The 57,671-nt window shown below is 62.1% G+C and carries 39 protein-coding genes (2 of these 39 cut by a window edge); 11 read left to right on the top strand and 28 right to left on the bottom strand.

The window, feature by feature from the left end; genetic code table 11:
• The 6 genes from ACQRCA_RS01580 to ACQRCA_RS01555 all read right to left on the bottom strand — a co-directional run.
• Positions 1–4,243 carry the 5' portion of an InlB B-repeat-containing protein gene (locus tag ACQRCA_RS01580; RefSeq protein WP_427717852.1) on the bottom strand. 2,558 nt of this gene lie to the left of the window's left edge, so the window shows 4,243 of its 6,801 coding nt (coding positions 1–4,243); it begins with the start codon at positions 4,241–4,243; its stop codon lies off the left edge, out of view.
• 432 nt (positions 4,244–4,675) lie between these two features.
• Positions 4,676–6,439 carry an ABC1 kinase family protein gene (locus ACQRCA_RS01575; RefSeq protein WP_427717850.1) on the bottom strand — a complete coding sequence of 588 codons (1,764 nt, stop codon included), beginning with the start codon at positions 6,437–6,439 and terminating at the stop codon, positions 4,676–4,678.
• 8 nt (positions 6,440–6,447) lie between these two features.
• Positions 6,448–6,858, bottom strand: coding sequence for a hypothetical protein (locus ACQRCA_RS01570; RefSeq protein WP_427717848.1), 411 nt, complete (start codon positions 6,856–6,858; stop codon positions 6,448–6,450).
• Between the two features lie 153 nt (positions 6,859–7,011).
• The gene (locus ACQRCA_RS01565) at positions 7,012–8,535 is read right to left on the bottom strand and encodes a C69 family dipeptidase (RefSeq protein ID WP_427717845.1); all 1,524 of its coding nucleotides are present in this window, start codon (positions 8,533–8,535) and stop codon (positions 7,012–7,014) included.
• A gap of 98 nt (positions 8,536–8,633) precedes the next feature.
• Complete coding sequence (locus tag ACQRCA_RS01560; RefSeq protein WP_427717843.1) at positions 8,634–9,488, bottom strand: bifunctional 5,10-methylenetetrahydrofolate dehydrogenase/5,10-methenyltetrahydrofolate cyclohydrolase; 855 nt, start codon at positions 9,486–9,488, stop codon at positions 8,634–8,636.
• A 2-nt stretch (positions 9,489–9,490) separates the two neighbouring features.
• Positions 9,491–10,123: a cyclodeaminase/cyclohydrolase family protein gene (locus tag ACQRCA_RS01555; protein WP_427717841.1), complete on the bottom strand. Its 633-nt coding sequence runs from the start codon at positions 10,121–10,123 to the stop codon at positions 9,491–9,493.
• Between the two features lie 234 nt (positions 10,124–10,357).
• Between ACQRCA_RS01555 and ACQRCA_RS01550 the strand changes: the two genes are divergently transcribed.
• From ACQRCA_RS01550 to ACQRCA_RS01540, 3 genes are all read left to right on the top strand, one after another.
• A complete protein-coding gene (locus tag ACQRCA_RS01550; protein WP_427717838.1) occupies positions 10,358–10,726 on the top strand; it encodes a hypothetical protein in 369 nt (122 codons plus the stop codon).
• Between the two features lie 348 nt (positions 10,727–11,074).
• Positions 11,075–11,860, top strand: a complete 786-nt coding sequence (locus ACQRCA_RS01545) for an ADP-ribosylglycohydrolase family protein (protein ID WP_427717836.1) — start codon at positions 11,075–11,077, stop codon at positions 11,858–11,860.
• A gap of 35 nt (positions 11,861–11,895) precedes the next feature.
• Positions 11,896–12,117 carry a hypothetical protein gene (locus ACQRCA_RS01540; RefSeq protein WP_427717834.1) on the top strand — a complete coding sequence of 74 codons (222 nt, stop codon included), beginning with the start codon at positions 11,896–11,898 and terminating at the stop codon, positions 12,115–12,117.
• Between the two features lie 267 nt (positions 12,118–12,384).
• On the opposite strand, the gene ACQRCA_RS01535 is transcribed toward ACQRCA_RS01540, so the two are convergent.
• Positions 12,385–13,722 carry a hypothetical protein gene (locus ACQRCA_RS01535; protein WP_427717831.1) on the bottom strand — a complete coding sequence of 446 codons (1,338 nt, stop codon included), beginning with the start codon at positions 13,720–13,722 and terminating at the stop codon, positions 12,385–12,387.
• Between the two features lie 218 nt (positions 13,723–13,940).
• Between ACQRCA_RS01535 and ACQRCA_RS01530 the strand changes: the two genes are divergently transcribed.
• Entirely contained in the window at positions 13,941–15,122 is a 1,182-nt protein-coding gene (locus tag ACQRCA_RS01530; protein ID WP_427717828.1) for a cation diffusion facilitator family transporter, read from the top strand.
• 18 nt (positions 15,123–15,140) lie between these two features.
• Here ACQRCA_RS01530 and ACQRCA_RS01525 read toward each other — a convergent pair whose 3' ends face one another.
• A complete protein-coding gene (locus ACQRCA_RS01525; protein ID WP_427717826.1) occupies positions 15,141–16,097 on the bottom strand; it encodes a hypothetical protein in 957 nt (318 codons plus the stop codon).
• Positions 16,098–16,235: 138 nt separating this feature from the next.
• On the opposite strand from ACQRCA_RS01525, the gene ACQRCA_RS01520 reads away from it, so the two are divergent.
• A complete protein-coding gene (locus tag ACQRCA_RS01520) occupies positions 16,236–16,472 on the top strand; it encodes a hypothetical protein (RefSeq protein ID WP_035137347.1) in 237 nt (78 codons plus the stop codon).
• A 48-nt stretch (positions 16,473–16,520) separates the two neighbouring features.
• Here the strand turns inward: ACQRCA_RS01520 and ACQRCA_RS01515 are convergent, their stop codons facing one another.
• From ACQRCA_RS01515 to ACQRCA_RS01460, 12 genes are all read right to left on the bottom strand, one after another.
• The gene (locus ACQRCA_RS01515; protein WP_427717823.1) at positions 16,521–16,820 is read right to left on the bottom strand and encodes a hypothetical protein; all 300 of its coding nucleotides are present in this window, start codon (positions 16,818–16,820) and stop codon (positions 16,521–16,523) included.
• A 122-nt stretch (positions 16,821–16,942) separates the two neighbouring features.
• On the bottom strand, positions 16,943–18,610 hold the full coding sequence (locus tag ACQRCA_RS01510; RefSeq protein ID WP_427717820.1) for a formate--tetrahydrofolate ligase: 1,668 nt from the start codon (positions 18,608–18,610) through the stop codon (positions 16,943–16,945).
• A gap of 146 nt (positions 18,611–18,756) precedes the next feature.
• On the bottom strand, positions 18,757–19,824 hold the full coding sequence (ruvB, locus tag ACQRCA_RS01505) for a Holliday junction branch migration DNA helicase RuvB (RefSeq protein WP_427717818.1): 1,068 nt from the start codon (positions 19,822–19,824) through the stop codon (positions 18,757–18,759).
• Positions 19,824–20,444 (bottom strand): Holliday junction branch migration protein RuvA, encoded by a 621-nt coding sequence (gene ruvA / locus ACQRCA_RS01500; protein WP_427717815.1) that lies wholly within the window; start codon positions 20,442–20,444, stop codon positions 19,824–19,826. The genes ruvB and ruvA overlap by 1 nt, the downstream gene beginning before the upstream one ends.
• Entirely contained in the window at positions 20,444–20,965 is a 522-nt protein-coding gene (gene ruvC, locus ACQRCA_RS01495) for a crossover junction endodeoxyribonuclease RuvC (RefSeq protein WP_035137351.1), read from the bottom strand. Before ruvC ends, ruvA begins: the two co-directional genes overlap by 1 nt.
• Positions 20,966–21,102: 137 nt before the next feature.
• Positions 21,103–23,088, bottom strand: a complete 1,986-nt coding sequence (locus ACQRCA_RS01490) for a hypothetical protein (RefSeq protein WP_427717811.1) — start codon at positions 23,086–23,088, stop codon at positions 21,103–21,105.
• Positions 23,089–23,205: 117 nt separating this feature from the next.
• Positions 23,206–23,568: a desulfoferrodoxin family protein gene (locus ACQRCA_RS01485; RefSeq protein ID WP_154515902.1), complete on the bottom strand. Its 363-nt coding sequence runs from the start codon at positions 23,566–23,568 to the stop codon at positions 23,206–23,208.
• A 165-nt stretch (positions 23,569–23,733) separates the two neighbouring features.
• Positions 23,734–27,207: an SNF2-related protein gene (locus tag ACQRCA_RS01480; RefSeq protein ID WP_427717809.1), complete on the bottom strand. Its 3,474-nt coding sequence runs from the start codon at positions 27,205–27,207 to the stop codon at positions 23,734–23,736.
• 162 nt (positions 27,208–27,369) lie between these two features.
• A complete protein-coding gene (gene dnaE / locus ACQRCA_RS01475; RefSeq protein WP_427717806.1) occupies positions 27,370–31,173 on the bottom strand; it encodes a DNA polymerase III subunit alpha in 3,804 nt (1,267 codons plus the stop codon).
• A gap of 263 nt (positions 31,174–31,436) precedes the next feature.
• The gene (locus tag ACQRCA_RS01470) at positions 31,437–35,063 is read right to left on the bottom strand and encodes a UvrD-helicase domain-containing protein (RefSeq protein WP_427717804.1); all 3,627 of its coding nucleotides are present in this window, start codon (positions 35,061–35,063) and stop codon (positions 31,437–31,439) included.
• A gap of 3 nt (positions 35,064–35,066) precedes the next feature.
• A complete protein-coding gene (locus ACQRCA_RS01465; RefSeq protein ID WP_427717802.1) occupies positions 35,067–38,165 on the bottom strand; it encodes a PD-(D/E)XK nuclease family protein in 3,099 nt (1,032 codons plus the stop codon).
• Positions 38,166–38,405: 240 nt separating this feature from the next.
• On the bottom strand, positions 38,406–38,705 hold the full coding sequence (locus ACQRCA_RS01460; protein WP_154515917.1) for a YerC/YecD family TrpR-related protein: 300 nt from the start codon (positions 38,703–38,705) through the stop codon (positions 38,406–38,408).
• Positions 38,706–39,031: 326 nt separating this feature from the next.
• Here ACQRCA_RS01460 and ACQRCA_RS01455 point away from each other — a divergent pair, with 326 nt between their 5' ends.
• Positions 39,032–39,397 carry a phage holin family protein gene (locus ACQRCA_RS01455; protein WP_427717799.1) on the top strand — a complete coding sequence of 122 codons (366 nt, stop codon included), beginning with the start codon at positions 39,032–39,034 and terminating at the stop codon, positions 39,395–39,397.
• A gap of 137 nt (positions 39,398–39,534) precedes the next feature.
• On the opposite strand, the gene ACQRCA_RS01450 is transcribed toward ACQRCA_RS01455, so the two are convergent.
• On the bottom strand, positions 39,535–39,963 hold the full coding sequence (locus ACQRCA_RS01450; RefSeq protein ID WP_154515923.1) for an RrF2 family transcriptional regulator: 429 nt from the start codon (positions 39,961–39,963) through the stop codon (positions 39,535–39,537).
• Positions 39,964–40,215: 252 nt separating this feature from the next.
• Between ACQRCA_RS01450 and cysK the strand changes: the two genes are divergently transcribed.
• On the top strand, positions 40,216–41,154 hold the full coding sequence (cysK, locus tag ACQRCA_RS01445) for a cysteine synthase A (RefSeq protein WP_154515926.1): 939 nt from the start codon (positions 40,216–40,218) through the stop codon (positions 41,152–41,154).
• A 58-nt stretch (positions 41,155–41,212) separates the two neighbouring features.
• Positions 41,213–42,436 carry a tRNA 2-thiouridine(34) synthase MnmA gene (mnmA, locus tag ACQRCA_RS01440; protein ID WP_427717862.1) on the top strand — a complete coding sequence of 408 codons (1,224 nt, stop codon included), beginning with the start codon at positions 41,213–41,215 and terminating at the stop codon, positions 42,434–42,436.
• 8 nt (positions 42,437–42,444) lie between these two features.
• Here the strand turns inward: mnmA and ACQRCA_RS01435 are convergent, their stop codons facing one another.
• From ACQRCA_RS01435 to ACQRCA_RS01420, 4 genes are all read right to left on the bottom strand, one after another.
• Positions 42,445–43,818 (bottom strand): hypothetical protein, encoded by a 1,374-nt coding sequence (locus ACQRCA_RS01435; RefSeq protein ID WP_427717795.1) that lies wholly within the window; start codon positions 43,816–43,818, stop codon positions 42,445–42,447.
• A 138-nt stretch (positions 43,819–43,956) separates the two neighbouring features.
• Positions 43,957–45,000 carry a M42 family metallopeptidase gene (locus ACQRCA_RS01430; RefSeq protein ID WP_427717792.1) on the bottom strand — a complete coding sequence of 348 codons (1,044 nt, stop codon included), beginning with the start codon at positions 44,998–45,000 and terminating at the stop codon, positions 43,957–43,959.
• A gap of 604 nt (positions 45,001–45,604) precedes the next feature.
• Entirely contained in the window at positions 45,605–46,771 is a 1,167-nt protein-coding gene (gene fucO, locus ACQRCA_RS01425) for a lactaldehyde reductase (RefSeq protein WP_154515935.1), read from the bottom strand.
• 229 nt (positions 46,772–47,000) lie between these two features.
• The gene (locus tag ACQRCA_RS01420) at positions 47,001–47,717 is read right to left on the bottom strand and encodes a YoaK family protein (RefSeq protein WP_154515938.1); all 717 of its coding nucleotides are present in this window, start codon (positions 47,715–47,717) and stop codon (positions 47,001–47,003) included.
• A 250-nt stretch (positions 47,718–47,967) separates the two neighbouring features.
• Here ACQRCA_RS01420 and ACQRCA_RS01415 point away from each other — a divergent pair, with 250 nt between their 5' ends.
• The gene (locus ACQRCA_RS01415) at positions 47,968–50,112 is read left to right on the top strand and encodes a YgiQ family radical SAM protein (protein WP_427717790.1); all 2,145 of its coding nucleotides are present in this window, start codon (positions 47,968–47,970) and stop codon (positions 50,110–50,112) included.
• Here ACQRCA_RS01415 and ACQRCA_RS01410 read toward each other — a convergent pair.
• The 3 genes from ACQRCA_RS01410 to ACQRCA_RS01400 form a co-directional block, all read right to left on the bottom strand.
• Positions 50,109–51,020: a CPBP family glutamic-type intramembrane protease gene (locus ACQRCA_RS01410; RefSeq protein WP_427717787.1), complete on the bottom strand. Its 912-nt coding sequence runs from the start codon at positions 51,018–51,020 to the stop codon at positions 50,109–50,111. The genes ACQRCA_RS01415 and ACQRCA_RS01410 overlap by 4 nt on opposite strands.
• 88 nt (positions 51,021–51,108) lie before the next feature.
• Positions 51,109–51,312, bottom strand: a complete 204-nt coding sequence (locus tag ACQRCA_RS01405; protein WP_117734431.1) for a type II toxin-antitoxin system RelB/DinJ family antitoxin — start codon at positions 51,310–51,312, stop codon at positions 51,109–51,111.
• Positions 51,313–52,284: 972 nt separating this feature from the next.
• Complete coding sequence (locus ACQRCA_RS01400) at positions 52,285–54,441, bottom strand: DEAD/DEAH box helicase (RefSeq protein WP_427717785.1); 2,157 nt, start codon at positions 54,439–54,441, stop codon at positions 52,285–52,287.
• 638 nt (positions 54,442–55,079) lie between these two features.
• Here ACQRCA_RS01400 and ACQRCA_RS01395 point away from each other — a divergent pair.
• Together ACQRCA_RS01395 and ACQRCA_RS01390 are read left to right on the top strand one after the other, a co-directional pair.
• Positions 55,080–57,422, top strand: coding sequence for a heavy metal translocating P-type ATPase (locus ACQRCA_RS01395; protein WP_427717782.1), 2,343 nt, complete (start codon positions 55,080–55,082; stop codon positions 57,420–57,422).
• Positions 57,423–57,569: 147 nt separating this feature from the next.
• Positions 57,570–57,671: the beginning of a heavy-metal-associated domain-containing protein gene (locus ACQRCA_RS01390; protein WP_154515953.1), read on the top strand. The gene runs 120 nt beyond the window's last position; 102 of the gene's 222 nt are visible here — the first part of the coding sequence; the start codon lies at positions 57,570–57,572; its stop codon lies beyond the right edge, outside the window.

The raw sequence follows: 57,671 nt of genomic DNA, 5'->3' as shown, positions 1-57,671 counted from the left end.
AATGTCCCGCAGCCTCTTCGGTGGAATAGCACCAGTTAACGCCGAGTCCTTGGCCATACACCTTAAGCGGTGCATGCAGGCTTCTCGTTACATTGGAGGCATCCTGGCCGTCAAGAATACCCTGAGAGAATGTTGACTTTGCAAGGCTCAGGTGGAACAACTCGGCATTGAGCTCGTCCTGGTCCTGCGGGGCAATTGCAAAGTCGAGGGTCTTGCTGGCCGTAACTTCGGCGCTAGACTTATCGGTCACCGTAAGGGCAATCTTGGTCTTCGCTGCCTCGGTGCCAGGCAGCGGCTGATAGACCGTGCCCTTGTAACCATTAAACGTAATGTCATCGGTGCTGGCGGAGTACTCGACCTTGTAGTACTTGCCGTCCACGCCGAGCGTGCTCGTGCGCGGCATCTGCAGGTCGGCGGTCAGGCCGCCCTTATCGGCAACCGTTTTGGTGCCGTAGTACTTGATATTGTCGTAGGTAAAGGCCGCATCGACCTTTGCCTGCAGGTCGTCCTTGTCGGATGCAACCTTATCGGGGTCGCCCTTGACGGTCACCGTGAAGTCGTGCGATCCGGCAAGCTTGATGTCGCCATTCGTAACCGTAACCTTGGCGGTCAGCGTCACGTCTCGGTCGCTCGATGCGCGCGAGACCTTACCCGTCTTATCTTCCCAGCTAACACCAGAAACAGACAGGCGCTCGGTGTCGGAGCTTGTCCATTCAACAGAGAATTTCTTTGCGGAACCCGCCTTGTGCGGAAGCGTGACATTTTGGGTCACGCCATCGGCGGACTCGCCCGCCGCGTAGCCAATCTGCAGGGATTCGGCAGCACTGTCAAGAAGGTCTTGCAGCTTAGCCTCGTCCCAAGCAACCTGCACCGTCTTGTTGGGCTTGTAGCGCACGGTCTCGCCATTACGCGACAGCACGAACGTCACTTCGGCACCGCGCAGACCATCGATATAGCTACCGGTGTAATCGTTAGGATCGATGTAGAAGAAGGTCACATCGCCGTTGGTCTTACCCTGAGCGTCGGAGATGCCAACCCTCGCCTTGGTGTCCTCAGCGTTAAAGCGCACGCCACCCTTAGAGACCTTAACGTCAACGTCGGCAAATCCCAGATCGGCAAGCTGCGCCTTCAGAACATCGTTGACGTTGCCGCCCTTGGCGCTGTAATCAACAGCGATCTGCTTATTGGCATCGTTGAGCTTTTGGACTGCAGCCTCAAGCGAGCCTGCGGTGATAACCTTGTTGGCGGAGACGAGCTCGACCGCCGAGCTACCGCTCGTGGCGACAGCCTTCAGATACTTGCCCGCGGCAGAAGCCGAAACCGTTGCCGTAGCGCCCGACATATCGGACAGCAGCGTCCAGTCGGCCGCCGGAGCCTTCGCATCGTCGGCCGCATACCAAGCAACAGTCGCCTGACCTGTGACGTCGATACCGTTGGTGGCCGAACCGTCGGCGCGCTTGGCCTGCACCGTCGCCTTAACGCTATCGCCCGAGACGAGATGGATCGAATCGCTATTAATCTGCGGGTCGGCAATCACGCGCAGCAGGTTATACTCCCCCGCCGCCGTGACGTCATCGGAGGAAACCCACTCGACGGTATTGTCGAGTGCGCACGCCGTGAGTTTGATGCGCTTGCCGACGAGGGAATCGTTGAGCGTCAGCGCGCCGGTCTCGGCGTCAATGCCTTCGGTGAGTTCCGCCCAGTCCGAATCGCCCTCACCCTTGGCATACCAAGCGAGCGTGAGCTTAGCGTCCTCGGGCAGATCGGAATCGGACCAGCTCGAAGAACCAGGGATCTTCACGCGTGGAGTGAGCACTGAGCCGACGGAGAGCGTCGTCGAAGAAGCCTCGCTGGGCGCAACGGACTTGAGCTTGTACTGACCGGCAAGCGTCACGGGGCCAACGGGGTCGACGGACTGCGTACCGCCGTAGGTGCTCTTCTTCTCGGTGCTCTTCACCGAGTTCTTGCTCGTGGCGATCACACGAATGTACTTGCCCACCATGTCGTTGGTCGGCGCATACGTCGCGGAGTCGGTCGCATCGGGAATGTTGACGAAGTGACTGTCGTAGGAGCTCTTGTCGTTGGAGCACTGCCACTGATAGTGGATCGTGTCCGTCGCGGAGACGTCGGTGTAGGAGTTGCCCTTGGTCGCCTTCGCGGTCAAGACCTTGCCTGCGGCTACCTGGCCAGATGCCAACGCACCCTCAACCGTCACACCGTAAAGCTCAACAGAGCCGGCCTCGACAACGAGAACAGCACTCGACTCCTCGTCACCAAAACCGCCGTTAGCACATGCCATGACATACTTACCGGCGTAGGACGCATCGGGTGCAAAGGTATTGGTGGCCGCGCCATCGATCTTCGTCGTGCACGTCTTCGCCGTATCGCCGCAGTACCACGACCATGCAACGTGCTCGTTGGCGGTCACATCACCCGAAGCCGCATTAGCGGTCGCCGTGATGGCCTCGCCTGCGTTGGCCTCGCCCGTCTTGTCGAGCTTAACGCTCGTGATGTTGACGGAGCCGGCAGCACCGATAAGGCTCGAGCCCTTGGTGGTGTAGTCGCTGTTGCCAATCTTTGCGGTAATGTAGCAACGAACCGACTTGCCCTCGTAAGGCGCGAGCTTCAGAGTGCTGGACGTCGCGCCCTCGATATCGGTGTAGTCGCCGCCCTTTTTATCCGCAACCTGCCACTGATAGTTCAGCTTGGACGCATCGATGTACTCAGAGGCGCCCTTCTCTTTAGCGAGGGCTTGGACAGTATCGGCGGCGGTGTAGACGTAGGTTCCCGAGATCGAGCCCACGGGGGCCAGAATGGCGGAGTAGATGACCACAGCACCGGCCTGTTTGAAGGGACCCACGCCATAGCCGGCCGACCAGTTGCCGAACGAGACATCGTTCGCGCCCGCGTTCGCAGACACTGAGACATAGTAGCCCTCAAGGTCGTCAGTCACGGTAAGCGTGGGACCGAACTCTCCCTCGATGGTCTCCCACGTGGTCGAGCTGCTGGGTGCCGAGGCGCCCTTGTACTTCTTCCAGGTGTAGGTGACCTTAGAGTTATCGACGTAGGTGGGGCTGTAACTCGAGCCGGTGTACGCCTTAGCCGTGAGGGTCGCGCCGATCTCCGTGGAGGAAGCGGAGAGCTCGACGCCTGCGAGCTTGACCGCGCCGGCCTTGAGCACGGCATCGCTCGTCGTGGCCTCAACGTCGTTTACCCCGGCGTTTGCCTTGACCTTGACGTACTTGCCCTCAAGAGCGTCGGTTAGCGTGAGGGAGGCGGTCGTCGCGCCTTCAATCTCGGCCCAGCCGGAGTATTTGTTGGTCGACTCGTACCAGGTGTAGGTCACCTTGGTGTCGCTCGCGGCGGGCGTGTTGTACGCAGTGTACGGCGTAGCGGTCAGCGTGTCGCCAACGGCGGGAGACGAGCTGCTCAGCTTGACGGAGTAGAGGTTTGCCTGCCCAGCGCCCAGCACCGGACCGGGAATGTAATTGGCATTGATGCCCGAGCCATAAGAAACGGAGGGGCCGTAATAGTCCTTGCCACCCGCCGTCACCTTACAGATGAAGTACTTGCCCACCATGGCGTCGGTGACGGTGAGGGACTGCTCGTGGCCAACGACCTCGGTGTAGTCGGAGACATTGTTGCTAGCCTTAACCGTACCGGCGAGCCAGGTGTAGGTCCAGGTGCCGGGGTTAGTGACGGAGCTGTAGCCCTCGTACACATTTGCCCAAAGCGTCTCGCCAGCCTTAAGCGCGCCATACTTTGTGGAATAGGAGCTGTTTTTATCCTTTGAGTCCTGGATATAGACCTTAGCCCCACTGGAAAGCGTCGTGGCGGATGCGGCGGCAACGGCGTTCTTCTGCTCCGAAGCGACAGCGGGCATCGCGGCGGAGCTGTCAGACTCAGTCGCGTTGTCTGCAGCGGTGTCATCGCCATTCGCGGCACTCGCAGTTGCACCCTGATCAGCGTCGGCGCCATCGGCAGCAGCGCTCGCCGCCGCGCTGTTCGCGCCGGCATCATCGTCGGCGCCCTCGTCGGCCGCCGCGCCCTCGCCGCCCGTCGCAGCCTGAGCCACGGCCTCGGCAATACCCTCGGCGCCCTCGGCCCAAAGTTGCGCCGGTGTGGTGCCAAAAGCCATGGCAAAAGCCAGGAACGCCACCAGACCGCGTTTGGCTACGCCACGGGCAATCGTTCCATGACGACGCCACGAGGCGCGCTGGCACTCGTCCTCAAACATATCCATTTGTCTCCTATTGTCTGAACTTGGGACATTGCCCAGCGGCTGCCCCACGTCATCGCGTACATTGCGCTCGAGTACCCCCATCGGGGTCCCCCCTTCCCTCCAGAGCCCAACGCGTACCGGCGGCATGCGCCGCGGCCGCGTGCAAGATGGGAGGCGATCCGACTTAACCTTACCGACCCGGGCGCGCCGTCCGATCTGCGGCGCGACCATCCCGGGCCAAGAGGAATTACGGTTACTGGTACAGCCGGGGACTTGCACCCCGATTCTCCCAAACACGCAGGAAAACCGCGCATTCGTGCGTCTCCGCACCACCATCTAGGCCATCGATTATTACTGTCAGTATGGTAGCACGCAAAAGGACCCCGCACGCAGGCGAAGCCCAAGGTAAAAGCTATTGTTTGCGATAGGAGAATGCGGTGACGGTCGCAGCCTCTACCGCTTGCCGCCGTGACTGTTGCGCCAGATCTCGCGGCCCAGCATCAGCGCCAGCGCCAGCGCACTCACGTAGCCCATAAAGCCAATGACCGGGATACCGAACACAACCGGCTCGATGCGCGCGTAGTACACCACCGACGAGCCGATAAACAGGCCGGCGATCACAATTGCCATCGACATGCGGTCGATAATTCCACCCAGCTGTCGCAGCGCCTTATCGCTGCTCATGATCTGCGTGTTCACCTTAAGCTGGCCGCGCGTGAGCATGCGCGACGCCAAGCCCAGATACTCGGCCGCCTCGAGCGAGCCTTTTGCCGCGCGATAGCTGCTCGCGGCAAGATCGTGCCCCATTTCGCGGACGCGCGCATAGGTGCTCTTCTCGTTTTTGATGTGCGTCTGGATGATCTGGATCATGTTGACGTCGGGCATGTACTCGGTCAGCAGACCCTCGAGCGTCACCATGCCGCGCGCGAACATCGTCACCACGCTCGGCAGCTCAACGTCGTTTTTGCGCGCCAGATTTAACAGTGAGGTCAAAAACTCGCCGATATCCAGGTCCTTAAGATCGAGCCCTGCAAAGTCGGCGACGATAAAGTCCAAGTCGGACAAAAAGGCCGAATGGTCGAGCTCGGCAGAATCGCCGCGCGTCACGGCAAAGCGCATAAGCGAATCCTTGAGCTTGGGAACGTCGCCTTCGGCCACGGCGAAAATCATGTCCTTAACGATACCGCGGTCGTGACTCGACATGCGCCCGACCATGCCCAGGTCGATAAAGTAGACGATGCCGTCTTTGAGGATGATGTTTCCCGCATGCGGGTCGGCATGGAAAAAGCCGTCGTCGAGCACCTGCGTCGAGTAGTCCTCGACAATCGCGGCGCCAATCTTTTCCAAGTCATAACCCTCGGCCACCAGGAGCTTGGGATCGGCAATGGAGATGCCGTCAATGTAGTCCATGACCACGACGTGTTCGGTACAAAGGTCCAAGTAGGATTTGGGACACGAGACGCCATGCACGCTTTTGTGGAAGTCATAGAAATCGTTGAGGTTTTTGGCCTCGGCCAAAAAGTTGGTCTCCTCGCGAAACGAGGTCCACAGCTCTTCGACCACGCCATGCAGGTCCACAAACTGATCAGTGTTGACGAACTTGGAAACGATGCGCACCACCGAGCGAATGATGTCGATATCCTGAGCCATCACCTGCTGCGCGCCGGGGCGCTGCACCTTAACGGCCACGTCCTCGCCGGTCACCAGACGGGCGCGGTGCACCTGCGCGAGCGACGCGCTTCCGAGCGGGTTGGGGTCGATCGCGTCGAACATCTGCCCCAGTCGCTGGCCGTATTCCTCTTCCAAACAGCGGAGCACTACCTCATACGGCACCGGCTCTACGTCGGAGCGCAGACGGCGCAGCTCGTCGCAAAACCGCTGCGGCAAAATCTCGGAGCGGTTAGCCAGAATCTGCCCCATCTTAACGAACATGGGGCCGAGCTCTTCGAGCAGACGACGCAGGCGCACCGGCGTGAGGTTATCCCACACGCGGTACTTTTTGATCAGGCGAACGATCTGCCCAATGCGCTCACGACGACCTGCCGGCGTGAGCTGGTATTCCTCGTCCGGCGCCATCGCGTCGGGCTCCTCAGGGACCATATCGACAGCGCGCGGCTTCTTGCGAGCGCCCGAGACGGCGGCCTCGACCTCATCGACAACCGCCGTCTCGTCACCCAAGGGATCTTGATTGTTGTAATCGGTGGTGGAATCTGCCATCTGCGCTGCTACTCGGCCTCTTCGGCGTCCTCTGCATCGTCGGGCTCAACGGACTCGACGGGCACCGAGGTCACGTTGTCCTCGACCGAATCGACGATGTCGCGCACATGGGCCAAAAAGGCCGTGCGCTCGGGGGCGGTCATGACGCGCACGCGGGCGAGGATGAGCTCGTCGAGCACGCGCTGGGCCGCGGTCTCGCCCTGCATGCCCAGGCGCTCGGTAAGGTCGGAGATGGTACCGCCGGCCTGCTCGAACATGTCGGACACGCTGCGGGCGATATCGGGGGCGCCGGCGTCCTTGCGCACCTGCTCGCCCTTGGCATTGAGGTCGTCGAGGACCTTCTTGCCGCCCTCGACGGCAACGGCGGCGGCGCCGAAGCCCACGTTGATGGCACCGTTAACAAGCTGATCGAATTTCATAACCATGGTTGGCTCCAATCGTGAACAACTTCATTGGCCTACTTGTACCCAAGATTGGGCAAACGACACAAAATCGTTTGTCACCGGGATAGAAATCGAGCGAGGCAAAGCCTTTGACGGCGTTTGCCTCGCTCGCTCGTTGCAAGGTTATCTTTACCTTACGTTATCGTTCATCGCGAAGGAATTCTTCATGGCACAGCTCGTGGTGTAGAGCACCTTGCCCAACAGGGCATCGGTCTCCACGCGCACAAGCTCGGCAAAGGCCTCGTTGGCGCGGGCGAGCTCGGCGGGCACCTCGGCCTCGGGCAGAGCGGCAACGGCAGCGTCAACGTCGTGAATCTGCTTGTGGCCCATGCCGCCGACCTTCTCCTGATAATCCTCGACCGCGCGACCGCACTCATGGAAGCGAACATCGGCCAAGGCACCGATCAGGCGATTTGCCCAATAGAAATTCTCGGACGTCACGCGAGCCTGCGTGTCGGCATAGTACTCGGGCATGGTCTCGACATTGGCGTACAGCGGCACAAGCGCGTTAAACGAGTTGGAGCCAAACGCCATCCACTGCACGGCGCGATACGCCGGCTGCGCATAGGGGCGCAGCTGCAGCACGGCGAGCTGGCTGTTGCGGTTGATGCCGATGGGACGATAGGCGCCGCGCGTGGCGGGCGTACCCTTGCTGCCGTAGCAGTCGTACTCCGTGCCCTGGTAGTGGCTCGAAAGCACGTACTTGATGTCCTCGAGGGTCACCTTGCGCTCGGGCACGCGACTCCAGGGAATGTCGTCGCTCTCGGGCGTGTAGTCGGCGTCGGGACCGTCCCACACATCGCTGGGGTTGAGGCAGCGCTGCATGTACCAGGCGCGCGGTGTGTTGTAGACGTGGTCGCTGTCGCTGTGCGAGCCAAAGGCCTCGCGCGGGTTAAAGACCGCGGCGGGACCGTCGCCCTTAACGCCCAGCGTCAGATCCAGATGCCACTCGGCCATCCAAGTGCGTAGGTCGGCCGAGCACATGTGGTCGACCTGCGCGCCCTCGGCGTCGTCCAAGTCAAAGCTGTCGATACCCAGCTGGTTGGGCATGGTCACATAGGCGTCGTCGGGCACGCGCTTGGCGATCCAGTGGTGGCCGCCGATGGTCTCGAGCCACCAGATCTCGTCAACGTCGCTAAAGGCGATGCCGTTGTTCTCGTAGGTGCCGTAGCGCTCGAGCAGGTCGCCCAGAATACGCACACCGTCGCGGGCGGACTTGGCGTATGGCAGCACCAGGGTCACCATATCCTCCTCGCCCAGACCGCCGGGCTGCGCCGGCACATAGCCGTCCTCGCCCTCGTTACCCTTGGCGGGTACGAAATCCACGAGCGGATCGGCGCCGCGGACGCGCTCGTTGGTGGTGAGCGTCTCGGTTGCGGACATGCCAACATTGAGCTCGTTGAAACCGGCCTCGGCCCAAATGCCATGACCCGGGACAACGTCGGGGACGCTTGTGTAACGCATGGGATTGTCGGGCAGCTCAACGGTCAGGTGGCTCAGAACACTCGTGTAGACACGCGGCTGCTCGTCGGGATGCACTACGCGCATGCGCTTGGGCTCAAATACCCCATTGGGCGAGTCCTCGTTGCGGGCAACCAGCGTCGACCCGTCATAGCTCGCGTTCTTACCGACCAAAATCGTTGTGCACGGCATGCGCATCCTCCTTGAGCGAAAAAATCAAACGGCAACAGTGTATCGCTTCGGTGCAAAAAGGGCGAAACCACAGCCTCGGCAGCCCCGTGGTCAAAAGCCTATTTCGATGCGCGCTCGGCCGCTTCGATCACGTGTTTGGCGAGAATCGCGGTGGTCACAGCCCCCACGCCGCCCGGCACGGGCGTGATGGCGCTAACGACCGGCTCCGCAGCATCAAAATCGACGTCGCCGACCAGCTTGCCGGCGGCCTCGTCCCAGTTAATGCCCACATCGATGATCGTCTGGCCCTCGCGAACCGCATCCGCGCCAATCGTGCGCGCGCGTCCAACTGCCGCAACCACTACATCAGCCGCACGACACTCGGCAGCAAGGTCGCGCGTGTGCGTATGGCACGTCGTCACCGTGGCATTGCGAGCCGTAAGCATGGCGGTAACGGGACGGCCAATCACCAGAGACCGACCGACGACCGCGACCTTGGCCCCATCCAGCTCAACACCGTAATGGTCCAGCAACGCCAACACGGCCTCGGCCGTGCAGGGAGCAAAGCCCTCGCCTCGCCCCGAAAGCGTGGTAAGTAGCGAAGCCGGCGTCATGGAGTCGACATCCTTGGCGGGATCGAGTGCCGCGGCAACCGCATCCTCGTCAAGCCCAGCGGGCAGCGGGCGAAACACTAGGCACCCATGAACGGCGGGGTCGGCATTGATGTCCTTAATAGCCGCCAGCAGCTCATACTGCGAAGCATCGGCGGGAAGCAAAACGCGGCGAGCCTCAATGCCAGCCTTTTCACAGCGCTTGAGGGCGCCGCGCTCGTACGATAGATCGTCCTCGCGCTCGCCCACACGAACGATGGCCAGCGTCGGCACAACGCCCTGTTCGCGCAGGGCGGCGCAGCGAGCAGCGAGCTTCTCGGTCAAAGCACGGGCAACGGGAGCGCCTTTGAGCAGCTCGGCCATGGCTATCCCCTCTTCCTGGCTGCGTCGGCGGCGCGGCGCGCCAGCGCATCGGCGCGCGGCAGCCACGTATCGAGCAGCTCATCGCACGCCGCCTCGAGTTCCTCGGCGCGCGCCCGGTCTTTCATAGATGTGGTGTTGGCAAAGAGCGTCAGACTCGCGCCCTGCATGGCGGCGCGGCAGAACACGGCGCCACAAGCCACGTCGGACAGCAGCTGGCGCGAACCCTTGTCCGCCATGTCCTCGAGCAGCGCCAGCGCGCGCCCGCAGGCATCCATAATGCGATACGGTGGCATAGCCGCCACGTGCAGCGCATCCTGAATCGCAGCCGGTCGAGCCGGATCCTCGCGCGAAATACCGTACGCCGCGGACACCTGGCCGTAGGCACGAACGTCCTCGGCGACCAGGTCCACAAGTTCCTGTGCCAACTCATCCGCCCGGGCAAACGCGTGCGCCAAATCGTCCGCTCGATCGGCAAGCGCGGGATTGGTCGCCCCGTAGCGCGCGACCATTCCGCACAGCGAGGCGCCCAGCGCGCCCACAAAGGCGCTCGCGCTGCCGCCGCCGGGAACCGGCTCGCGCGCGGCAAGCGCCTCGGCAAATCCGCGACAGGTTTTATCCATCATCTCTTGGCTCATACGCACGCACCTTCAAGTCATATAGATCGGTCGGGCGGCAACCGCCGGCCAACTGTATCGATCAAGTAATGGTGCTAAGTCTAGCCCATAAGCACATGAGCGTCAGCGCATCTGGCCATCGCGGATTTCTATGACACACGATAGGCGTCGGCGCCGCAAGCATGGGACACATGGCCCACCCGCGCGAGCCGCCCGCGCGTACAGTAAAGGCAGGTAATCCATGCACGGTTACAGATGAGGAGACACGACCATAAAAAGAAGGCCTTTGCGATTGTCACCCTCTGCATCAGTCTCTTTGCCGCGGTTGCCCTGGTGGGTTGCGGCGGAAGCGGTGGCGCTACCGGCAGTGGCGGTGGCGGCGGCGCGGAAAAGCCAGCCGTGGATATGCGGACCGACTTCATTTGGTTTAAGGTCGAGGTCCCCGAGGGCGTCGAGATCATCAACGTTGACGGTGGCAGCGTCTACGTGCGCATCGACAACGTCGAAGAGCACAAGGACGCTGTCGAGACCATGATGAAGTCCCTGGAGTTTGCCGATGACATCGCCAAGGCCAAGACCGAGGCCATGGACGTCAAGCTCGACGATATCGAGATCAAACGCTAAAGCTCCAACGGCATGCAGCGGCGCCGTTTTAGCTCAGCCGGGATGCAAGGTGCGACTCCTTGCATCCCGGTTTTTTGTGCGCGCAGGCGCCCGGTCACATCACCATATTGAGCACGTTGACGAATTCCTGCGCCTTCGCGTGGCTGCTGGGGCTGAAGGTGCAGGCGGTCAGCAGCCTGTTACTGTGCCTCTGTTGTCCCTAGCATTTCATTCTAGTAGCCACGAGACCCTTTCGCGAAGGCCTCCGACGACGTCGCAGTTTCTGTCCCCGCCAGGCTTTATGATAATCGCCATTAGCCAGCCTTAGCCATTAAGCAGCATCCCTCAAGAGGAAAGCGGGAGATACGAATGGGCACACCAAAACCGTCTTTGCGCGACTGCATCTACGGACTTGCCGTCGGCGACGCGCTGGGCGTTCCCTACGAGTTCAGGCCTCGCGGCACGTTCCAATGCACCGACATGATTGGCTATGGCACGCATGGGCAACCCGCCGGCACCTGGAGCGACGACACATCTATGACGCTTGCTACCTGCGACTCGATTAGGGAGCTCGGGTATATCGACACCGCAGACATGCGCGACAAGTTCGTAGGCTGGATTGCCCGTGGCGAGTATACGATCGACGGCGTTTTCGATTACGGCGGCACGACCGCTCGAGCCCTGCGCACCGGCAAAGGAGGCTCCGGCGAGCGCGACAACGGCAACGGTTCGCTCATGCGCATCGCGCCCCTGGCGTTTGTCGACGCGACGGACGAAGAGATCCGTGAGGTCTCTGCAATCACCCACGCTCATAGAACATCGACCGACACATGCGTCATATTTGTCGAGCTGATGAGAGACGTGCTGAGCGGCGCACTCCCCTCGTGGGCGCTGCAGCTGAAAAGCGCGCCCGAGCACGAAATCAGATCCGGCGGCTTCGTGCGCGACACGCTTAAGGCAGCCACCTGGTGCTTCGTCAACACCAGCAGCTACGAAGACTGCGTGCTTGCCGCCGTCAACCTGGGCGACGACACCGACACCACCGCAGCCGTCGCAGGTGCACTCGCAGGCACAGCCTACGGCATGGACGCAATTCCACAGGAGTGGATCGATACCCTGCGCGGTAAAGAGCTGATTGAGAGCTGCTTGTTTTAGATCGCGGCGGCAGCAGAAACAGGCCAGGAGGCATCATGGAGAGGAAGACTGCACGCATAGATGAGTTCCAAGTGGACGAGCACGAGATTCCGCTACTCCCAGCAGGGCTGAAGGAGGAAGGAGACCTCTATGTCCTCTCCGACGGGCGTTATCTTCCCTGCGGAGTCTACAAGACCGCGGACGGCGACTTGCTCCTTTATGAGCCATCCGAACTTAGTTTCTTCGGGCAGATGACTACCCAATTCAAAGAGAGCTAGAGGTTTGATTGTCCGTTAGATCGACGCTGTTCCAAACCAGGGGATGGGTGGAGAAGGGGGTCATAGAAAAGGGCCAGTTGCAGCCGGCCCTTTAGACATTAGCTCTTGCGTTGCCCGCGTCTCCGAAGTTTAAGCGCTGAGGAGCGGGTTCCGCGGCACAACCTGATTTTACCCGGTGGGGCGGCTCTTTTGCAGCCGTCCCACCGTTTATTTAGATCTACTACGACGGACAGCTCGCACTACTGCGTACTGTCCCGTACCGCCCCCCTACTTCCCAAATATCGCGCCAAACAAACCCTTGCGTTTGGGCTTTTCCTCTCGGTAGGAACCCTCGGCCGCCGCTGCCACCTGACGCGGTTGCTCGCCGCCTCCACGGCGTACGATCTGGTATAGGAACGGCGATTTAACGTATTTGACCTCGATGGGCGTGGCGTGCACGGTGCTTTCGTTCGATAGATGCAGGCTCGGGTTGAGTGGTGCCACCACATGCGTCTCGCGCTTGTCGCTAAACACCACCGCGGCCGCACGACCCGTCTGGCCGTTTACGGCAATGCGCACCTGCTCGCCTTCGCGGCTGTCCGACGCCGGACGATCGACAAAGTAGACCGGCACCATCACCAGACCATCCTTGTGCTTGCGGGCCTTGCGCGCCCACGTGCGGATACTCTTTTTATTGAGCCCCAGCACCGCCTCGGCATCGTTTCCGGCAACGTCGAGCGCCAGCTTATCAATGACCACCTGGTCCTTGGTAGACGCATCGACGGAGACAACGCGGAAGTCGCCTTCCTGCATGGCGGGATCGAACGGCCCAACCTTGGCAAAGTCCCACGGCTCCAAAATGCCCATAAGACGAACGTCCAGGTAGTTTGCCCGCGGATATGCCCAGTCGAGCACCTCGTAGTACACCAAGGTCTCCTTGCTCAGCCCCTTGCCCGGGAAGGACGCCATCATGCGCAAATCCGCGAGCGCCATGGGAAAGTAGAAGAGCATCATGTCGTTTTGGATCGCGTCTTCTACATCGTGACCGGCAAAGGCTTCCGCATACTGGTGCACCAGCTGCAGCGCGTTGGCACGTGCCTGCTGCGGCGAGATTTCGCAGGGAATACCCTGCTCGGGTACATACTCCGCACCAACGCCCATGGTCAGGCGCTTGCTAAAGGCACCGGGCTTGAGCAGGTCGGCGATTCCGATCTTATTGCCGCATGACGGGCATTCAAACACGCGCTGGGTCGACTCGCCTTCGAAGGATGCGCCACAGAAGGGGCACGGGATGCTCACGTGCGTAGCCTCTTGAAACTCCTGCGCCGTGCCGCGGTCCTCCCACAGTAGATGCTCCAGAACCGACTGGTTGCGCCAGTGCGCATGAAAGAAATACCGGTCGGGGTCCACCGGGCGCTCGAGCTGCGACACATGGGTGAGCTTAAGCAGCCCATCGACAACCGTCAGCGGCGCATGGCGAATGCCCAGGGCGCTCCTGGGCTCCCCCGCATCGGCCTGCCACGGAACGACCGTGCCGCAATAGGCGCACTCAAAGCTGCGTTGAGCCTGGTGCGAGTACATGGGGCCGCCGCAGTTTTGGCATTTAATGGCAAACATCTCATCCATGGATACATCCTCCTTTACGCAGGGGCTGTCGACATTAAGTATGTCGAGCAGGCAGGCACAAGCCCATACCCATGTGGCCCAAAATGGAGCACCCGATCGGACAAGAAGCCCCGCTCGTTAGCTCCCGCAGACCATTACTGCATTTTCTGAGCATCGGCGCACGGCGCGCCCAGGCAAGCTACACTATCCCCTTAAACGAGGATGCGAGGAGGTACGCCATGCTATTTGTAAATCGGCTGGTACATACACTTGTTCCTGGCAGCGAGGGCGAGCCGGTCGATGCATCATGTCGCACCAACGCGGGCTTTGCCGCAAGCCTCGTCTGCATTGGCCTCAACATTACCCTGTGCCTGGCCAAGGGCATCGCGGGTCTGCTCGCCGGCTCTGTCTCACTTGTCGCCGACGCCTTTAACAACCTCTCCGACGCCTCGAGCAACATTGTGAGCTTGCTCGGGTTCCGCCTTGCCAGCCGCCCGGCCGACGAAGGTCACCCCTATGGCCACGGCCGTTACGAATACCTCGCCGGCTTGTTTGTCGCCGTCCTCGTTTGTGCCGTCGGCATCAACCTGGTGCTCGAGTCCATTACCAAGATCATCAAGCCCTCCCCCACCGCCTACACGCTGGTCTCCCTAGCCGCCCTCGTCTTATCCATGCTCGTCAAATTATGGATGGCCGCATTCAACCGCGCGCTGGGCGACCGCATCGACTCGGAGACGCTCATCGCCACGGCGCAGGACTCCAAAAACGACGTCATTACCTCGGGCTCGGTCTTGGCGGCGGCGCTTATTTCGCAGACGACCGGCTTTGACCTCGATGGCTGGGCAGGCCTGGGTGTGGGCATCTTCATCTGCATCAGCGGCATGGGCCTGGTGCGCGACGCCATCAGCCCGCTGTTGGGACAAGCGCCCGACCCCAAGCTCGTCCAGGAAATCCGCGACAGGATCATGTCGTACCCCCAGGTCTTGGGCACACACGACCTCATGGTGCACGACTACGGCCCCGGCCGTCAGTTTGCCACCGCACACGTGGAAATGCCCGGCGAGGGCGATGCCTTTGAGCACCACGAGATCCTGGACACCATCGAACACGATATTAAACGCCAGATGGGCATCGACATCACGCTGCACTGCGACCCCATCGCCACCACCGGCGACGACCTGCGCAGCTGGGTCAAGCATGGCGTCATGCAGATCGATCCCGCGCTCTCCATCCATGACCTGCACGAGCACGATGGCTTTGTGTCATTTGACCTGGTGCGTCCCGACGGCTTTCGCATCTCCGACGACGAGCTGTTGGAGCGCGTAACGCATATCGTGCACGAGCGCAGGCCCGATGCATCATGCGTTGTCACGTTTGACTCGGGTTTTAGCTCGCCCGACCGTCCGGCAGAACAGTTGTAGCCCCGCTCCGCTCGGCCGCTAGTTTCCCTGCGCGCCCGAAATGCCATTTTGCAGGGCATCCCAGGCGTTCGTTGCCATATCGCCCAGGTTCTGTGCAGTATCGCCGAGATTCTGAGCCGTGTCACCCAGCTCTTGGGCCTTATCCCCAAGCTCCTGCGCCTTGTTGCTCAGGTCCTCCAGCGTGTTAGAGCTCGAGCTGTCCGTGGCGCCTTGATCAGCGGACGCATTGCCCGACGAGCCGTCCTTGCGCGTGAGCTGAATCTCAAGGTTGCCGTCACCGTTGTAGTAGGCAGATGTGACGACCCAGTTGGCATCGACGACGGGCGTCGAGCCATCATCGGTCAGGATCACGGCGCTCGAAAGGTCGGCCCCGCGCGACTTGAGGAGCTTCTTGGCGTTTGACCAGTACTGACCCGGGATATCGCTCAGGTCGACGGTGCCGGACTGGGCAGTCTCGGTCTGCTCGGCCGTGGTATCAGTCGTGGCGCCCCGCTTGTTGAGCATGCCCGACACAATGGCGAACACAATCGAAAGGGCAAAGAAGATCGCCAGCACGACGAGGATCTTCTTAATCACGCTCGACGAACGCGAAGGCTTCTTCTCCTCGTCCTCGCCATACTGGGGGATTGACTTGGGATACTCACGATACGGCTCGCGCGCGTATCGGTCGTGCGACTCGTAGCGCGGCTGTGCCGTGCGCGGCATATATGTCGTCTGCTGAGGTTGTGGAATGGGATTTTGCAGCAGGTCATCATAAGGGTCTACCGCCGCGTTGCCGTAGGGGTTCTGCGATGAGACACCATGCGGGTCCTGCGCCGCGTTTCCGTAATTCACAACGCGCGTAGGATCGGCCGACACCTGCGTCGTATCGGGGGCAGCGTAGCCGGGATTCGGCACGACGCGGGTCTCATCGGCGCCATTGCCCGTCCGCGGGGAGCCGTAGCCACCCATTACGGTCGTCTTGTCCTGGTCCATGCAACGTTTCCTTTCCGTCGCCTGTAAGCATCAAGTTATCCATGCATTCTACCCGCGCAAAAGCCTATGATGGACAAAGCCCGCCGGTATCTACAAGACATGCGCGGCCGACGGTCACAAGCGAATCGAGGATATGTCATGGCAAAAAGCAAGCTCATCAAGGACACGACGCGTGCCGAGCGTGAGGAGATCATTAAACTGGCGCTCGCTGGCTGCGGCAACGGCAGCTGCGACAACTGCGGCAGCTGCAGCTTGGGAGCCGGCGATCCGTACGGTACCTACCAGCCCTACATTGACGGCGAGATGGAAATCGCCGACATCAACATGATGGTCGCCGAGCGCAACGCCAAACTTTTCGGCCTCCAGCGCGGCTAACGACCTCTTCTTGGGCTGTGCACCAAAAAATGCGCCCATCTACTACGTTTAACCCAAGGGTACCAACATATCCTTGTTGAACTTGGCGACACCTATACCCTGGCCCTTTACCTGAGGATAGGTCCACGTAGCCGTGATCTGGCACGTGTCATCGGGGGACGGATTCAGCGGGCCTTCGCCAACCGCGGCCGTAAAGTCGACATCCTGCGTGGCAGAAACGGCTTCGTAGCCCACCTGCGCACCGTCATCGTCCCTCGACTTCAGCTGCTCCAGCGTCGTGGCCACCGTTGCGATGTTGCTGGCTACGCTCTCCTCGGTGCTGGTAAGCACGGCGCTCAGCTCGGACACTTCACCTCATTGACCCAACAGCCACAAAATGATCCGTAATCCTTCCGTCCCCAAGGGATCAAAAAGCCCCGCCGGGCCTTGGTAGGCGCGGCGGGGCGGGCTAGCGGCTATGAGCAGCAGGCTTAGAACAGGCCGGTGATGTTGCCGTCGTTGTCGACGTCGATGTTCTCGGCCGCGGGAACCTTGGGTAGACCCGGCATGGTCAGAACGCTGCCGGTCAGCGCGACCACAAAGTGGGCACCGGCGGAAACCTTGAGCTCGCGCACGGTGATGCGGAAGTTCTCGGGCGCGCCCAGAGCCTTGGCGTTATCGCTAAAGCTGTACTGGGTCTTGGCGACGCACACCGGCAGGTTGCCAAAGCCGTTCTCGCGCAGCTCGGCGAGCTGGCGCTTGGCAGCCGGCGTAAAGTCGACGCCATCGGCGCGGTAGACCTTGGTGGCAACGGCCTCCAGGGCGTCGGCCACATCGGCACCGTCCTCGTAGGCAAACTTGAGCTCGCTCGGCTGCTCAATCAGGCGCATGACCTCATCGGCCAGGTCGAGTGCGCCCTCGCCGCCCTTGGCCCAAACCTCGGACAGCTTAACGTTGACGCCGAGCTTCTGGCACTCGGACTCGATGAGCGCAAGTTCGGCCTCGGTGTCCGTCGGGAAGCGGTTGATGGCGACCACGCAGGGAAGACCATAGACGTTCTGGATGTTGTCGACGTGGCGCAGCAGGTTGGGCATGCCGGCCTTAAGGGCCTCGAGGTTCTCGTCGTTGAGGTCGGCCTTGGCGACACCGCCGTTATACTTAAGCGCGCGGGCAGTGGCGACGACCACGACGGCGCTGGGGCGAACGCCCGTCATGCGGCACTTGATGTCCAGGAACTTCTCGGCACCAAGGTCGGCGCCAAAGCCGGCCTCGGTAATCGCGACGTCACCAAAACGCATGGCCATGCGGGTGGCCATGATGGAGTTGCAGCCGTGGGCGATATTGGCGAAGGGGCCGCCGTGGACAAACGCGGGCGTGCCCTCGAGCGTCTGCACCAGGTTGGGCTTGAGCGCATCCTTAAGCAGCGCGGCCATGGCGCCCTGGGCCTTAAGGTCGCGGGCGCGGACGGGCTCGCCGGCATAGCTGTAGCCGACAACGATCTCGCCCAGGCGCTCCTTAAGATCGTTGATGCTCGTGGACAGGCACAGAATCGCCATGACCTCGGAGGCAACGGTGATATCGAAGCCGTCCTCGCGCGGCACGCCCTGGGCCTTGCCGCCAATGCCATCGATAACATGGCGCAGTTGACGGTCGTTCATGTCGACGACGCGCTTCCAGGTGATGCGCTTAACATCGATGCCGAGCTGGTTGCCCTGCTGAATATGGTTGTCGAGCATGGCGGCCAGCAGGTTGTTGGCGGCACCGATAGCGTGGAAGTCTCCGGTAAAGTGCAGGTTGATGTCCTCCATGGGGATGACCTGGGCCCAGCCGCCGCCGGCGGCACCGCCCTTTACGCCAAAGACGGGACCGAGCGAAGGTTCGCGTAGGGCAACGGCGCTCTTGACGCCGCGACGACGCAGACCGTCGGCCAGACCGATGGTCGTGGTGGTCTTGCCCTCGCCCGCAGGCGTGGGATTAATAGCGGTCACAAGGACAAGCTTGGCCTGGTGATCAGTTGGCTCGTTGAGCAGAGAATAGTCGACCTTTGCCTTGTCGAAGCCGTACGGAATCAGGTGCTTAACGTCGACGCCGGCGTTCTTGGCCACCTCGGTAATGGGCAGCGGCGTGACGGAACGTGCGATTTCGATGTCAGTAGGCATGGGCGGTCCTTTCGTTACCGGATGAGAAAAAGACCAATTCAGCATAGCACGGGCGCGCAATAGTAAAACACCCGTAACCGATGAACGGCGATATGTTTATCCAATGCCCAGCGATAGCCTACAGATGCGCTAAAACAAGCCCATTCCTACAGGGTCGGCTCGATACCCAAATGCTCGAATGTGCGCAGGGTTGCCTGGCGACCCTGCGGTGTGCGAATCATCAATCCGCACTGCAACAGGTAGGGTTCGTAGACATCTTCGAGCGTACCCGGGTCCTCACCCACCGCGCTGGCAAGGGTCGTCAGGCCCACGGCACGGCCGGAGAACGTCTTGGCGAGCGTCTCCAAGATGCGAATGTCCATCCAGTCCAGACCAAGCTCGTCAATCTCGAAGAACTCGAGCGCCTGACGGCAGATATCAAGCTCAATAGGACCGTTGCCGCGCACCTGGGCGTAATCGCGCACGCGCTTGAGCAAGCGGTTGGCAAGACGCGGCGTACCGCGCGAGCGTGAGCCGATCTCGAGCGCGCTCGGATGGTCTATTGTCACTCCCAAAATGGTTGCCGAGCGCGTCACAATCTGGGCAAGCTCCTCGATCGTGTAGTAGTCCAGGCGATACGAAATACCAAAACGGTCGCGCAGCGGGCCGGTCAGCATACCCGAGCGGGTCGTTGCCGCCACCAGCGTAAACTTGGGGATATCCAGGCGAATCGAGCGCGCCGCCGGACCTTTGCCAATCACGATATCGAGCGCAAAGTCCTCCATCGCGGGATACAGGACCTCCTCGACCGAACGGTTGAGACGGTGGATCTCGTCGATAAACAGCACGTCACCCGGCTGTAAGTTGGTAAGGATGGCCGCCAGGTCGCCGGTGCGCGCGATGGCCGGGCCACTCGTCGTCTTAATCTGAGCGCCCAGCTCGTTGGCTATAACGGTGGCCAGCGTGGTCTTGCCCAGACCCGGAGGGCCCGAGAAGATCACGTGGTCGAGCGTCTCGCCACGGCTCTGCGCCGCCTCGATCAGCACGCGAAGGCTCTGCTTGATATGCTCCTGACCGCAGTAGTCGTCCAGGCGCTGGGGACGCAGGGTACGGTCGACATCGAGGTCCTCGGGCGTCAGCTCCGAGCCCACCATGCGCTCGCCATGCGCCATGGATGCCGCCGGCGAGTTGCCGGGCGTCGCCCACAGGTCCTGAGAGTCATCGGCTTCCCACATCACGCATCCATTCCGAGTCGCTTAAGCGCCGCGCCGAGCAGATCCTCGACACGCATATCCTGCCCATCATACCCGCTCAGAGCGACATCGGCCTCCTGCGGGCTAAAGCCCATGGAAAGGAGTGCCGCACGGGCATCATCGATGGCCGAGGGAGCGGCAGCGGGCACGGGCATCGCAACCTGTCCGGGAATCACGTCGACCGGCACAAAGCCCTTATCCTTGGCAAAGGTACTCTTGAGCTCCAGAATGAGGCGCTGGGCTGTCTTTTTACCCACACCGGAAACCTTGGCCATGCCCTTGTCGTCCTCGGCCATCACCAGCGAATACAGCTGCCCCACGGTATAGGTGGAAAGCACGGCGAGCGCCAAGCGCGGGCCAACGCCCGAGACGGACACGAGCCGGTCGAACATTGTGCGCTCATCCTTTGAGGAAAATCCGAAAAGTGTCATGGCGTCCTCGCGCACCTGCATACGCGTGTAGAGGCGGACCTCGCCGCCGGGCGTCGGCAACGTGGCCGCAGTGCTGCCCGAGATGCCGAGCTCAAAGCCAACGCCCGACACATCGACGACAGCAGAACTCATCGTGGCCTCGACAAGCGTTCCGTGGAGCTGGGAGATCATCAGTATCCGGTTCCTCTCTGTTGATAGAACTCGCCGCCGGTAAGCGCTCGGGTGCGACTGAGGTTAACGTGGCAGATGGCGCAGGCCAGGGCATCGGCGGCATGGTCGGGGTGCGGGTCGTGATCGAGCTGCGTAAGCGTACGCACCATGTAGGCGACCTGTCGTTTGTCTGCGGCGCCGGTGCCCACAACAGCCTGCTTAATCTGCATAGGCGTGTATTCGCCAATCTCGAGCGCGCACTCCGAAAGCGCCACAAGCGCAGCGCCGCGGGCATGCGCCGTGGGGATGGCCGAACGAACGTTGGCGCCAAAGTAGATGCTCTCGATAGCAGCGGTATCGGGACGATAGCGTTCGACAACGCCCTTGAGATCGCGAGCGATATGCGACAGGCGCACCGCGAGCGGACTTCCAGCACTGGTCTCGATGCAGCCATAGGCACGACAGCGAACCTCGCCACGTCGTTCCTCGATAATCCCCCACCCCGTATGGGCCAAACCAGGGTCGATACCCAAGATAACCAAGCCAACCTCCCCTCGTCACAAGCGCAGCGCAAGGCAAGGCCCCACGCACTATTCACGAACGTCTGTTCTAGAATAACACAACGGGGCCAAGATGCTTAGTTAAAGCATCGGGGTTGGGAGCGAATCCTATCCCCAGTTTAGTTCTGCGAGAAAAAAGGAAACTGACGGGGATCCACCGGCGGATGTGGCATCGGCGTGCCCTGGGGCCCGCCCTGCGGTCCGCCCTGGCCGCCCATCATCCTTTCGATAGCGTCCTGGACCTCGCCCTCGAACTTTTTCATTCCCTCGTGCAAACGACGCTGACCGTCCTCAGAGCGCAGCTCCTCCATCTGCTCGGGCGAAATACCCAACAGCTCACCCAACAGACCCATCATCTCACCGCGCATGCGATCGCCCGTATCGCTATCGGCAAAGCGGCGCACTTCGGCGCGCGCCAGTGAATCAACCGTCATGCGCTCCTTGCCGTTGAGCCCCAAATCGGACCACGCAAGCATGTACGGCCAAGCGCGCTCGGCAAACGAACGGGCCGAAACGATCGGCGCCGGCGGCAACATGCGACGGGCAGCCTCACCCTGTCGAACGAGCATCAGCAGCAGCGAGCAAGCCTCAGGCTTGCCAGCGGCCATCGGGATGTCGTCGAAAGATCGATTGCGGTCCACGTGCGCCTCGAGCGCGCCATCGACCTCACCAGGCTCAAGCCCGCCGAGCAGCTGTGCCGCGCGGTCGAGCATATCGACCGGACCGTCGAGCGTCGAGAGCGCCTGCGCCAGCACTCGCTCCATACAATCTTCCACCGCGTTGAGCGTCACGAGCTCTTGGGGCACCACGGCAGACGTGCGGTTGCGCACGCGCGCCACAAACTCAAGCGTCGACAGGTACACATCGCCAAAGGGCGCAAAGTCGCCCTGGTAGCCGCCGGACAGCGCGGGTGCCGCTAGCGCGTACTCGGTCTTGGAGAGCGGGCTCAACGCCATGGCGCCCAGCTCGAGCGCCGTATCCTCGAGCATCAGGCCCAGCGCACGCGAGCGCAGACGCTCGGCATCGCCCGCTGACACGTCGCGATCGAGCACACGCGCCGCATCCGGTGCATCGCGCTCGACGGTGCGAATGTGCAGGCGCTCGGCAATCGCGCGGACGGCGGCGCAACGGGCGGCCTCGGCCTCTTCCTGAGCCGGCGTAAAGATACGGTTGCGCCCCAGCACAAGGCCAATCACATTACGCGGGCCCAGAGCGTCAACGGCAAGTGCCGCCAGCAGGGACGACGGCAAGTCACCCTCGAGTGCCACCACAGCACGCGACGCGCCGCGAGCGCGGGCATTGTCGCGCACGGCGAGCACCAGCGCCTGCCACAGCCACTCCTCGGAACGAAACTCGGGCAGTTCGTGATCTTCCAGGGCATCGAGCATCACGCCGCGCTGAATCTCCTGAACCAGCAGGCTCTCCTCAAAACACGGCGCCTGGGCCACCACGCGACCGCAGTCGTCGAGCACAAACGAACCGCCGGTATACACCGACTCGTCGTACGCACCGACCGGCGCCATGCAGGCAAACCACACGCTGCGCTTAGATGCGATCTTGCGGTAGGCACCGCTGCGAACGGCGGCGATGGCGGCAGTCTCGCGGTCGGTCATGTCAAACGCGTTGAATTGGAAATACGCAATAAGGTCAACACCGGTCGGCAACATCTCGAGTTCGCGGTCCAAGTCAAAAATCACGGCGATGCGCACGCCGTCCACGTCGAACACCGGCGGCGCCCAACGCGTATCGTTGTTCTCGCCACGCTGCAGGGCAATGCTCGATCGAGCCGGCACCACATGACCGTCCTTGAGCATCATGTAGTCGAGCAGCGGCTGGCCCTCAAACGAAACCGCCGCGGGCACGATGCAGATCATATCGAGCTCTTGGATACGCTCGGCAACACCGGTCAGGCCTGTCAGCATGTCGTGCTCAAAGTCGGCAGTACCCATCAGGCCGCCGGGCAGAGCACCCATAAAGAGCGGAGCCGGGACGCACAGCACGCGCGCCCCGCGCTCGTGGGCCAAACGAGCCTGGTCCTCGATGCGACCGCAAATGCCCTCAATATCACCCAGGCGCATATCGATCTGTGCAAGCGCGAGCTTCATGGCCCAGCCCTTTCCGTCGTAAACCATCGAAACCGTAGTAAAAGCGCCGGCCGCATAATGCAGCCGGCGCTTGCATGTGCATATGCTAGCTATGATACCCCGAGCGGGGGCGCGCTCCTAGAACGTCGCGGACCACAGCCCATGCAGGTTGCAGTAGGCATAGACGGTACCGGTCTTGGAGCCGCCAGCGAAAAACGTCGCGGGCTTCATGCCGGGCTCAAGGTAATGGACCTCCAGGCGGCCCTCGGCCTCAAGCGCGATCCACTCGATGTAGTGCTCGGGCAGCATGGGGTGCTCCGTCGAGCCCACGCGCGCACGAATGACGTGGCCATCGCGCTCGATCTCGACAACAGGCACGTGCTTCTCGTGCGCCGCGTCCTCGGTGTTTGCCGTCAGCTCCGTGCAGCCGGCAGGGGTCGCAACATCGTCGCCAAGAGCGGCAACGAGCTTGCCGTCGGAGTCTTTAAAGAATTTCGCCATGATGTTCTCCTTTGCTGATGTGCCAATGTTCTCAATGGTTCTTATGCCCAAAGAGCGCCGAACCATCCATGGCATTGCAAATGAACACATAACGGGTGGGATAAACGGTCGGGCCAGGACGAACCGGCGACCTGGCCCAGCCCGGCGGCCCCATCCCGCGCGCAGCTAGCGACCGTCGCCACCGAGCAGCGCCAGAACATCCTCGCGGGTAAACAGCGCCGACGAGATGCCGTCACCGCCGAGCACACTGTTGACCAGGTCGCGCTTGGACTCCTGCATCTGCATGATGCGTTCCTCGATCGTGTCCTTGGCGATGAGCTTGTACACGGTCACGGTGTGCTGCTGGCCAATGCGGTGGGCGCGGTCGGTCGCCTGGTCCTGCGCCGCCACGTTCCACCACGGGTCGTAGTGGATGACCACGTCGGCAGCCGTCAAATTAAGGCCCACGCCGCCCGCCTTGAGCGAAATCAAGAACACCGGCACCTCGCCCGCTTGGAACTGCGCAACCATCTTGGCGCGGCTCTCTTTAGACGATGCGCCCGTAAGCTTAAGGAAGGCGATATCCTCCTTGGCCAGGCGCTTGCCGATGATATCGAGCATGCCCGTAAACTGGCTGAACAGCAAGATGCGATGACCGCCGTCGAGCGCGCCGTGGACGAGCTCCATACACGTATCGAGCTTGGCGCTTCCTGCCTTGTAGTCCGCGTAATGCAGATGAGGATCACAGCAGATCTGGCGCAGCTTGGTGAGCTCGGCAAGTACCTTGAGCTTATCTTTTTTGAACTCCCCGGCCTCGCGGTGCTGCACTTGCTGGGCAATGCGGTCCTGGTTGGCCAGGTAGAGCTTACGCTGCTCGCCGGCGAGCTGCGCCATCACCGTATCCTCGATCTTCTCGGGCAGGTCGGCCACTACGTCTTCCTTGACGCGGCGCAGCACAAACGGCGACACGAGAGCCTGCAGGCGAGCGGCGCTGTCACCCTCGGCGTGCTCGACCGGGCTTTCGAAGCGCTTGGCAAACGACTCGCGCGTGCCGAGCAGGCCCGGCATCAAAAAGTCGAAGATGCTCCAGAGCTCGGACAAGCGGTTTTCGATGGGCGTGCCCGTCAAGGCAAAGCGCACGCCGGCAGGCAGACGCTTTGCGGCGCGAGCCACCTGCGTGAGCGGGTTTTTAATGTACTGGGCTTCATCCAGCACCACGCGGGCAAAGTCCTGCTCGACGTACTCGTCGATATCGCGGCGCATGAGGTCATACGACGTTACGACCACGTTATGCTCGGCCACGCCGGCTATCTGCACGCGACGCTGGGCCTTAGCACCCACAATGGCGCACACATCGAGCGAGGGGGCAAAGCGCTCCAGCTCGGCAGTCCAGTTGTACACGAGCGATGCGGGACATACCACGAGCGTGGGCTTAGCGTCCCCCGCCTCCACGCGCGCCAGGATATGCGCGATCATCTGGAGCGTTTTGCCCAGGCCCATGTCGTCGGCCAAGATGCCGCCAAGGCCCAGGTGTTCGAGCGAACCGAGCCACTGGTAGCCGTCGACCTGGTAGCCGCGCAGCGTGGCCTTGAGCGCAGCGGGCACCGTAAAGTCCATCTTGCCGAGCGTGTCCAGGCGCTCGACGGTGCGACGGAATGCAGCGTCGCGATCGGCTTCGAGCGCGGGCGTGCGCGCAAGCATGCTGTCGACGAACAGGGTACTCGACGCGGGAAGCGACACGCCGTCGAGCAGGTCGACGGCATCGACCCCCAGATCCTCGGCAAGGCCAAACGCGGCGCGCGCTCCCTCGTCCAGGCGAATGATGTCGCCCGACGTGAGACGAGCAAACGTCTGGTGACGCTTGTAGGAATCGAGGTAGATGGCAAGGTCTGCCGCCGAAAGGCCGCTCGCGCCCAGTTCGACGTCGAGCAGGTTACTCTTGACGGTGGCGCGCACCGAAAGCTTGGGCGCAGGGCGGACCGAAATCTGGCGCAGACGGTCGCTGAGCATGACCTCGCCCAGCTCGGACAGGGCAGACAGGCCCTCAGTCAGCAAGTGGAACAGGCTCTCGTCATCGCGCTCCTCAAACGCCAGGCCACCCTCGTAAAAGTCGAAATACAGAGCCGCCGTATCCATAACGCGAAACTCTGCCACCTCGTCGCGCGGCGGCACGCCCGGGCGCTGCTCTTCGAAGGGGCTGCCCGGAGCGCCCATGCTAAAGAGATCTGCCGACCAGTCGCCGTAGGTAACCGTAATTTTGCAGGTCACAAGGCCATCGTCGACGCCGATCGCCATGGCAAAGCTTGGCTCGGGCGCCACGGTATCGAGCACAGCGGGCGCGGTAAGGTCGGTGTAGTCGCGCAAGATAGGCAGCGCCATGCGGCAAAACTCGCCCACCTGGTCGGCGGCGATATGGACCGGTGTGCGGCAGGGCAACAAGTGCGATAGGAACGGCGCGGCATGTTGGGCAAACGCCGTGTCGGTACGGCGCGCGCGGCGCGTATCGACCAGATAGGCAACGTCGCCCGAGGCAAAGCAGTACGTATCGGCCGGAAGGCGCAAGTCGTAGCTGCCCCCGGCTGCCGGCACAATCTTGGCAGCAATCAGCGGCGGGCGCTTAGCCGGAACTTCGTTCTCCCCTTGCGGCGACGGCTCGACCGCCACCTCGTAGGCGCGATGCGTCGTCGTCCCCCGCGACCAAGCAGGCTCAAAGGACATGGCCCTGCCGCGCAGCAGGTCCAGCACGGACACGATGGAATACTCGGATACCGGCAACTGACGCTCGGCGACAAAACCGCTGCGGGCAAAGTCGTACGATGCCGAGCGCGAGCTCGTAATATCGCCTAGGTAGGCGACCGTCATTGCAACAAAGTCAAGCAGCTTTGCCGACACATCATCGAAAGCCTCGGGCACATGAAGGAACGTAAGCTTCTTGCCATAGGAGAACGTACCGCCGCGCGCATAGGCATCGGCCATGCCGTCGATATCCTTAACCACGTAGGACACCGAGCCGCAGCGGATGCGAAACTCAAGCGCCCAGCTAAAGCGATCGGCAAACAGCGGATTGTAGTACGGCACCAGCGAGGGCTCCAGCACTGCTTTGGGCGCATCGGGGTCAATGGTGCCAGCGAGCTTGCGGCGCATGGCCACGAGTTTATCCATGCGCGCGTCCGAAAGATCGGAAAGCGCTGCCACAAGGCTCGGGCTCGTGGGCACGGGCGCCGGGAAGGGAAAGTTGGGGTTGACCGCAGATGCGCTGGGCGCGGGGCGTGTGGGCTGATTGGACTGTGCGGGCGACACCGTAAACGTGCGGACCGGCGTGCGCAAACCCTCGACGGGCTCGGCGCCGCTGGCATCCAGATACGCCAACGCCGTGGCGATGGCGTGCTTGCACATGCCGGAATAGCGGAAGGCGGCGGGGCAATCGCAGTCGTAGTCGACAACCTCGTGCTCGTCCATATCGAGCGCCACGTGCGTCTTATACAGGTCGCCGCGCGAGCCACGCACCGTGCCCTCGATATTCACGTTTTTGGAGAAGCGCGAGCCGGAGTCCTCAAACGACAGCACGGCGCCGTTGAGCATGAGCGAACGCCCCTTCATAAAGGTACTGCTGAGCGCCGCCTCCTTACGAAGCGCCTGCACAAACGTCCCCTGCGCCATCGCTTCCTCCAATCTCACCCGGGGTAGCTAATTTGGGACGGGGCTATTTTAGCTACCCCCATATGTCGGTTGAGATGTGTTCCGACCCCGACTCATTCGCCGTCAGCCAAAGGGTAGCTAAAAAAGCCCCGTCCCAAATTAGCTACCCCGCCAACGGCGTCCTTAGATCACCGTCACTCTGCCTTGGTTACCCACGATGGCCTTGGCCTCGGCCAACAGCGGAATCGAGCGTGCGTTGACCTTAGCAGGTACCTCGGCACGCAGCACGCGCCCGTCCGCCTGCTCGATAAAGATCTCTACGCGGTCGCCGCCCGGGTTGGCGGTGAGCACCGTGGCAAGACGCGCCATGTTGCCCTGGCTAAAGCGACTGTTGGGCACCATGACCTCAAACACCTTGGGCTTGTTGTTCTCCTCGTTGAGCTCAAGCGGCACAATCTCCTGCGCGATGATCTGGTCGCCGCGGTCCGAGCGCTCGAGCTTGCCCTTAATGCGCACAAACGCATCGGACAGCTGCGCGCCGGTCTCGGGGTCGACCTCGCCGTACAGATACCCCTCGGCCTCCTTGAAGGTCTTGGGGAACACCACGACCGTGGCCTCGCCTTCCATGTCCTCGAGCTGCACGATGCCCATGGGGTCGCCGTTTTTGGTCACGCGCTTGGACACGCTCGAGACCATACCGGCCCACCATAGCGCCTTGCCCTCGGGAATCTCCTGGTTGATGGTGCCGCCCGTGGGGTTTTGCACCTCGTAGCCGGTGTCGATCTGCGAGAACGAGAAGTCGCGCGCTTTGCTGAGCGCATACTCAAACGGGCGCAGCGGGTGGTCCGAGACATAGATGCCCAGAACCTCCTTCTCCTGGCTCAGCTTAAGGTGGCGGTCCCATTCCTGGCCATCCGGATCGGGTACGCTCACCTCAAAGCCCGAGCCCTCAACGTCGCCAAACATGTCGAAGAACGACGTCTGGCCGCTCGCGCGATCCTTCTGGCGCTTTGCCGCGGCATCGATGATGTTCTCGGGGTTGTTCTTGTCCACAAAGTGCATCATCTGACGACGCGGATACCCCGTGGAGTCGAAGGCACCTGCCTTGATGAGCGATTCGATCACGCGACGGTTGGCCTGGCTCGAGTCCACGCGCTCGACAAAGTCATGCAGCGTCTTAAACGGACCGCCCGCCTCGCGCTCGGCGATAATCGCCTGCGCCACGCCGGTGCCCACGCCGCGGATGCCGGCCAGACCAAAGCGCACACCTTCCTTGGTAGCCGTGAACTCGGTACCGGACTCGTTGACATCTGGCGAAAGCACGGGGATGCCGTCATGACGGCATGCCGAGACGTAGTGCACGATCTTGTCGGTCTTGCCCGTATAGGACGTCAGGACGGCCGCCATGTACTCGTGCGGATAGTGCGCCTTGAGCCACGCCGTCTGCATAACCAAGATGGCGTAGCCGGCGGAGTGCGACTTGTTAAAGGCGTAAGATGCGAACTCGAGAACATCGTCCCAAATCTTCTGGGCGACCTCGCGCGTGTAGTTGTTCTTGATGGCGCCGTTCATCCAGTGGTCGTAGGTGGTCTCGTCCGAGCCATCCTCCCAGTGGAGCACCGTCGACGTGAGCAGCTTGATCTTCTTCTTAGCCACGGGCTTACGGATACGCGAGTCCGATTCGCCCTTGGAGAAGCCGCACATCTCGACTGAGATGAGCATAACCTGCTCCTGGTAGACCATGGTGCCGTAGGTTTCGCCCAGGATGTCGTCCAGACGGTCGTCGTAGGAGACGGCCGGCTCCTTGCCGTTCATACGGTTGATGTAGGACGAAACCATGCCGGCGCCCAGCGGGCCCGGGCGGTACAGGGCGATCAATGCCACGACGTGCTTGTACTCGGTGGGCTTCATGTTCTTGATCGTGGCCGTCATGCCGGCGGACTCGACCTGGAAGACGCCGGCGGTGTGGCCGGAGCCCATGAGCTTAAAGATCTCGGGATCGTCAAAGGGAATCTCTTCCTCTTTGATGTCGATGCCGAAGTTCTTTTTGATGTTTGCCTTGGCCTTGGAGATAACCGTCAGCGTACGCAGGCCCAAGAAGTCCATCTTGAGCAGGCCCATGTCGGCAACGGTATGGCCCTCGTACTGGGTAATCTCGACGCCGCCCTTGGTGTCGAGCTTGGTGGGCACGTGCTCGTTGACGGGGTCGCGGCAGATCAGAACGGCGCACGCATGCACGCCCTCGCCACGGGTGAGGCCCTCGATCGAGAGCGCCGTGTCGATGATGCGGCGGGCGTCGTCGTCCTTTTTATAGGCCTCGGCAAAGTCGGGGTTAAACAGATCCTCTTTGCCGGGTTGTTTTTCGAGCACCTGCTTGAGCTTGACCTTGGGGTCGCTCGAGACCATCTTGGACAGGCGCTGGCCCATGTAGACCGGGTAGTCCAGGACGCGCGCGGCGTCGTTGATGGCCTGCTTGGCCTTAATGGTCGAGTAGGTGATGACGTGGGTGACCTTCTCGGGACCGTAGAGCTGGCGAACGTGCTCCACGACCTCGAGACGCCGCTCATCGTCGAAGTCCATATCGATATCGGGCATCTCGGTACGCTGCGGGGACAGGAACCTCTCGAACATCAGACCGTTCTCGAGCGGGTCGAACGCGGTGATGTTCATGGCGTAGGCGACGATAGCGCCGGCGGCCGAGCCACGGCCGGGGCCGACGCCGATGCCGTTGTCCTTGGCCCATTGCACGTACTCGGCGACGATCAAAAAGTAGGCGGCAAAGCCCTTGTCGCAAATGACCTTGTATTCGTACTCAAAGCGCTCTTTGATGTTGACGCCACCGATCTCGCGCGTGGCCCAGTCGTCACCGTAGTGCTGGCGCAGGCCTTTCTCGCACTCGCGGCGGAACTGGCTCTCGTGCGTCTCGCCGGGATCGAGCAGCGGGAAGCGCGGCAGGATGATGGAGTCCCAGTCCAGCTCAACGTAGCACTTGTCGGCGATCTCGAGCGTGTTGTCGCAGGCCTCGGGGCAATACGGGAACATCGCCCGCATCTCCTCCTCGGTCTTCATGTAAAACTCCGAGCCGGTCATGCGCATGCGGTTGGGGTCGTCGACCTTGGCGTTCATGCCGATGCACATGATGACGTCCTGCACGGGCGCGTCCTCGCGGCGCAGGTAGTGGAAGTCGTTGGTGGCGATGACCTTGACGCCCACCTGTTTGGCGATATCAATGAGCGTGCGGTCCATCTGCTCGTCGGTCAGGCCGTTATCGGTGGTGATGCCGTGTTCCTGGATCTCGATGTAGAAGTCGCCGGGGTCAAAGGTATCGCGGAAGGTCTCGGCCCACTTGATGGCGCCCTCCATGTCACCCCGGTCGATGTATTTGGGGATGATGCCCGCGATGCAGGCGCTGGTGCAGATCATGCCCTTGGCGTGGCGGCGCAGGTTGTCGAGCGTCACGCGCGGCTTGTAGTAAAAGCCCTGCACGGCGGCCTCGGAAACCGTTTGCATCAGGTTGACGTAGCCCTCCTGGTCCTTGGCCAGAAGGATCATGTGGTAGAGCTCGGGCTTGTGGTCGCGGGCGAGCGTCTCGTCCGGCGTAAAGTAGACCTCGCAGCCAAAGATGGGCTTGATGACCAGAGGCGGCTTGAGCTCGTCGATATTGCCCTTCTCGTCCCACATGGCCATGTCCTTCACATACTGGGCATGCTCGCGCGGGTTTGCCTCGGGATCGGGCTCCACCAGCTCGTCGCGGCGGTCCTTTTCCAAGAAGGCCTTGTCGTGGCTCCACGTTTTGTACTCGGGCGTGTTGTGGTTGACGGCGTCGCAGGCCAGCGCCAGATCGGGCACGCCATACATGTAGCCGTGGTCGGTAATGGCCACGGCGGGCATGCCCAGCTCTACGGCACGGTTGACCATATCCTGGATACGGGTTGCGCCGTCGAGCATGGAGAAAACAGTGTGGTTGTGCAGATGGACGAATGCCATGTGATGAGCTCCGATGCGGGTTCGTGTTCTGACTGAACGATTTTACCCCACGGCACGGACAGCGCCCGAACCTAGCCAAACCCACAGAGGCAGCTAATTTGGGACGGGGCTTTTTTAGCTACCCTTTGACTGACGGCGAACGAGTCGGGGTCGGAATACATCTCAACCGATGTATGGGGGTAGCTAAAAGAGCCCCGTCCCAAATTAGCTACCCCTGAGCTGCAGTGGAATCGAAAAGGATTCCACCGCACGTTATCTGAGGGCTAGAGGTTGTAGGTGACCACCTGGGGCTCGGCGAGCTCGACTAAGACAGCTGGGGCCGTCTGCTCCACGCGGACGAACTTGACGGTCACCGTCTTAAAGCCCGCCTTATGCAGAACATCCGAATAGACGCGCGCCTGCAGGGCGTGCTTCTCGAGCAGCTGGTCGGGTGTCTCATCCGGCGTGCCACCCGTCTTGTAATCGATGACCAGTGCGCGTGACGGATCGGCCGGGTCGGTCGCCAGCGCATCGATGGCGCCCTCGGCATATGCACCGAAGCGGGCAATGTCCTTGTCCTCACAGCCCAGCGAGAAGAACGGTACTTCGGCACGGACGCACGGCCAGGCAAGAAGCTCGGCACGGACCGACGACCTGAGCCAGCGATTCAGGGCAACGTCAAAACGCTCGCGCTGCTCCGGCGTCAGGCACCACAGGCGCGTCAGCGCATCGGCACGCTCAGCGGGCAGCGCATCGGCACCCATCTCGATGAGCCACTGGCAGGCAGCATGGAACGCCGAGCCCAGCGCCATGGGGTTGCCGGCGGGCTCGACAGCAGCCACGTCTGCATCGGCCATCTCCGAGCCATCCGACTCGGCATCGTCGCCCGCCTCATCCATGGGAACACGCGCCTCGGCGGCACGGTCTTCCGTCTCGGCATGGAGCGCCGCGGCGATCGACGAATAGCTGTACGAATCACGCGCCGGGAACGGACACGTGCCCATGCGCACGCCCGCCGCCTGGGGATATACGAGTTCAAACGAATCGGGCTTGGGGTCGGCAGGACCGGGCACGGTTGAGTGCGCAGCATTATCGGCGACATCGGTATCGCCACGAACGAGCCTGCCCTCGGCATCCAGCGAAGCGTTGGCCTCAAACGCCTGCTCGCCAAAGGTAAAGTCCGAAAGCGAAATGAGCTCGTAGTCGCCCGGCTGGGAGTTGTCGAATACCAGGCGGTCGGCATCGAGCTGCGGCATGTCCAGAGCGTCGGTCGGCAGAATGCGGCGCAGCACGTCGTAGGTCAGATCGGTCTCGACATCGAAGGTCGGCGCACACAGCTTGCCACGGCTCACGCCCGCATCCATCGCCAAGATCACCAGCTCGCGCGCACGGGTCATGGCAACATAGAGCAAACGGGCCCGCTCCTCGAGCGAAAGCTGCAGGTCGTCGTTGCGCAGGCGAGCAAATGCCTCGGCGGGAGAACCCGTCGCACAGACGTCCTCCATGAGCTCCGGCGGTAGCCACAGCGACGTGCCCTTGCCCTTAAACGCATGCTCAAACTGCTTTTTGACGTCATCGCCCTTTACGAACGTACCGTCCGAGAGTTTAACGCCGTCGAAGCGTGCCGGCAGCGCCACGACCTGCGCTCCGCCCTCGACGCGACCCATCTGTGCCGCACCCGAGGACTTACGCACGCCAAAGCAATCGGCGACCGCCACGACCGGATATTCCAGACCCTTGGAGGCATGAACCGTCATGATGCGCACCGCGCCGTCGCCCTCCTCGTTGAGGGCGCCCGGGGCCTCCTTGCCCGCCAGGAAGCGATCGAAGGCAAGCGCAATGGAGCGCGGCGAGTTACCGAACTCGGCCTCCGCCTCGTCCACGGCATCGAGCGCCTTGAGCACGTTGGCGGCGATGGCCTTGCCCTCGGGGCCGCGCTGCGCCAGGCGCACGAACCAGCCGGAAGCATTGACCGCGTCGCGCGCGATGGCGGCGAACGAATCACGCCCCACGCGACGCAGTGCGTAGCGCAGCACCTCGCGGGCACGCGTCACGAGCGGCAAGCCCTGCAAGCCCGGCACATCGGAATCGCTCATGATGCCCGCGTCGATGTTGCGGCGCGACGTCTCGCCCGTCTGATCGTCGAGTTTGGTCGCCAGCGCCAGGAACTCCTGGGCGCCGAGTGCAAACATCGGCGAGGCCAGCAGTGGCATAAGGCCCTGCGCCGTATCGGCCGGATTGGCAAGAGCACAAACCAGGGCGCGCACCGTCTGCACCTCGGCAGCTTGGGCAAAGACTGAGCCGCCCGCGATGACGCAGTCGAGCCCCTGGTCACGGAAGGCCTGTGCGTAGACGTCTGCGTTGGTCATGCGGCCCAGCAGCAGCACCATGCCGCCCTGGGGCTGGCCGGCATCGGCAAGCGCGCGGAATCGCTCCGCGATCGCGCGGGCCTTGGCCTGTGTGCGCTCCTGCGTACTGCCGCCGGCAACAAAGAGGGCCTGGCGGCGCGAGGCATCCGCCACCAGTGTGTCCTTGCGGCCGTCGCTCGCCTCAAGATCCAAAAAGCCCTGCATCAGGCCGCCGTCATCGCCGTCGAAGACGCGGGCCACATAGCGCAGCACCTCGTCGTGGCTGCGGAAGTTGCGCACGAGCTTGACGAGCTCGCCGGCGGGGGCATCGGACGTGGCAACCGTCTCCGACGCCGCCGTCGATTCCACCTTGCGCTCCTGGCGACGGAACACCTCGACCTCGGCGCCGCGGAAGCGATAGATCGACTGCTGCGCATCGCCCACGGTGCACAGCGCGCGCTCCCCCGCACCCGTCAGGTAGCGGATTAGATCGACCTGCATCTGATCGGTATCCTGAAACTCGTCGATCATGACCATCTTAAAGCGGCCCTCGTACGCAGCACGAATGGCAGGGTAATCGCGCAGGGCCTCGTAGGCCATGCGCAGCAGGTCGTTATTATCGAGGGCGGACTGGGCAGCCTTCAGTGCGCGATACTCGGCCTCTACAGAGCGGGCCAAGCCCACCAGTGCATCGAGCGCGGGGCCACCGCAGGCAAGCACGATATTGATAAATGCATCGGCGGCCTCGGCCTTGAGCAGCTCGACCTGCTCCTTGGGGAACGCCTTGCTCGCGCGCGGCATGGTGCACGACATCATGAGTCGCGCCGCATCGGCCATGGTCTTGCCGCTCGCCTCGAACGCGTCGATGGCGTCGAGCGCCGTCTGCGCCTTCTCGGTCGCCGCCTTGCTTGCGCCCAGCGCCGAGCGATAGGCATCGGCGAGCGCCGAGGTATCGGCCTGGCCACGCGCCACGCACACGTCGTCCATGCCGCCCGGCAGCTGGCTCGAGAGCTCAAGCAGGTCGCGCACCAGGCCCTTGATGGTCGTGCCGGCACCAAAGGGGCCGCCCTCGCCCGCCATGGGATACCAGGCGTAGAGGGCCTTGAGCGATGCCGCGAGCTCGGGGGCGGCATCGGGTGCCGTCGCGCGACCCAGCACATGCTCAACAGCCTGGTCCATGAGCTCGTCGGTATCGGTGAGCACCGTGAACTCGGGGTCGATGCCCAACTCCAGCGCGTGTGCGCGCAGGATACGCGAGCACATGCCGTGAATGGTCGAGATCCACGCGTCGTCGACGGTCAGTGCTTCCTCGTCCATGCCCTCGTCGATAAGCGCACGGCGCACGCGATCGCGAATCTCGGCCGCGGCATCCTTGGTAAAGGTAATGGCGAGCACCTGGTCCAGATGCTCGACGAACGGACCTGATTCGGGCGAGAGCGCGTAGACGATGCGGCGCGTGAGGGTAAAGGTCTTGCCCGAACCGGCGCCCGCCGAGACAAACAGCGGACGGTCGAGCGTCTTGACGATCTGCAGCTGTTGCGGCATCAAGGTCGAAAGATCCATGGTCTACACGTCCCTCCTTACAAACGTTCCTTCGTGGTTATACGAGCAGCGGGCATGCGCGGCCTGCGTCGACACCGGGTCGACAGCAGTGACGTTGCCCGCCTCGAGTTCGCGCAAGCGCTCGGCGATGCCGGCCTCCACGCGATCGAGCAGGGCGTCGAAGTCCATGCTGCCACCCTCGCCGGGGAAACCTTTCTTAAGGCCCGGGATGCGACCGTCGCCACGCTCCTCCTCGAGCAGCTCGGCGCTCGCGGCACCGCGCAACGCCGGCTTGCCGCCCTTGGTCGAAAAATAGAGCGCCGCACGGGTATCCAAATCCAGCGCCCGGCGCATGGCCTGGGCGTAGATGAGCGTTTGGGTATGTGGCGGCAACCAGCGCGGATCGTCGATGGGCGCCGTGCCCGATTCCTCGTCGCGCACCGTAGGGTCGGCAAGCTTAAACTCCTCAACGCCCGTGCGATGCTTGTAGTCAATCACCACAGCGCGATTCTCGGCATCCACATCCACGCGGTCGATGCGCCCGCCGAGCGGCCAGCCGGCATACTCGACCTGGAGCTCGTTGAACGCAAACTCCAGGTAGCGCGGAGCGAAGGGGGCAAGCGCCTCGGACTCGTAGGCAAGCACGCCCTCCAGCTGCGGCAAGATCTCGGCCACCTGGCGCTCCTCCACCGGCGAGAGCGGCACCAGCGGGCCCTCGTTGCCACGCTTGCCGGCGTGCTCGGCCAAGGTCTCGGCAAAGACCTCGTGCAGCAGCTCCTGCGCACGCGGCAGGTTTTCGGGCGTCACACGCTCCATGCCCTCTTGGGGCAAACGGGCATGCAGATGTTCCAGCACGTCGTGGACAAAGTTGCCCTTCTCCATGTTGCCAAAACCCGCGTCGATAGACTGGGGCTTAACGCGATACGAGACGAACCAGCACAGCGGGCAGGTGGAATAGGCCTCGATCTGCGAGGCAGACGTCAGACGCGGTACAAGCGGCGCGTCCTCGCCCTCACCGTCCCGACGGCGCAAGACCAGATATGGCACGGCCGCCTCGCTCAAATGCTGAGGAGCCTCGCATGCCACGCGCTCGCGCTTGAGGCCCTTGCCGGCTGCAGGGTCAAAATCACCTACGATATCGCCCTCGCCCACGCATGTCACCTGAGCGGCGCCGGTGGCCTCGGCATGCGCCCGCAACTCGGTCCACACGGCAGCCGGATAGCACTCGCGCGCCTGGCGATCGTGCGTCACGCGCGCAAGCGCAACCGGGCCACGTGCCGCCCGCATCGCGTGGCCAAAGCGCACGCGCAACAAGGCCGCAGGCTCAAGCGTCACGCCCTCGCGACCAAGGCTCGCAGCCAACGTGGCCAGCGGTCCTTCCTCGTGTGAGAGCGGATAGCTGTCCAGATCGACATCGGCAAACAGCACGGCATCGTAGCTGCCGGGGCGCAGAGCCGCCGCATCGGCAAGCGAGGCAAAGCGAACCTGGGCACGTGGCGCACCGTCAACCTCGTAGGTCTCGTAATCGTAGGCGGTGCTACGCTTGTCCACCTTGGTGCGAATGCCATCGAGCACGGGCACGGTCGCGGCCTGCGACACGTCGAGCGCGCGGGCGTCATTCATAAGGATGTCGATGGCGTGGCGCAGCAGGGCCGTCTCCGCTTGGCGACGAGCTTGGCCATCCAGGCTGCCCAGCGAGCGATCGGGCAACGCCTCGGCAACGGCAAGCATGGCCTTGACCGCCGTCACGGGCTTGTCGCGCCACAGTGCCTGGAACACGTCCGAGACCACACACGGTACGTTCTTAAACCAGTTTTCGTCGCTCGCCGCCTTGCGTGCGCCCCTCACCTGGCCTTGCACGCTCTGCAGCAGGCTCTTAGCGCCCGCGGTAGTCTTGCTACGCGAGAGACGCATATTCTTATCGAAGATACGGGCATTGGCGGCATCAGCGCCCGAAAGCGGGCTGTAGATCCAGTCGGTAAGCTCCGGCGCGGGCCACCACTCGGTCTTTGACGCCACACCCTCATCGGCCGCCTTCATGCGCTCGATCAAGCTGGCAAGCGCCGCAAACTGCCTGCCCGCAATGGATTGGGAAAACGCCGTGAATTCAGTTGTCTCGGCAGCGATATGACGAGCCGCCAGACGAGAGGCGAGCTCACCGAACAGCTGGGGTGCCCGGGCAGAAACAACGAGCACGCGTACGGGGTCGGCGGAGAGGCCGGCGGTATCGTCGGCCCCGAAACCCTGGCACGCTTTTACCAGATCATCAATTGCGTCCGCATAAGCATGAGCACGGGCGTGGGGGCCAGCGACCTCAATAAAGGCAGGCTGAGCGGTAGCTCCACAAGCGGCATCAGACGCGACGGCGTCCTCCCCCAGCGGCGCGACCTCAAACAGCACACCGCTGGCATCAAATGCCGCGGCAAGTTCCTCGCGCATCGCCGCCTGCTCGCGAGCAAGCAGCACGACGACCTCTCCCCCACTGTTCGCCACAGCAGACAGCAGCTCGAGCAGACCGTGCGTAAACGACGTGACGCCGCGTACACAGACGGCACGGGCGCACGCCGGCAGATTATCGGCCAGAGCGCCGGCCATAATGTCAGCCGCCTCGCAGGGCTCGACCATATCTCGACGGTCCAAACCGCCCGCGTAGGCACGCAAAAGCTCGAACACACGAGCCTCGGCATCGCTTTTTGGCTCAGGCCGGCAATTGTTGCCACGGCATCGCTCGGCAGCTGTCCCCGCCACACCTGGCAGCACATCGCGGGCCATGCGCGCAAGCATGCGCACCGTGCCCTGGCTGCGCGAAAGCGGCTGCAGGTCGACATCATCGAGACGCGTGACCATGTCCGAAAACAGCATCTGGCGCTGCAGGTTGTCGACGAAACCGCGCCCGTCGCCCAAAAGCTCCCAAAGCGAGCGAAGCCACGACGCGGGCGTCTTGTAATCGATGCCCAGCGAAACGCCGGCTTCCGCCGCATCATGACGGCACAGGTCGAGCTCGGCAAACGTTGGCGCCAGCAGCACGGCACGCCCGTGGCGGGCAATAAGGTCGGCAAGCAGCGCCGACTCGGCATCGCTCAAATCCGTGCCGGCATTAGTGGTATAGATTCGAACAGGCATGGTCCTCCACTCAAACTGTTCGCAATAATCAATGCATCCATCCTACCCGCCCAAGCGGACACATTGCCACCGCAGCTTCATCTTTTGGCGCTTTGGAGACAAGTCGCTTTGCACCGCATTGGTGCAAAGGGGGCAGACTCGTCCGTTGGTGCAAAGGGGACAGGCTCGCTTGCACCAATTATTCGGCATATAAAAACCGCCCCCGGAGGAGCGGTTTTTCACAATTCGTTTTGCCGCGGCCTATTCGCCATCCTCCAGCTTAATGAGGATCTTGCGGTAGCCACCGTACTCGCCGTTGAGCGCCTTGGATACACGGCTCACCGTGGTGGACGAAGCGCCGGTACGGACCTGAACCTCGACATAGGGCTCGCCCTCGTCCAGGTAGCGCGCGACCTGCAGACGCTGCGATAGATCGCAAATCTCGCGCGGCGTGCAGATATCGGTCAAAAACGCTTGGATATCTTTCTCGTCGTCCAAAAGACTAAATGCGTGGACTAGCTGCTTGACATCAGGCTTGTCAAACATGTTCTCGATATTCATCGATCACCGCCAAACCCGCCAAAAGGCATCGAAGTTGATACTGGCACCGGGCATCGTTCGCCCATTCAATGCAATAGGGCAACGCATGTAGCTTTTGCCCGTAGCAGTTTAGCACACCACCAAACTAAAGTGACAAGACTCTCTGTCAGCGGCGCGTTTTTTAGGACGAACGCCGTTTTGAAACCGAATGCGCACGCAAGCTCCACGAATATCTGAGACAATGGGCGCCCAACGCAGAGGCGCACGCCAAGGCAACCATCCGATTCGCCGCGGCAAACGAGCTTACGCGCCACCAACACGTCACGCGCACCGGAAAGGAACCCACCATGCGCTTCTTGCTCAACTGGCTTTTGACCTCAATCGCTATCGCGATCGCCACGTTCCTCGTCCCCGGCATTCAGCCCTTCGGCATGGCCGACGCCTGGGTCTGCTTTGCCTTTGTGGGACTGTTCCTCAACGTCGTCGACTCGCTCGTCAAGCCGCTCCTGACGGTCATCTCGCTGCCGCTCACCATTATCACGCTGGGTATTTTTCAGCTTGTAGTCAACAGCTTTATGCTCGAGCTTGCCAGCTACCTATCGGTAAATCTGCTGGGAGCGGGCATCTCCATTGCCAGCTTTGGGTCGGCCTTTATGGGTAGCATTTTGGTGTCCATCACTCGAAGCATCTTCGACAGCATCGCCAGGAACTAAAGCAACCGGATACGGACCGCCATAACACGCCAAAACGAAGGCCGTCCATCGCAACGATGGACGGCCTTCGCCTTTGTCAAGCCTCAGAGGACAAAAGAATCTACCATTTCTACCCCGTCCCCAAATGGCTGGTGGGGCTAGATGACGTAGTCGTAGCCCCCGTTGGGGGCGACGAGCGCATCGAGCGTCACACCGTCGAGGTAGTCGTTGATGAGCTTGTCCAGGTTCTTCCACACGTCGAGCGTGGGGCACTCATCAGATCGCGAGCAGCCCTTGCAGTCGCCATCCAGGCAGGCGACCGGCGCCAGGCTGCCCTCGGTCAGGCGCAAGATCTCTCCCACCGTGTACTGCTCGGGCGGGCGCGTGAGCACGTAGCCGCCGCCCTTGCCGCGCATGCCCGAAAGCATGTTGGCGCGCACGAGCGTAGCCAAGATGTTCTCGAGATATTTCTCGGAAATCCCCTGTCGCGCCGCGATCTCTTTGAGCGGGATGCGACCGGCCGCCTGGTGCTCGGCCAGGTCGACCATAACGCGCAGGGCGTACCTGCCCTTAGTAGAAACCAACATATATAGTGCTGCCTTTCGGTCTTTTAATCCGTTGAAATTCTAGCCGAAAAATTGGCTTTGAAAATACCCATTCCAGTCAAGGTGGTTAATCGGCTCGTAATAATCTCCTATTTCCTATTGCATTACTAGGCTTTAGTGTCTACTATGCTTGCCAACAGCTAAACAAACAACCTATAAGGTTTATGGGTTTAGCTACTAGGCCACCGTAAAACCACACGGTATCCAGTCATTTGAACACTTTGGAGGTTCACCATGAGCAAGGTTTATACGTCCATCGATCAGCTTATCGGCCACACCCCGCTTTTGGAGCTCACTCACTTTGAGGCCGATGAGGACCTCAAGGCCCGCGTGCTCGTCAAATTGGAATACTTCAACCCCGCCGGGTCCGTTAAAGACCGCGTCGCCAAGAACATGATTGACGAGGCAGAGAAGGCCGGCAAGCTCGTGCGCGGCGGCGACTATACCATCATCGAGCCCACGAGCGGCAACACCGGCGTCGGCATCGCCTCGGTGGCGGCGGCTCGCGGCTACAAGGTGATCATCACCATGCCCGAAACCATGTCCGTCGAGCGCCGCAAGCTTATGCAGGCATACGGCGCACAGCTCGTGCTCACCGACGGCTCCAAGGGCATGAAGGGCGCCATCGCCAGGGCCGAGGAGCTGCAGAAGGAGACTCCCAACAGCATCATCGCCGGCCAGTTTGTGAACCCCGCCAACCCCGCCATCCATAAGGCCACGACCGGCCCCGAGATCTGGGACGACACCGACGGCAAGGTCGACATCTTCGTCGCCGGCGTTGGCACCGGTGGCACCGTGACCGGTGTGGGCGAGTTCCTCAAGGAGCAGAACCCCGAGATTCAGGTTGTCGCCGTCGAGCCCGCCACCTCCCCGGTACTCTCCAAGGGCCAGGCCGGTCCGCACAAGATTCAGGGCATCGGTGCCGGCTTTGTGCCCGATGTCCTCGACACCCAGGTCTATGACGAGATCATCCCCGTCGAGAACGACGACGCCTTTGCCACCGGCCGCGCCGTGGGCCACAAGGAGGGCGTGCTCGTGGGCATTTCGTCCGGTGCCGCCGTGTGGGCCGCGCTGCAGCTAGCCAAGCGCCCCGAGAACGAGGGCAAGACCATCGTGGCACTGCTCGCCGATACCGGTGAGCGCTACCTGTCCACGGCACTGTTCCAGGACTAGAGCCTTTTTTCCCATAGGTTGAGCTCAGGGACGAGCCTGCCTCCTCTCTCCCGGCGGTCTGAGCCCATCCCGTCAGGGTGTCCCACGAGACGTCCGAACTTGCTACAATGTCTGCGGCGCGGAACCAGCCTCCCGCGCCGCTTTTCTTTTTTGGCCACATGCCACCAAGGAGAACCTCCCCATGCACAACAAGCGCGTGCTCGTCGCCATGAGCGGCGGCGTCGATTCCAGCGTGACTGCCTATCTGCTCAAGTGCCAAGGCTACGAATGCGTCGGTGCCACTATGCGCCTCACCTGCCCTGCGCCCGATCCCGTCACGGGCATGAGCAAGGTCGACCGTGACATCGCCGATGCAAAGGCCGTCGCCGATCGCCTGGGGATACCTCACCATGTGCTCGACCTGCAGCAGGCCTTCGACCGCAACGTTATCGAGCGCTTCGTGACCGCCTACCAGGAGGGGCTGACGCCCAACCCGTGCATCATCTGCAACCGCCATATTAAGTTTGGCGCGCTGCTCGACGCGGCACTCGATATGGGCTGCGACTACATTGCCACGGGTCACTATGCCAAAACGAGCCAAGCGCCCGATGGCACCTGGCAGCTGCACCGCGGCGAAGACTCCAAGAAGGACCAGAGTTACTTTTTGTATTCGCTCACGCAAGAGCGCCTGGCACGCACAATCTTTCCGCTGGCAGGGTTGGACAAAGAGCGCGACGTGCGCCGCATTGCCGCCGAGCAGGGCTTCATCAACGCCAAGAAGGCCGAGAGCGAGGATATCTGTTTTATCACGGACGGCGACTACGCGGGCTATATCGAGCGCCGCTGTGGGCATGCCGCCGAGCCAGGCGATATTGTATGGCGCGACGGCAGCGTGGTCGGACGCCACAACGGCGCACTGCGCTATACCGTCGGCCAGCGCAAGGGCCTGGGCGTCGCGATGGCGCGCCCCGTGTATGTAACGGGCGTCGATGCCGCCAACAACATTGTGCATCTGGGCGAGGCTGAGGACCTGACGGCGACAGCACTCACGGCCAACGACTGGATCTGGAGTGCCCCTGCCGACCGCATGGAGGCAGAGCTCACGTCCGGCGACATTCGCGTGGGCACCAAGTACCGTTACCGTCAAAAGGACCAGGCAGCGACCCTTACACGTGGCGCCGACGGACAGATGCTTCTGACCTTTGACGAGCCGCAGCGCGCCGTCGCCCCCGGCCAGGCCGTTGTAGTCTACCGCGGCGATGTCGTCCTGGGCGGCGGCACGGTAACTGCCGCCATCAAGTAGCCGCAGGATTATCGCCGCACGTGTCGAAGCACTTCAACAGCAGCATTCACCTCGATTACGCGACGCTCGAGGCCGCGGCAAATGGACTCGAGCCGGCCCTCCGCTGTGGCCCATTCGCTCTGCGAAAGAATCTCGATCGCCTCATCAACAAATCCGTTGAGCCGCGATGAATCGAACCAATCGAGTGAGTCCGCAAGCGCCAGCTGGACGGAAGGGTCGGGCCCAAACGGCTTAGCAGAAAACCCAAACTCCCCAGCTGCGAGCACGGCAGTTGGTACGTTATACCACAGGCAGTTGCCGCTATCGAACAGCGGAGCAGGCCTTATCTCCAGGGTGTCGACATTGCGGATGATGCCGAAGTTTCGCCAATGGCGATCGCTGTTGGCCAAAAGGGCATCGCAGACAATCATCTGCGACATAGACCTTCTCACGGCAGCCTCGTCTGCTCCATGCTTACCAAGAAAGCGGCAGTACCGGTCGTATGTCGAGTTTCCCCGCTGGCTACCAAGTGCGCCCTTAACGTAAACAGCCGGAACGTATTCCTCGCGGCCGTCAAGAAAGTCGTCGCACAGACACACAGGGCCATCGAACATTCGCTCAACCGTATAAGGAACAAACTCGCCCTCCGACAGCAAGCGACGATGTAGAGCCGTTGCAACCGCCTCGTTAAAGGGACGCTGATCGTCCATGCCGCAACCTTTAGCCAAAACGCGAATGCCGTTTCGGATCATCCACGATTTAGGGAGCTCGCCCTCGGACGTGTTATCCGGATTTTTAAGACCGATGCCCTCCAGCCAACCCGAACGTCCCTCGGGCGCCGATCGCTCAAAATCATTCTCGAAGTAATTGAGGTTTCGCCATTTGAGCCCGTCGCATTCTGCCGGCCGCAGCCAATAGCAATCCGAAAGCGAGAGGCCCAGGCACCGAACCGGAACCTCGATGCCACTGGCAATTCCCAGTTCACGATAGCGCGAGACGAGTCCGGGGCGAACATCGGGCACCGACCGATGGCTCCACCACACGTTGAGCTCCCGTTTATTCACCGTAGGAGAAGAGCTCGAGCACGTGCCAAACGGCATTCGTTGTGCATCGAGGACCTCCGCGATTTCGAAGGGAAATTCGCGCGACGGATCAAATGAGACATGCGCGACCTCATGGTCGGCCGACATCAGCGTAAACTTGCGCCCCACATCGGCCGCAGGACGGCGTCCACGTTTGCGGACCTTTTGATAAGCGACCGCGGAATTGTACTCGACCATCTTCCGTCCGCCCACAATATCGCACGCGAGCGTTCCCGATGCGGCAAGTTGAGATATGCGGGCTTTCGTAACGCCCAGCAGGCGGGCAGCATCACCCATAGACAAGTACTCAGACGTATCCATACACCGCATCACCTCGTTAAGTAATTTACACGTTTAGTTAATAGATTACATACATCATTATACTAAACAACCCAAAGCGAAAAAAAGCCCGAGAAATCGGGCTTTAGCGATTGGTCAGCCGAGTCGCAAGCTGCTCCCCTAGCGCTGAACGTAGGCGCGAACCAGCTCGTAGGTATTGCGCACGCCGTCGATGTGGCTGCGCTCGTAGTTGTGGCTCGCGTACACGCCGGGGCCGATCAGGCCGTGACGGATGTCGTAGCCGGCGGAAAGCGTGGCCTCGACGTCCGAGCCGTAATGCGGGTAAACGTCGATGGCGTAATCGAGCTCGAGCTCGCGCGCGATATTGGACAGCGTGGTCACCAGATCGTAGTTGTAGGGACCGCCCGAATCCTTGGCGCAAATCGACACCATGCGCTCGGTGCAGCCCAGGTCGTCGCCCACGCAACCCATGTCAACGCTGATCATCTCGCGCGTGTCGGCCGGCACAAAGGCGCCACCGTGGCCGACCTCCTCGTACACCGTAAAGAGCAGCGACACCTTGCGCGAAAGCGACACCTCGCCAGCGGCGACGGCACGCGCCAAACCCAGCAAAATGGAGGCCGACAGCTTGTCGTCCAAGAAGCGGCTCTTAATATAGCCGCTCTCCGTCACCGTGGTGCGCGGATCCATAGCGATGATGTCGCCCGTCTGAATGCCCAGCTCAAGCACGTCATCCTTGCTGTCGACATTCTCATCGAGCAGGATTTCCATGTTCTTCTCGATGGTCTTGACCGGCTCGTCGGCCACGTGCGCCGAAGGCTCGGTATTGAGGACCACACCCGTGTACACATTGCCATCGCGCGTGTAGACGGTGCAGTTCTCGCCATCGGCCGTAGACCACTGATGCCCGCCGAGCGTCGTGGGACGCAGGCGACCATTGTCCTTAATGGAGCGCACCATGGCGCCCAGGGTATCGACATGGCTCGCCAACACAAGCGGCTCGCCCTCGCCGCCAAGCTCAACCAGCACGTTGCCCTTATTGGAACGCTCGGGGCCAAAGCCCATATCGCGCAACGTTTCCATTAGATAATCAGTCGCCGCACGGGTATAGCCCGTAGGCGAAGCAATAGAAGTCAGCGTCTTAAGCTGTCCCGCGATATAGGAGAGCGTCTCCTCTAGAGAAGCATCAATATTAGAAGCCATATGCGTCCTTCCAAGTAAAACTAAGACCGAGTCCCGATTTTAACCGTTCTGCACGGTCAATGCCCTAGGAGCCGAGCCGCCTCCCGACGTCCCCGCACCGGTTTTGTGCACGCGCACGTCTTACAATCCCAATCTTGCATAAATCCTATCGGTATCTGCATAGAAATGAGGAATCTTTTTGCTTCGTCTCAGGGTACCCCACCTTGGGCCGTGCAAAAAACGGAGTATTCAGCACCGTGGGCCCCAACGACCCCATCGCGAACGACAAAACGACGCGGTTACAGCAGTGTTGCAGGTCGTCGCAAAGCAGAAACTCAGTAACAACCCCCTCCACTCATCGATAGCCCGCCCACAATGGCTGTCGATGGGCGCCTGTGGGCCACTACGGACCCTTCAAAACGTTATGCATTTTTAAGAGCTTGCTGAATACTCCCAAAAATGCACGCTGGGAAGTGCACCACCTATCCGCAGCGGGCAGCATGCTTTAGTTTTACCCGTCCCAAGACATCGACGCAGCACAAAAAGCCCCGCCGTGCGTAGCGCGGCGGGGCTAGCGGCAAGTCAAAAGACCATACGCCTACGGGCGAAGGACCACCAAACTGGGCTAGGCAGCCGGGCAGATCTTCTTGAAGAGCTCGATGACATCGTCGAGCGTCGCCTCGCGCGGGTTGCCCGGGAAGCAAGCGTCGGCCATGGCGTCCTTGGCCAGGACCTCGATCTCGTCAGCCTTCATGGCCTCGCAGACGTGCGGGATGTTCACGTCAGCGGAGAGCTGCTTAACGGCGGCGATAGCGGCGTCGGCAGCCTCATCGGTGCTCATGCCCGTGGTGTCAACGCCCATGGCGACGGCGACCTTGGCCAGGCGCTCGGCGCAAACCGGCTTGTTGAACTCCATGGCAATCGGCAGCAGCATGGCGCAAGCGACGCCGTGCGGGGTGTCGTAGTGGGCGGACAGGGTGTGAGCCATGGCGTGATCGATGCCCAGGCCAACGTTAGAGAAGCCCATGCCGGCAACATACTGACCAAGAGCCATGCCCTCGCGGCCGGAGCCGGGCTGGCCGGACTTGGCCTCGGCAACGGAGTCGCGCAGGTTCTCGCTGATCAGCTTGATGGCCTCAAAGTGGAACATGTCGGAGAGCTCCCAAGCGCCCTTGGTGGTGTAGCCCTCGATGGCGTGGGTCAGAGCGTCCATGCCGGTGGAGGCGGTCAGGCCGGCGGGCATGGAAGCCATCATGTCGGGGTCGACGACGGCGACCTCGGGGGCGTCGTTGGTGTCGACGCACACGAACTTGCGGACCTTCTCGGGGTCGGTGATGACGTAGTTGATGGTCACCTCAGCAGCGGTACCGGCGGTCGTCGGCACGGCGATGGTGAACACGGCGTGGTTCTTAGTGGGAGCAACGCCCTCGAGGCTGCGGACATCGGCGAACTCGGGGTTGTTGATGATGATGCCGATGGCCTTGGCAGTGTCCATAGAGGAGCCGCCACCGACGGTCACGATAGCATCAGCCTCGGCGGCCTTGAAGGCCTCGACGCCGTCCTTGACGTTCTGGATAGTGGGGTTGGGCTTGATCTCGGAGTAGAGGCTCCAAGCGATGCCGGCGGCATCGAGCTCGTCGGTCACCTTAGCGGTAACGCCAAACTTGACCAGATCGGGGTCGGAGCAGACGAAAATCTTCTTGTAGCCGCGACGCTGGAGCTCGCCGGGGATCTCCTTGATGGCGCCGGAACCATGATAAGAAATGGTGTTGAGAACGAAACGATTAGCCATTGATAGCCTCCCATCGTGTGCGGGGCACCCATTACGCCCCACGCTATAAGTCCCATCCTAACGCTTTTGAAGCGAAAAACGCGTGAGAACGTCAGATTATTTAAAGCGTTTCAACAACTGGTATCGTCACCGCCTGACCACTAAACAAAAAAGGGGCGGCCGAGATGACCGCCCCCTCCCCATTATTGATCAGTGTGGCAAGGGGTCAGCCCCTTGCCACATCCTGCCACTATTTTTGGCAGGCCTCTTTCCAATCTTCGCAGGCGCGCTTCCAGCGAAAACGCAGGTCGCGCTCGCGGTCGATAAACATGATGGCAAACGCCACGAACAGCAGCACGCTCGCCACCGCAATAGCGTGCAGCCCCATGCGCTCAATACACCAGTTTCCCAGCACAGCGCCAAACACAAAGGTAAAGATCACGCCAAAGTACAGCAGGCCGTTTTCCAAAAAGCCGCGCTTGTGGGTGATGATGTAGTCGTCCACGTTTTGCAGCGCATTGCGCAGGTTACCGATGCACATGGTCGTGGCAATGCCGTGACCGTGGATCTTGCGGAAGCTCTCGACCTGCATACCGCAGGCAAACGAGATGAGGCAGTTGGCGAGCAAGTTGTAGCCGCCACCGGGGATAAAGCTCACGCCCAGCAAGATGACGGCTTCAAAGAACACCGTCACCTGGCGCCAGTGAATCACGCTGCCAAACCGTTCGTGTACCAGGTCGGCAAGCATAATGCCCACGGCAAACGACACCACAGGGAAGAAATAGCGCCCCGCGAGCGCCCAATTGCCCTCCGAGATACTCACGCCCACCAGCAAGATGTTGCCCGTCTGCGCGTTGGCGAAAACATGGTCGCGCCCAATGTACGAATAAACGTCCATAAAGCCACCGGCGAGCGCCAAGATGATGCCCAGCTCAATAGACTCCGATATCTGTTTGGCACGCTGCATCGTCGTGCGCCCTCCTTGTTGACGACCCTCTCGTGCGTTGGCGGAAACATAGCCGCCGTTCATACTGTAACCCATTGACAACATGGCGCGCCCGCGAGACGGCTTCCCCAACGCGCAGATACACCGTCTGGAAACAAACGGCGTGCGCGGCATCCACACCCGACGCCTCGTGTACTCCACCAGTCTTTTTAGCCCCGTCCCAAAAAGACTGGTTACAATTACGTGCAGCATACAAACACCGGGAGGAATCGTGGCAAAAAAGCCCCAGGACGCTCAGCACAACCAGCACGGCAAGCATGCCCAACGCGGCCAGCAGCAAAAGCGTGGAAGCAAAGCCCAGGGCTCGCGCCCCGCGCATGCCCCGGCAGCGCTTGTCCGCCCCTGGCGCCCGGGCCGCGATAAGTTCCTCCCCGTCAGCCGCGCCGACATGGATGCGCGCGGCTGGGACCAGTGCGACTTTGTCTACATCTGCGGCGACGCCTACGTGGACCATCCCAGCTTTGGCATGGCCATCATCAGCCGCGTCCTCGACGCGCACGGCTACAAGGTGGGCATCATCTGCCAACCCGACTGGACCGACCCCGCCAGCATCACCGTGCTCGGCGAGCCGCGCCTGGGCTTTCTCGTCAGCGCCGGCAACATGGACTCCATGGTCAACCACTATTCGGTGACCAAGCACCGCCGCCACACCGACGCCTATACCCCCGGTGGCGAGGAGGGACACCGCCCCAACCGTGCCGTCACGGTCTACGGCAACCTCATCCGCCAGACATTCAAGGACGCCCCCATCATCATCGGCGGCATCGAGGCAAGCCTGCGTCGCTTGGCCCACTACGACTACTGGCAGGACAAGCTCAAGCGCTCGGTACTGCTCGACTCGGGCGCCGACATCCTCATCTACGGCATGGGCGAGCACGCGATTGTCGAGATCGCCGACGCGCTCGACGCGGGACTGCCCGTCGATCAGATTACCTATATCAACGGCACCGTCTACCGCACGGGTTCGCTCGACGAGGTCTACGACTATGACCTGCTGCCCAGTTGGGACGACCTTACCGCCGACAAGCTCAACTACGCGCGCAGTTTTAACGTGCAGCAGCAGAATATGGACCCCATCACCGGACATCGCCTGGTAGAGCCCTACCCCAACAGCGTCTATGTGGTGCAGAACCCGCCGTCGGCGACGCTCACCACCGACGAGATGGACGAGGTGGCCGAACTCCCCTACGCACGCGATTGGCATCCCGATTACGACGCGGCGGGCGGCGTGCCGGCCTTTGCCGAGATCAAGTTTTCCATTAGCTCCAACCGCGGCTGTTTTGGCGAGTGCTCGTTTTGCGCGCTCACCTTCCACCAGGGTCGCGTGCTGCAGATGCGCAGCCACGACTCGATCATGCGCGAGGCCGAGCTGCTCACGCGCGATCCCGAGTTTAAGGGCTATATCAACGACGTGGGCGGGCCGACGGCCAACTTTAGCCGTCCCGCCTGCGACAAGCAGCTCAAGCACGGCGTATGCAAGAACAAGCGCTGCCTGTGGCCGAGCGTGTGCAAGAACATGGTGGTCGACGAGAGCGGCTACACCCAGCTGCTGCGCGACCTGCGCCAGCTGCCGGGCGTCAAGAAGGTCTTTGTCCGCAGCGGCATCCGCTTCGACTACACCATGGCCGATGCCTCGGACGAGTTTTTGCGCGAGCTGCTAGAGCACCACGTCTCGGGCCAGCTACGCGTAGCACCCGAGCACGTGAGCGACGCGGTGCTGTCCGTGATGGGCAAACCGAGCCGAGCCGTCTACGACGCATTCTGCCGTAAATTTGAACGCTTGAACCGCGAGTACGGACTCAAGCAGTACGTGGTGCCGTATCTGATCTCGAGCCACCCCGGATCGACGATGAAGGAAGCCGTGGACCTTGCCGAGGCCGTGCGAGACATGGGCTACATGCCCGAGCAGGTGCAGGACTTCTACCCCACGCCGTCCACCATGTCGACGTGCATGTACTACACCGGCGTGGACCCGCGCACCATGGAGCCGATCTATGTGGCGCGCGACCCGCACGAGAAGGCCATGCAGCGCGCGCTCATCCAGTATCGCAAGCCCGAGAACTACAAGCTCGTGCGCGAGGCGCTAGAGAAAGCCGGGCGTCGCGATTTGATCGGCTACACCAAGCATTGCCTGATCCGCCCCGTGCCGCCACGCCCGGGCGAGACATCTGCCGGCGGCGGACATGGCACCGGCAAGAAGGGCGGCAAGGCCCACGGTGGCGCTGGCGGCGCTGGGGCCAAGGGACCCAAGGGCAGCAAGGGCCACGGCGGCATGTCGCGCGCGCAGAACACCGCCGGGCGCAACCGCGCAGCTCAGGGGCGTCAGGGCGCCAACGGAGGCGGTCGCCGCAACTAAGGCAGCAGTGCGCTCGCTGCATCCATACCACACGCGTGGCGCAGCGAGCGCATTGCCTCAACGTGGATGACGCCGGCGATGGCAACCGTGGCCACCACGTCGACCGGCGTGTTCACAAACCACAGCAGGCCCATGAGATACGACCCGGCATTAAAGGCAAAGTGCAGCAGGATCGTGTAGCGGAGCTTTCCGGTCGTCACGAGCACCCAACCAAAGATGAGGGCGGCGGCACCCGCGTAGCAACCCTGCACCCAATTCATGTGCATAAAACCGAAGATTGCCGCCTGCAGCACAATCGCCGCGGCGACACCCCACGTGCTTGGGGCCGCCCAGGGCACTATGGCGCCGTCTTGCGCACTCGCACGACGCCGGCGCTTCCAGAGCGGACGGCACTGGGGATTAAACGCACGCAGCGAAAACTCAAAGATAACACCGCGCACCAGGAGCTCTTCGCAAAACGGCGCGCCGAGCACCGTGGTCAGGACGGCAAGAGGACTGGTATCGCCCATGCCCGTTTCCTCGACAAGCTCGCTGTAGTCGGCCGCGGCATCGGGCAACAGCGACAGCACGGCGTCGGTCACGTAGCTAACGACCACCTGCAGGGCAAGACCGATCACGATAACGCAGGCGATGCGTTTCCACGCCCCACGCGCTCCCCCGCTGAGCGGATGCTCGCTTTGCGAGCGCGCCATAAACGAGCGCGGCCACAGATAACGCCACCACAGCAGCGCCATCAAAAACGACGCCGTCTGAGCGGCGGCCTGAAGCAATTGAATGTCGAGGTCATCGATCGAAAAACCCATGAACACCGATGCGACGCCAAGGGCGGAGAACAAAACGACGCTCAGGGCAATATCGACAGCGACGACGCCAAAACAGGCAAGCGCCCAAATCATCGCATTGAGCATGCCGACCTCCTCAAAACCCGGCACTGAGGGACGTTCCTTAACTGCCGGCAGACAAGGAACGTCCCCAAGTACCGGCAGTTTGGGACAGTCATTGTTGATGAGAATCGGGTGCAGTGCCAAAGGCCCCGTTGGGCGAAATGTCGAACGGGAAGGTGCCGCAGCGATTGAACGCGGCGATAAACATGCGGATGGCGTTGGACGGCGTGGTGCCCACGAGCTGGGTTGCCGCCGCGAAGGCCGCCTTTTCCTCGGGCAAGACCTTCGCGACAACCGGGGTCATGTGTTCTGCCATGGCGCTTCCTTTTTGAAACAACGGTAGTGCGGATAGATGCGGGCCACGCGGCTGGGCGACGGGCTGTGAAGGCAACCCGATTGGCCCGCATCTGGAGTTTGTTTCTGCGGCGTTGGTATTACTTGGTATTCCTGAGTTATACCCGGCAGATAGAATACCACACCCGGTCCCATGGGGACGGAGAAAAGACGGATTATTTTGTTGCTGGGTAAGTATTTAGAGCGTGATGATGTCCGAGATATCGAGGGCCTAAGCGTCGGCGTATGGCGCGCCCAGGCTGAGTATCCGACGCATGGCGCCCTATTGTCTTGCATAATTTCGCTTATGCCATGCATAAAAAGACGGGGGCGCCCCTTCCCACCCCAACGTACCCCCGCTTGTACCGTGCAAAAACCGGAGTTTTCAGCATCGCGGCCCCCGCAGGCGGTGCCGCAAATCGTGGACGCCGCGCGATTGGCGTCGTTTTGGGGCACGGCGCGACGCGAAACGCGCGTTATCGCCGCGCCGGACGCCGTCAGCCAACCCAAATCGACTGCCGAAGGATCCCGCTGGCTCAAAAAGACGATTCCGGCGCGTATGCAGTCACCCCGGGTTGCTGAAAACTCCCTAAAATGCACGGCGCGCCCCGGGGGACCCGTGCGCGCCACGAAAAACACGCCCGCATCCAAAAGAATGCGAGCGCGAAAGCCGGATGGCGGCAAGGGCGCCAGGCAGCGGGCGAAATCCCCGGCGTGTCCGCCCGGGCACCGCAGCCGCCGCGCGTCAGCAGAAAACCTCATGCCCTGCGTTGATGTCGGCCCCCGCATACGCGAATCTCCAACTAGGTCGATAGCCCGTATCCCTTGCCGCGACCGTCTCCGTGCGTTTCCACGAAGAAGACTCGCCCCAACTAATACTGAGCCCACTAAAAGGGCCCCGAGCATAGTCTGCTCGAGGCCCAAACTCGTGTCGCCTTACCGCGCGACGCGTATGTTACTTGCGCTTGCCGCCGCCGTCACCGGGGCGACGGGAGCTGCCGCCGCGCTTGCCGCCACGGCTGTTGCCATAGCTGCCACGGTTATCGCGACCGCCGGCACGGCCACCACGGGAGCCGGCCTGGTTGCCGCCGCGACCGCCACGGTGGCCGCCGCGACGCTCTTCGCGGGTATCGTCGTAGTTGCGCCAGTCATCGCGACGATCTCGACGGGCACGCGGGTCGCGACGATCGCGCGACTCGCCAGAACGGCCGGCGCCACTGCGGCCGCCATTGCCGCGAGCATCCTCGCGACGCTCACCGCCGCGGCCGCCGCGCTCGTCATCGCGACCGGAACGACGACGGTCGCCCGCGCCGCGCTTGCCGCCGCGCGAGCCACGGCCCTCGTCCTCGCGCTCAACACGGCGACGACCGCCGCGGTCCTCGTCCTCGCGGCGACGGCGATGTGCCTCGCCCTGGAACTGTTTGGCACGGCGCTCGGCACGGTTGCCGCGCGGGGCCGGCTCGACGGCACCAGCACCGGCACGCTCCTCGGCAGCCACCTCGCGGGCCACGCTCTCCACGGCCTCGTCCACGCGAGCCTGAATGCCCTCGCGCACGCGGGTCTTGCCGCCGCGCTTGGGACGGCTCGGGCGCTCGCTGTCGCCGCGACGCTCATCGCGACCACGGTTGGAACGACCGGCCACATCGCCGTAATCGTCGCCGTTGCGTTTGCCGTCGCGACGCGCCTGCTCAAGCTTCTTCTTGCTCTTGGACTTGCCGCGCTTGGTCTTCTTCTTCACCTTAAAGGCCGCAGGGTCGCGCTCGGGATCAACCGCGGGCGGATTGGGGCCCACGTGCAGGTCGCCGGCCTCGTAGATGTCGGCGGTCTTGTCCATGAGCTTCTCGATCTCGTAGAACTCATCCACGTCCTGCTCGGTCACAAACGTGATGGCCCAGCCCAGCTCGCCGGCGCGGCCCGTACGGCCAATACGGTGGATGTAGTCGGTCGGCTCGGCCGGCACGTCAAAGTTCACGACGTAGCGCACGTCGCTGATGTCGATGCCGCGGGCGAGCACATCGGTTGCCACCAGCACGTCGACGGTGCCGTCGCGGAAGGCCGAAAGCGCGCGCTCGCGCTGGGCCTGGCTGCGGTTGCCATGAATCGCGGCAGCCTTGATACCCTTGCGCTCCAGACGACGGCAGCAGCTGTCGGCACGGTGCTTGGTGCGCATAAAGACGATGGTGCGCTCCGGGCCTTCCTTTTTGAGGAACTCGGGCAGCAGGTTGTTCTTGGCCTCGATGGACACCGGGAACACAAACTGGTCGACGGTGTCGGCGGTCGATGTGGCGGGCGCGATCTCCACGCGGGCCGGGTCGCTCACCAGATCGGTGATCTCGCCCACGGCCTCCTCGTCGAGGGTCGCCGAGAACAGCAGCGTCTGGCGCTCGGCCGGCGTCTCGCGCACAATACGGCGAACGGCGGGCAAAAAGCCCATGTCGAGCATGCGATCGGCTTCGTCGAGCACCAGCACCTTGACCTCGTCCAGGTGGCAAGCGCCCTGCTCGATCAGATCGACCAGACGGCCCGGCGTTGCGACCAGGATGTCGCAGCCGTACTTGAGGGCAGCGGTCTGCGGCTTGTAGCTCACGCCGCCCACAACGGTCACGGCAACATGGCCGGTGACGTCGGCGATCTTGCTCGCGACCTCGTCGATTTGCTGGGCGAGCTCGCGCGTAGGGGTGATGACGAGCATCACGGGGCCGCGGCCGTTGCCCTCGGGCTTTTTAGCACCGCGACGACGGTTACGGCCGCCGCGCTCGCGCACAGGTTTGGGAGGAGCGATGTGCTCCAGATTGTTCATGGTCGGCAGCAAAAAGGCGGCCGTCTTGCCGGTGCCGGTCTGAGCGGCGGCAAGCAGGTCGCGGCCCTCGAGCACCACGGGGATCGAACCGGCCTGCACGGGCGTCGGCGCCGTGTAACCCAGGTTCTCGATGGCACGAAGTATCTCGTCCGAAAGACCCAGCTCGTCAAAGGCGGGCAGGTTTTCGGTAGCGGACTCGACGGTCTCGGCGGCGCTGGCCTCGTCGGCCGCATCGAAGGCAGCCTGGGCCATGGCCTCGCGGGTCTCGTCCAGGATCTCGGCGTCGGTGACGTCGGATACAGAATTACGCATATGTTGTTGTTCCTTATCTGCACGCGCAAGGGGCACGGCATGCGGCCGCGCGGGCGTGCTTGGTAGTGCGCTAGTACATACAAAAACGGGTGCGCACAGAGAGGACGTTGCTCAGCACGCTGGCGATCGCTTTGGCAGCCATATCACGCGCCGTCCAGACGCAGCAGCTCTAAGCGATGGAGCAGATTCGCCGCGGGTTAGTATACCTGCACTCCGTATGCCCCCACGTAAACCACAGATGACGAGGCGGGAGGAGCGGGTTTGGGCCAATTGTCTCAATCTGTAACAGTTACGAGGCAAAACCAGGCCTACACGTTACGAATCGAGACAAACCAAAACCTCGCAAAACAACATCTCGATCTGTAGCAGATAGAGGTCATTTCCCCTGCCAGATGTTACAGATCGAGATGTTAAGCAACCGCCGAATTGTTTGTCTCAATCTGTAACAGTAACTCGGCAAAAACGGAACTAGATGTTACAGATTGAGACGAAGGGCGAGGATGGTGCGCTAACTTGGCAGTCGACCCCCGTATCGGAATGTCATACATTTCAACTTTTGCCATACACCCCCAGGGGGTATGGGTGTATAGTATCGAGAGGTTAACAATTCCAACACCGAACCACAGAAAGGAGAGTCCATGGCTCAAGATAAGTTCGACGTAGGCGGCATGACATGCGCCGCCTGCCAGGCGCACGTGGACCGTGCCGTGAGCAAGCTCGACGGCGTCCAAAGCGTCGCGGTCAACCTACTCGCCGGTTCCATGATGGTCGACTACGACCCCGCGCAGGTCTCCCCCGACGATATCTGCACCGCCGTCGACCGCGCGGGCTACTCGGCCTCACCCGTCAGCACGGGCACCGGTGCCGCCGGCTCAAACGGCAGCGCACAAGCCAGGTCTGGCGCCGCCCATATGGAGTCGCCCACCAAAAAGCTGGAGGCCGCCGCCTCTGCCATGCACACCCGCCTCATCGTCTCGATCGTCTTCCTCATCCCACTGTTCTACATAGGCATGGGACACATGCTCGGCTGGCCGCTGCCCGGCATCTTCACCGACCATATCCACAGCATGACGCTCGCCCTCACCGAGCTTGTCCTGCTCATCCCCATCGTCTACGTCAACGACGCGTACTTTATCAACGGGTTTAAATCGCTCGCGCACGGCGCGCCCACCATGGATGCCCTTATTGCCGTGGGCGCCACCGCTTCCATTGCCTGGTCGCTCTACGCCATGTTCATCATGGCCGACCAGCTGGCCACAGCTCAGGTGCACGAGGCCATGATGACAGGCATGGACAATCTGTATTTTGAGAGCGCGGGCACGATCCTGTCGCTCGTCACCGTGGGCAAATACCTCGAGACGCGCAGTAAGTCCAAAACCGGCGGCGCCATCGAGGCGCTCATCGATCTGGCGCCTAAAACCGCGACCGTCGTTGCCGACGACGGCAGCGAAACCACCGTCGACGTCGATAGCATCCTTCCCGGCCAGGTCCTGCGCGTGCACCCCGGCGAGTCAATCCCCGTCGACGGCGTGGTGCTCGAGGGTAGCTCGGCCGTGGACGAGAGTGCGCTCACCGGCGAGTCAATCCCCGTGGAAAAGACCGCCGGCGACACCGTCAACGCCGCCACCGTCAACCGCACCGGCTCGTTTACCTTCCGCGCCACGCGGGTTGGTGCCGAGACATCACTCGCCAAGATCATCCAGCTCGTCGAGGACGCCAACGCCACCAAGGCGCCCATCGCCCGCATGGCCGACAAGGTCGCCGGCGTGTTCGTGCCCGTGGTGTTCGTGATCTCGGCCGTGACCTTTGCGGTGTGGATGGCACTGACCGGCAGCATAAACGAGGCACTTACCTCCGCCGTGGCCGTGCTGGTGATCAGTTGTCCCTGCGCGCTCGGCCTAGCCACGCCCGTCGCCATTATGGTGGGCACCGGCAAGGGCGCCGAGATGGGCATTCTGTTTAAGAGCGCCGAGGCGCTGGAGAACCTGCGCGGCGTGGGTACCGTGGTGCTCGATAAGACGGGTACGGTCACCCGCGGCAAACCTGCCGTGACCGATATCGTGGTAGCCACGCGCGCCGACGGCTCGCCCGCCATGAGTGAAAAGGCGTTACTGAAGCTCGCTGCCGCGCTGGAGCGCTCGAGCGAGCATCCGCTGGCCGAGGCGATTATGACCGAGTGCGAGGCGCGCGGAATCGTGGCGCGCATGGTCGAGGACTTTGCCGCCGTGCCTGGACGAGGCGTTACGGCGCGCGAGGGGCAGAATATCATCGCAGCCGGCAACGTGCGTCTGATGAACGAGCTGGGCGCGGGGGTGCCCGCCGGTCTTGCGGAGCGATTTGCCGCCGAGGGCAAGACACCGTTGTTCTTTGCCAAGAACGGCGAGCTTGTCGGCACCATTGCCGTAGCTGACGAGGTCAAGGAGACGAGCGCCGAGGCCATCGCTGCGCTGCGTTCGCTCGGCGTCGACGTGCACATGCTCACCGGCGACAACCGCATCACTGCCGAAGCAATCGCCCGCCGCGTAGGACTGAGCAGCAAGCAGGTCATCGCCGACGTGCTTCCCGCCGACAAGGAACGCCACGTGCGCGAACTGCAGGATGCGGGCGGCAAGGTCGCCATGGTGGGCGACGGCATCAACGACTCCCCCGCCCTGGCGCGCTCCGACGTGGGCCTTGCTATCGGCACCGGCGCCGACATCGCCAAGGAAGGGGCAGATGTGGTACTCATGCGCAGCGACCTCATGGACGTCGCCCGCGCTATCGAGCTTTCGCGCGCCACGATTCGCAACATCAAGCAAGACCTGTTCTGGGCGCTGTTCTACAACGGCATCGGCATTCCGCTCGCTGCGGGCGCGTTCTTCCCCCTCACCGGCTGGCAGCTCTCGCCGATGTTTGGCGCCGCGGCGATGAGCCTGTCGAGCGTGTGCGTCGTGTCCAATGCTCTGCGCCTGAAATCCTTTAAGCCTAAAGTGGCAAAATAGGCTCACCATTACGTCCATTTAGAACGGGTTTTCCAGGTGCACGAGATTGACCTGAAAGAGGAGCGACGCGTACTTTGGTACGCGAGCGACGGCTTGAAGGTCAAGGTCGGGTGCCTGGGAAAGCCAACATAACAGAGAGGAATACCCATGCGTTACACAATTAAGACTTCCGGCCTTATGTGTGGCCACTGCGACGCTACTGTCGAGACGGCACTGCTCAACGTTGCCGGCGTGACCGACGCCGATGCC

Origin of the sequence: Collinsella sp. SGI.095 (genome assembly GCF_050314535.1) — a bacterium.
In the GTDB taxonomy this organism is placed as follows: Bacteria; Actinomycetota; Coriobacteriia; order Coriobacteriales; family Coriobacteriaceae; genus Collinsella.
This window is presented reverse-complemented; position numbering and strand designations above follow the sequence as displayed.

Bases quoted from the DNA above. Each gene is read 5' to 3' on its own strand.
- ACQRCA_RS01455 (WP_427717799.1), top strand. From the start codon at position 39,032: ATGCGCTTCTTGCTCAACTGGCTTTTGACCTCAATCGCTATCGCGATC.
- ACQRCA_RS01525 (WP_427717826.1), bottom strand. From the start codon at position 16,097: ATGGACCAGGACAAGACGACCGTAATGGGTGGCTACGGCTCCCCGCGG.
- ACQRCA_RS01465 (WP_427717802.1), bottom strand. From the start codon at position 38,165: ATGCCTGTTCGAATCTATACCACTAATGCCGGCACGGATTTGAGCGAT.
- ACQRCA_RS01550 (WP_427717838.1), top strand. From the start codon at position 10,358: ATGAGGAGACACGACCATAAAAAGAAGGCCTTTGCGATTGTCACCCTC.
- ACQRCA_RS01565 (WP_427717845.1), bottom strand. From the start codon at position 8,535: ATGCCGTGCACAACGATTTTGGTCGGTAAGAACGCGAGCTATGACGGG.
- ACQRCA_RS01420 (WP_154515938.1), bottom strand. From the start codon at position 47,717: ATGCAGCGTGCCAAACAGATATCGGAGTCTATTGAGCTGGGCATCATC.
- ACQRCA_RS01570 (WP_427717848.1), bottom strand. From the start codon at position 6,858: ATGAAATTCGATCAGCTTGTTAACGGTGCCATCAACGTGGGCTTCGGC.
- ACQRCA_RS01510 (WP_427717820.1), bottom strand. From the start codon at position 18,610: ATGCCTACTGACATCGAAATCGCACGTTCCGTCACGCCGCTGCCCATT.
- ACQRCA_RS01400 (WP_427717785.1), bottom strand. From the start codon at position 54,441: ATGCGTAATTCTGTATCCGACGTCACCGACGCCGAGATCCTGGACGAG.
- ACQRCA_RS01490 (WP_427717811.1), bottom strand. From the start codon at position 23,088: ATGAAGCTCGCGCTTGCACAGATCGATATGCGCCTGGGTGATATTGAG.
- ACQRCA_RS01460 (WP_154515917.1), bottom strand. From the start codon at position 38,705: ATGAATATCGAGAACATGTTTGACAAGCCTGATGTCAAGCAGCTAGTC.
- ACQRCA_RS01555 (WP_427717841.1), bottom strand. From the start codon at position 10,123: ATGAGCCAAGAGATGATGGATAAAACCTGTCGCGGATTTGCCGAGGCG.
- ACQRCA_RS01560 (WP_427717843.1), bottom strand. From the start codon at position 9,488: ATGGCCGAGCTGCTCAAAGGCGCTCCCGTTGCCCGTGCTTTGACCGAG.
- ACQRCA_RS01430 (WP_427717792.1), bottom strand. From the start codon at position 45,000: ATGGCTTCTAATATTGATGCTTCTCTAGAGGAGACGCTCTCCTATATC.
- ACQRCA_RS01395 (WP_427717782.1), top strand. From the start codon at position 55,080: ATGGCTCAAGATAAGTTCGACGTAGGCGGCATGACATGCGCCGCCTGC.
- ACQRCA_RS01520 (WP_035137347.1), top strand. From the start codon at position 16,236: ATGGCAAAAAGCAAGCTCATCAAGGACACGACGCGTGCCGAGCGTGAG.
- ACQRCA_RS01450 (WP_154515923.1), bottom strand. From the start codon at position 39,963: ATGTTGGTTTCTACTAAGGGCAGGTACGCCCTGCGCGTTATGGTCGAC.
- ACQRCA_RS01480 (WP_427717809.1), bottom strand. From the start codon at position 27,207: ATGGCGCAGGGGACGTTTGTGCAGGCGCTTCGTAAGGAGGCGGCGCTC.
- ACQRCA_RS01435 (WP_427717795.1), bottom strand. From the start codon at position 43,818: ATGGATACGTCTGAGTACTTGTCTATGGGTGATGCTGCCCGCCTGCTG.
- ACQRCA_RS01540 (WP_427717834.1), top strand. From the start codon at position 11,896: ATGGAGAGGAAGACTGCACGCATAGATGAGTTCCAAGTGGACGAGCAC.
- ACQRCA_RS01575 (WP_427717850.1), bottom strand. From the start codon at position 6,439: ATGGCAGATTCCACCACCGATTACAACAATCAAGATCCCTTGGGTGAC.
- ACQRCA_RS01530 (WP_427717828.1), top strand. From the start codon at position 13,941: ATGCTATTTGTAAATCGGCTGGTACATACACTTGTTCCTGGCAGCGAG.
- fucO (WP_154515935.1), bottom strand. From the start codon at position 46,771: ATGGCTAATCGTTTCGTTCTCAACACCATTTCTTATCATGGTTCCGGC.
- dnaE (WP_427717806.1), bottom strand. From the start codon at position 31,173: ATGGCATTCGTCCATCTGCACAACCACACTGTTTTCTCCATGCTCGAC.
- ACQRCA_RS01470 (WP_427717804.1), bottom strand. From the start codon at position 35,063: ATGGATCTTTCGACCTTGATGCCGCAACAGCTGCAGATCGTCAAGACG.
- ruvA (WP_427717815.1), bottom strand. From the start codon at position 20,444: ATGATCTCCCAGCTCCACGGAACGCTTGTCGAGGCCACGATGAGTTCT.
- ACQRCA_RS01410 (WP_427717787.1), bottom strand. From the start codon at position 51,020: ATGCTCAATGCGATGATTTGGGCGCTTGCCTGTTTTGGCGTCGTCGCT.
- ACQRCA_RS01485 (WP_154515902.1), bottom strand. From the start codon at position 23,568: ATGGCGAAATTCTTTAAAGACTCCGACGGCAAGCTCGTTGCCGCTCTT.
- ACQRCA_RS01545 (WP_427717836.1), top strand. From the start codon at position 11,075: ATGGGCACACCAAAACCGTCTTTGCGCGACTGCATCTACGGACTTGCC.
- ACQRCA_RS01535 (WP_427717831.1), bottom strand. From the start codon at position 13,722: ATGGATGAGATGTTTGCCATTAAATGCCAAAACTGCGGCGGCCCCATG.
- ruvB (WP_427717818.1), bottom strand. From the start codon at position 19,824: ATGTGGGAAGCCGATGACTCTCAGGACCTGTGGGCGACGCCCGGCAAC.
- ACQRCA_RS01405 (WP_117734431.1), bottom strand. From the start codon at position 51,312: ATGGCAGAACACATGACCCCGGTTGTCGCGAAGGTCTTGCCCGAGGAA.
- cysK (WP_154515926.1), top strand. From the start codon at position 40,216: ATGAGCAAGGTTTATACGTCCATCGATCAGCTTATCGGCCACACCCCG.